Genomic DNA, 55809 nt, shown 5'->3' with positions numbered 1-55809 from the left:
ATTGACGTTTTTCGGTCATTGCATTTCTCTCCTTTTCTGAATTGGTTTTTCGTGACGGTAATTTTCAAGCACTTTTGAGGATCTTGATTCACTGCCGTTTGAGTTTTTAGGTTATCAGGAGAGGGTAAGTTCAGCGAAGTTATTGATAAATAAAGAAAACGACCACTTCAGAGAAGCGGTCGTTAAGTATTTAACACGCTGCTCTCATCTCTCAGAACCTAGGGTTCTGCTGGAATTAGCACCTTATAGCGTTTTGCTATCGGTTGCCGGGCATCATAGGGCCAGTCCCTCCGCCGCTCTTGATAAGAGATTCAATATTTACTTGGATTGAAGATAATACAGCTAATATATAATAAACTACTTTTTCTGTCAAGATTAAATTAGCTGACGCTGTTCAATTTAGAGGTTTTCCATGGCGACTGACAGCATTAATTTAATCCGATTAAGCTGATTGACTTCACTGGCTCCGGGATCGTAGTCAATGGGTGCAATGTTGGACGCGGGATAAGAGCGGCGGAGTTCACGAACCATACCTTTTCCCGTAATATGGTTTGGCAAGCAGGCAAAGGGCTGCAAACAAACGATATTATTGACTCCGCTGCGAATCAATTCAACCATTTCTCCGGTCAGAAACCAGCCTTCTCCTGATTGATTGGCAAGGGAAAGATGGTTTGAAGCATACTTGGCAATTTCTTCGATAGGTTTGGGAGCTGTAAATCGTTTGCTGGCATTAAGGGCTTTTTTCATCTCTCGTCGAAAGGCTTCTATCCGACCGATAGTGAAATTTCCGGATACCATTCTCCAAAAACTACCGGACAGTTGTTTATATTTGATACGATTATCAAAGGCTCCGTATAAAAGAAAGTCTGCGAGGTCAGGTACAACTGCCTCAGCGCCTTCAGACTCCAGCAGTTCTACAATGTTGTTATTGGCAGTGGGATGGAATTTGACAAGAATTTCACCTACGACGCCAACTTTAGGTTTAACCCAATCCTCATGAATGGGGAGAGTGTCAAAGTCCTGGACAATTTGCCGAATGTTCTTCTCATATTCCTTGGTATTACCTGTTTTTAAAGATTCTTGACAACGCTTCACCCATGATTCGTATAAGTGATTGGCAGAGCCTGGTTTTTGTTCGTAAGGGCGTACTCGATAAAGAACACGCATCAAGAGGTCCCCATAGATCAAGCCCTGCATTACTTTTTTAAAGATCGGGAGCGTTATTTTAAAGCCTGGATTTTGCTCTAAGCTTGATGAATTTCCTGTATTTAATGCCACAACTGGGACGTGTCCCAAATGGGCGTCTGCCAAGGCCTTACGGATAAAAGCAATATAGTTGGTTGCCCGGCATCCTCCGCCGGTTTGAGAAATAATTACCGAGGTGTTGTTTAAATCATACTTGCCGGAATTTAAAGCTTTCATGATTTGTCCAACGACAATAATAGCCGGATAGCAAGCATCATTATGCACGTATTTTAAGCCTTCATCAATGGCTGATTTATCGACGGAAGGTAAAATTTCGATAGTATAGCCTGCCATTTCAAAGCCGGTTTGAAAAAACTGAAAGTGAATGGGGGACATTTGGGGGACTAAGAGAGTATGATTTTTTTTCATTTCCATAGTAAAGATGACGCGAGGAGGTCTTGTGATTAACTTTTCTGGGGTTACCTGACGTTTGTCACGTTCATTGATGGCAGCAATTAAAGAACGTACACGAATTCGGGCAGCCCCTAAATTATTAATTTCGTCAATTTTGATGACGGTATAAATCTTGCCGTAAGCTTCGAGAATTTCTTTGACTTGGTCCGTAGTGACTGCGTCTAACCCGCATCCGAAGGAGTTTAACTGGATCAACTCCAGAGAACTCTGTTGGGCGACATAGCTTGCCGCGGCGTAAAGCCTTGTATGGTATACCCACTGGTCGACAATCCGCAAAGGCCGTTCAACCTGGTTAAGATGACTAATGGAGTCCTCAGATAAGACGGCAAACCCGTAAGATTGAATCATCTCCGGAATTCCATGATTAATTTCAGGATCAAGATGATAAGGCCTTCCCCCCAGAACGATACCCTTTATTTGATGGTCTTTAATATATTGAAGGGCTTCTTCTCCCTTTTGCCGGGAGTCCTGTTTATAATTGTCTAATTCCGCATAGGCTTTTTCCATCGCTTTAAGAATTTCACGGCTTGGAATTCCTTCCGGTGCTAACTCCTCAATTAAACGTTTACCCATTCTGTGTGGATTATCAAGAGGGAAAAACGGGTGATAAAACGTTATCTTCGGGCTTCTCAGGATGTCCATGTTGGCGTTAATGGTTTCCGGATAAGAGGTAACGATAGGACAATTGTAATGATTATTGGATGATGGGTCTTCTTGACGGTTGTAGGGTATGCAAGGATAAAAGATTTTAGTTATCCCTTTTTTCACTAAATCAGCAATATGACCATGGGCAAGTTTAGCCGGATAACATGCCGATTCGGAAGGTATTGTATCCATACCTTTTTCATAAAGCGGTTTTGAGGATCGCCCGGAAAGAATGACTCGATACTTTAATTCGGTAAAGAAAGTAAACCAGAAGGGGTAATCCTCATAAATATTTAAGACTCTGGGAATTCCGATGATACCTCGAACAGCTTTCTCGGGCACTAAGGGGATATAGTTAAATACTCGCTTGTATTTATAGGTGAAGAGGTTCGGGATTTCGGATTTGGTGATGGTTTTGCCTTCACCACGTTCACAGCGATTTCCAGAGAAAAATTCATTGCCGTTGGAAAAACGTCGAATTGTGACTAAGCAGTTATTTCCGCACAGGCCGCATCGCTTCATAGAGGTTTCCGAAGAAAGTTCTTGAAGTTCGTCAAGAGGCAGGAGAGTTGTCTGATAGCTGGTCTCGAAGCGATCTTTGGCAATCAGCGCAGCACCGAAAGCGCCCATAATTCCGGCAATATCAGGTCGTACGACCTCACGATTTACGAGTTGTTCGAGGGCTCTCAGGACCGTATCATTATAGAACGTTCCTCCCTGGACAACGATCTTTTGCCCCAGTTCATCAGCGTTTCGTAAGCGGATGACTTTGAAAAGGGCGTTTTTAATCACAGATATCGCGATACCGGCTGAAATATCGCTGACCTCAGCGCCTTCTTTCTGGACTTGTTTAACCTTGGAGTTCATGAAGACAGTACACCGTGTACCGAGGTCGACCGGATGTTTCGATTCTTGGCCGATCTTAGCAAATTCTTGGACACTCATATTCAGAGATTGGGCAAAAGTCTCCACAAACGAGCCGCATCCTGATGAACAAGCTTCATTTAAAGTGATGGATTCGATAACTCCATTACGGATGACCAAGCTCTTCATATCTTGTCCACCGATATCCAACACGAAATCAACGCCGGGAAGGAAAAAGTTCGCGGCTGTATAATGGGCTACGGTTTCAATTTCTCCAATGTCGACTTTGAGAGCTGCTTTAATGAGATGTTCTCCATAGCCGGTAACAGCTGAATTACGAATTTTAATATTTGGATTTAGTTTTTGATAAAGGGTTTTTAAAGCGTTAGCGGTTGATTCAAGGGGATTCCCTTGATTACTGTCATAGAAGGAATAAAGCAAGCCTCCCTGCTCATCAATCAGGGCTAGTTTCGTTGTTGTTGATCCGGCATCAATGCCCAAGTAAGCATTCCCTTGATAAGTCTCTAAATCTACACGTTTGACTCTATTCTCTGCGTGTCTTTTCTTGAAAGTTTCATACTCCTCAGCATCTTTGAAGAGAGGATTTAACTCCGCATTTTCGTCATTGCTTATTTTATAGATCATCGGTGCTCGTTCATATAAACACTCTTGAGTAAAAGGCTGTTGATTTCGTGAGGAAAGTGCAGCACCGATGGCCACGAAGTATTGAGAGTCATCGGGGAAAATAATACTTTGGTCATCTAAATGCAGGGTTTCAATAAAACGTTTCCTAAGTTCCGAAAGGAAAAACAAAGGACCGCCCAAAAAAGCCACGTTACCCGTAATCGGGCGCCCTTGAGCCAAACCACTAATAGTTTGATTAACAACAGCTTGGAAGACAGAAACGGCAATATCCTCTTTAGCAGCCCCCTCATTAAGCAAGGGTTGAATATCAGTTTTCGCAAATACGCCACAGCGTGAAGCAATGGGATAAATAGTTTTATGATTTTTAGCTAATTCATTTAATCCCAGAGCATCTGTTTGCAGTAATGAGGCCATCTGGTCGATAAAAGCTCCAGTTCCTCCGGCACAGGTTCCGTTCATTCGTTGTTCAAGAGAATCACCAAAATAAGTGACCTTAGCATCTTCACCGCCTAGTTCGATGGCAGCATCAGTCTTGGGAATAACCAGTTTTATGGCGTTAGAGCATGCCATGACTTCCTGAATAAAGGGAACATCTAATGTTTGAGAAATGTTATATCCTCCCGAACCGGTGACCATTAAGGTTAAAGCATGTCCTTGGAGAATCGCTTTGGCATCCTCAAGCATCATAACCACTGTATTGCGAATATTGGAAAAATGCCTTAAATAATTTTTGTAGACTATCGTTCGATTCTTATCGAGCACGACAAGTTTTACTGTCGTAGAACCAACATCTAATCCTATATTTAAAACTCTACTCATTTTCATCCTCCACTTGACGTATTATGCCAAATTATTTCCAAAGGTTGTTATCTTGGGAGGTGGTTACAATGGTTGAGTGCTTCTTCTAAGATGATTTTAACGTGCTCATCATGGATACAATAATGCACGTGTTTGCCCTCTTTATGAGATCGGGCAAGTCCCAAGTTTTTAAGCAAGCGTAAATGGTGAGAAGCCCCTGAGACCGTTAAATCTGTAATCTGGGCAAGATCGCAAACGCAAAGGTTTGGCTCTTGGAGTAAGGCATAAATAATTTTCACCCGCGTTTCATCAGCAAGTGCCTTAAATATAGGAGTTACGCCTTCCATTTGCGCAAGCGAGTGAGACAATTCCTTTGACCGGTGAGGGGGAATGTGACAATCCAGATTGCAGAAGTTTTGGTGGGTGATACGGTTCAAAAGGTATTCCCCCTTATTTAGTTTACTTCATAAACATTATAATGATTGCTTGAATGTTTGTAAATATTTTTTGTTGAACGATATTTTGAAACAAGCAATTATTAGTAGTTTATGGATATCTCCTTATTAGTTTTAATATGCGGATTCTAAGATTATAGGACTCCCTAGTACTACTTTTATGTAAGTTGCGGCAATTTTGATACAAGCTGCTGCCAAACCGCTCACACTTTTACAAGTGGGAGTGGTTCTCATCATCTTTAGTTGAACGAGTCCATTGTCGATATGAAAGAAAAATTGGCAGAGATCTTTGAAAAATTTAAACTATTAAAAGGTGTAGGTCAATTTATGTCGAATAATGTATATAATTTTAGCACGACTGTCGGATAAGATCGGAAACCATTACCCCAAAAAGGCCTTTCCGTTGTGGAGGTATCGAATGGAAACGTTTATGAAAAGTGAATTTCAATATCAGGTTATGACGTCTGCTTTAGCTGAAAAGGTGTCGCTGTTAGAGACTATTTTCGCCGCTGTTCGAGAGGGAGTTTTACTGCAGGACGAAAATGGGATTATTCTTAGTGCAAATCCGGCTGCCGAAGAATTATTGGCAGCAAGCTTAAGTGAATTAAAGTCTGAAGACTATATAAAAAATCCAACAAAATGGACTTGTGAGGATGGGCAGTTTCTAATATGGCGGGAACATGCGCTTAAGACTATCCATAAGTCTTCGGAGCAGACAGGTGAGATTAGAATTCTCCATCGGTTTACTCCATCCCCATGCTGGCTGAGTATTCGCAGTCTTGTGCTGCCCTCAGATTATAAGTCTTCGGTCCGGGTTTTAACGACTCTCAGCGACATTACCCAGATTCAATACACGGAATGCAGAGAAAGAATCCTTTATGGGATTACTAAGCGTGTGTTGGAAGAACAACCGTTAACAGATATTTTACAATACCCTTGCAATGAATTAGTGCATACTTTCGGGTACCCGTTAGCAATCATTGGACTCCAAGGAAAAAAAGGTTCTTTAACTTTAGTGGCACAAGCAGATCTTTCAGAGAGCCATTCTGCTAAAATACAAATGCTATGGAATAATAACCGTAAAGAATCTTGCGGATTTGAAAAAGCAATACGAACCGGTAAACCTCAGATCCATGATGTTTGGCAAAATGCACTGGATTATCCCTGGTGGCCAATCTACTCAGAACTTTCCATTCGGTCGGAAGGGGCCTTTCCTTTAACAACAAAAGGAAAAACCATAGGTGCTTTGGTTTTGTATGCCTCAAGCGAAGACTATTTTAACCCTTCCAGGGTTAATCTTGTTCAATCCCTTGCAGATCAGCTGGCATTAGTACTCTGGACGTCAGAAAACCAGGGTCAACTTCAACTACAAAATAAGGCTCTTGTTGCTGCTGCAAGTTCTATTATTATCACTAATCGAGCGGGAGAAATACTTTGGACCAATCCCGCTTTTGCCAGATTATCCGGGTACTCCCTGAAAGACATTCTAGGAAAGACTATGAGCTTTATTTCTTCCGGACATCAGGATAAGATTTTCTATCAAAATTTATGGCGAACCATTCTCGAGGGTAAAACTTGGCATGGAGAGTTAATTAATCGTCGAGCTGATGGATTTTGTTATAACGAAGAAATGACCATAACGCCTGTCATCGGTAACGCCAGAGAAATAACTCATTTTATCGTGGTAAAGCAAGACATCAGTGATCGTTTATCCATTCAAAATGCTCTGCTGCGTCAAGAAGAATTGTATCGTGATATGTTTGAAACGATGAGCAGTGCGGTACTAGTTTTTAAGCCTATTAACCAAGGTGAAGATTTTCTGTGCACAGCTCTTAACCAGGCGGCGGAAAAAATCGAAAATATAACCAGGCAGCAAGGGATTGGCGCACGCCTTGATGAAGTCCTTCCGATGGCCAAAGAATTAGGTGTCTGGGATCTCGTTCTTCAAGTATATCGGACCGGAGAGAAGAGGAATTTTCCTGCTGTTTATTACCAAAACCAACGATGCTCAGGGTGGAGCGAAGGGGTTATTTATAGACTAGCAACAGGTGACATTGTCTTTCTGTATGATGATGTGACCCAGCGTATTCTTAATGAAAAGGCACTTTGGCAGGAAAAGGAGCGTGCCCAAGTAACACTGGCTTCCATCGGAGATGGTGTGATTACCACAGATGTGGGAGGAAAAATCACCTATCTCAATCCCGTCGCAGAAAAGTTGACAGGCTGGGCTGATAAGGATGCTGTTGGTTTATACATCGAGCAGGTATTTGATGTTTATCATGGGAATACGGAACTGCCCTTGGTTCAGCCTCTATATCAATGTCTGCGGGAACGTAAAGCGGTCACGTTGTCAAATACCTCCATTTTGAAACATCGACTTGGTCGCCAGGCCTTTCATATTAAAATATCAGTGACGCCCATGCGTGATCGGGAGGAAACAATGATTGGAGCCGTCTTAGTCTTTCACGACGTCACTGAGAAAAGAGCCCTGCTTCATCGTATATCTCATCAGAAAAATCATGATGCCTTAACGGATTTGCCTAATCGTTTATTGTTAAAAGATCGCCTGTACTTGGCTATCTTACAGGCCCGCCGTCGCCAAGAACAAGTTGCTGTCTTCTTTCTGGATATGGATGACTTTAAACTTGTTAACGATACCTTTGGACACGCGCAAGGTGATGCCTTACTTTGTCAGGTCGCTGAGCGCTTTAAAAATGCCTTGCGGCCTGATGATACAGTTGCCAGACAAGGCGGAGACGAATTTATCATTTTATTACCCGAGCTCTCTTCAGAACAGCAAGCCGCCCAGATTGCTCGGAAATTGTTGAAGGTACTAAATGCTCCATTTCAGATTGGCGATCAAGAGACTTACATTACAGCGAGTTTAGGTATAGCTCTTTATCCTGTTGACGGAGAAGATCCGGAAGTACTGATCCAACACGCCGATATGGCGATGTATCATGTTAAAGCTGAAGGTCGCAATCACTATCATTTTTATACTGAAGCTCTTAACCAGCGTTTGTCGGAACGATTAAAACTGCAAAATGAAATACGTCGTGCTTTGCAAAAAGGGGAATTTATTCTGGAATATCAGCCTCAATTTAATCTGAAAGATGAGCAGATTTGTGGTTTTGAAGCGTTAGTGCGTTGGCAGCATCCTGAAAGAGGCCTTCTGCCTCCAAGCAAGTTTATTGCAATCGCCGAAGAAAGCGGCCTTATCTTGCCCTTAGGAGAATGGGTTTTACGGTCTGCCTGCGAACAAAATAAATATTGGCAGGATTTAGGTTATCCCCCTGTGAGCATGGCAGTGAATCTTTCTGCGCGTCAATTCCGTCAGAAGGACCTTGTTGAGAAGATCTCCCAGATCATTAAGGAAACCGGCTTGGAAGCCCAATGGTTAGAACTGGAGATTACTGAAACTTTGAGTATGGAAGACGTGGCCTTAAGTTCGGAGATCCTTTGGAAAATGAAAGCTATGGGTATACGACTTTCTATCGATGATTTTGGAACTGGATTTTCATCTTTAAGTTATTTAAGTCGTTTTTCTCTGGATGCTCTGAAAATTGACCGCTCCTTTATTTTTTCTCTAATGGAACATCCTGACAGGCAAGCCATCGTTCTGACAATAATACAATTAGCTAAGAATTTGGGACTCAAGGTCATCGCCGAAGGAGTAGAACGTACTGATCAGTTGGATTTTCTGCGTAGGAAAGACTGTGACGAGGTTCAGGGATATTTACTGGCTAAACCTGTTTCGGCGGAAGAGGCTGAACGCTTCTTTAATCTTGATTTAAAAGAATTAGTGAACTCGGAGGACTCTACCTCACCTGAAGTTAACGAAGGACCCACCCCCAATTAAGAAGCGGGGGTCTTAAAAACTGGACAAATCATAAGACTCTCTCTTCTCCAAGTGGGAGTGGTTCAGGATACCTTGTTATAGAAGTGTTATTCCAGGGATAACTGCAGGGGTATACACTCTTTGCGAAAGCTCGTTGTCAATCATAAAAAGCCCTGCCCCGTCTTCTTTGATAAGTTTCAATTTTTTTAAAACACGCCCCATGTTTTCCTCTTCTTCGGTTTGTTCTGTAATATACCATTGAAGAAAGATTTCGGTAGTATGATCTTTATTTTCTCGTGCAATGTCCATGAGGGAATAGATTGATTGGGTCACGAATTGTTCATGACTTAAAGCGACCTCAAATACTTCTTGGGAGCTGGAAAAATCGTTTTGGGGTTTTGCAATTTCAATTAGTGTGACCTTCCCGCCAATCTTATTGAGATAATTGAAGAAGCCTAAAGCATGATCGCGTTCTTCTTGAACTTGAACACGAAAGTAATTAGCAAAACCGTCAAGATTCTGGGATGAAAAATATGCTTGCATGGCAAGATATAAGTAACCGGAAAAAAGTTCTTTGTTCAGTTGGCCATTTATGGCATGAATCATGTTTTCCTTCTGCATGTGAGTAACCACCCTTTCTGTTATTAGATAACTTCTTCTTTTAGAATTTTTCTACATATAAGCAATAAATCCTGCATATAAATTATGTGCGTTATAATTCTCCTTACTATTTGTGGTCAACGACAGAGGTGGAATGGAGGTTATTATGTTTAATAAAATATTAGTGCCCACGGACGCTTCTGAGTATTCTCGCCGTGCCTTTAAAATGGCTTTGGACCTTGCTCGGACTTTCCACTCTGAGATTGAGCTGCTTTTTGTAACCTATGTTCCTGAAGCATATTGGGGATACAGTATCGCAGCCAATTTAATTATTCCGCCGGAACAACTAGAAGAGGGAGGAGAGTTAGTTTTAGATACTACCCTCGAAGGAATGGATGTTGATGGCGTAAAAATTACCAGGAAAAAAATTGAGGGGCATCCTGCTGCTCGGATATCTTCTGAAACAGAACGTGAAGAAATCGATTTGGTAGTTATGGGCAGTCATGGCTATGGTCCTCTAGCGGGTTCAATGCTGGGAAGTGTCAGTCAAGGTGTCTTGCAGCGAGTTAAGTGTCCGGTTCTTATTGTTAAATAGACGGACACCATAAAAAGGGTGGATTATCGTTATTCCACCCTTTTTAGATAGTTAAACACTAATTAAAAGGGAAATCCGAGGCGGCGAATGACTGCAAATCCAGCTTTTTTGGCGAGGGGTATAACTAGTCTGCGCACAAAGGGAGAACCTAGACGCTGAGCGAGTGGTATACCAACATTTTTGGCCAAAGGCGGACCGAAGTTTTGGAGAAGAGGTAATCCGATCTTGCGAGCCAGAGGCGGGCCATATTGTTTCATAAGAGAGGGACCATATTGTTTCAGGAGAATTCCTGCTTGTTGCTGCCAAAGGTCTGATGTTTTAGAGACAGAAGATGAAGGCTGTTCTTCGACTCGGTGAGAGTTTTGCTGTAACGATGGGAAAGGTTTGACATTCTCTTGTTTTGCGGATACTTCAGATTTAATGAGAGATGAGGCAGCGGGTTTGGGAGCAGTTCCCTGGAAGGGAATTTGTCCCGGCCGTTGTTGCTTGCTTGAAGTAAAGGTTTGTGTCTGAATAGGAGAGGGAAATGAAGCCATGGGCAAAACCCCCTTTAAAATCTGCGGATGTTTTTTTATAATACACTATATGAAATATATGGAAAAACGTTTAACATTTGGATGGCGGTTAACGATTTAATTTAATGAATGGCAAAGAGCAAGGAGTCAGGACGTTTTGTCCGGATTCCTTGCTCTTCTTAGGTATAATATGTTTGATATAGGATTTAACAGGTTATTCGGCCAGAGCAATTGCTTCAATCTCCAAGATTGCGTCCTTGGGCAAGCGGGCAACTTGCACAGCGGATCGTGCGGGAGGATTCTCTGGGAAATAGGCAGCATAGGCAGCGTTCATAGCGGCAAAGTCATTCATATCTCTGAGGAAAACAACAGTTTTTACAACCTTATTCAGTGAAGAACCTGAGGATTCTAAGATAGCCTTAACATTATCTAAAGATTGTTTGGTTGCTCCTTCAATATCCGCCACTAATTCTCCTGTTTGAGGATTGATAGGGAGCTGGCCGGAAGTAAAAATAAGGTTGCCGGCTTTGATTCCTTGGGAATAAGGGCCAATAGCCGCAGGTGCATTTGGTGTATTAAGAGTTTGTTTGCTCATAATATTACCTCCTTTTAAAATGAATATTTGGCAAAGGGAAAACACTAACATTAAGTATACTTGATTTATAAGGAATTAACCAACCAAGAAATTGGTACCGGCTGATAGCAGAGATATTAATAATAGCGGAGAATCAGGTATCCGGCCGAAATGAAGATGCTGATCAACATCATGGGGAAACCAACTTTTAAGAATTGGATATAACGAATTTTAAGGCCATTCTTTTCAGCAATTCCAGCCACGATTAGATTAGCGGAAGCTCCCACTAAGGTTCCGTTTCCTCCGAGACAAGCACCTAAAGCTAAAGCCCACCACAAGGGCTGGGTTTGAGCTGGTGTGAGATGACTAAGCAGGGCTAATTTTTGGATTAAAGGGATCATGGTCGCCACGTAGGGTATATTATCAAGAAATGAAGAGAGGATCGCTGATATAAATAGGATTAAAAGGACTGTTAAGAGAGGCTGCCCTCCTGTCAAACTGATACTCCACTGTGCCAGGCGATCAAGGACTCCGGTTTCGACAAGCCCTCCAACAAGTACAAATAATCCGGCAAAGAAAAAGAGCGTTGGCCATTCCACAGTTAAGAAGATATCTTCAGGTTCTTCACGGGTCCAGAGCATTAGGAGCATAGCTCCGCTTAAGGCAATGGTTGCGGTCTCTAAATGAAGAAGGGAATGAAAAGAAAAGGCTGAAATAACGAGAGCTAAAACGACTAAACATTTTTTGAGGAGGGCAAAGTCTTTAATCTCATTCCACTCGTTTTGCAGCATTAATTTGCTTTTTAAGGCTTCTTCGGTAATTAATTTTTGACGATAAATAAAGTAAAAAAGGAACAAAATTACAACAATAATAATGAGTATCACCGGTGCAAGATTAAGGATAAAATCCATAAAACTGAGGCCCGTTTGCCCGGCTATCATAATGTTTGGCGGATCTCCGATCAGAGTAGCGGTACCGCCGATATTACTCATAAGAATTTGACAAAAGAGAAAGGGAATTGGATCAACCTCCAACTCATCAGCAATTGATAAGGTTATGGGTACTATCAACAAGACTGTTGTGACGTTATCTAAAAAAGCTGATAAGATACCGGTAAGGAGTGACAGGGAAATCAGGAGCAGGGCCGGATTTCCTTTTACTTTTTTGCTGACCCAGATAGCTAAAAAGGAAAATACTCCTGACCTGCGGGTAAGATCTACGATGAGCATCATACCAATTAATAATCCCAGAGTATTCCAATCAACGTGTTCAACTGCTTTTTCTTGAGTGACAATCCCCAAGATAATCATTAGTGCAGCTCCGGAAACGGCGATAACTGATCGCGGAAATTTCTCCATAATAATAAATAAATAGCTGAGTAGAAAAATACCTGTAGCAATCCAAATAAGCATTAACACACCTCCGGTAACTAATTTAAATATTTGCTTAAGATAGCGATTGTACATAATTCGACTAAAGCTGAACGTCGATACTTCGATGACGAAAGTGTCTTGTGGACACTTTCGCCGAAAGAGCCTAGCCCATAACAAATGCGATCCCGCTGAAGGATGGAAAAAGGGGGAGTCTTTCGCTTAGATAACTATAAAAAGGGAGAGCAGTCCTAAGTACTGCTCTCCCCAGAGAAGTTTTATCTTGTAGTCTGGCCATCATAGCTTAATACTGACTAAACAGCAGCTTCAAGCCTTAGATCCATGACTTTAGCGTCCTTCACTTTCATGAAGTTTACCCCAACCGAAATAAAATTTATAAATATTAACGTAAAACTAGCTATTATTGAAATTATATCAAGAATTGGAAGTTGACGTCAAGATAAATAATTGCAAATTATTATTTGCGTTCGGCATAACTTTCAGGATAAAACAGCTGGGACAAACCAATACTAATTCGGATAACTTAGATAAGCCATATTGTGTTAACGTAAGGAGGTTACTTGGGTGTTTAAACATGTCAAAGATATGGAATATACTTGACATAAATTTTCAGACCTGCTTGTATCATGCCACGTAGGGATTACTAAGCCTGAAATTTTGGCAAAGGGTAACGAAAGGGTAACGCAATCACATAAAAGAAATCCACACCGTGTCAATGATGTGGCTAGTTAGAGGCTTTTCATTAGTTCACCGAACTTTCTTGAGGCTTCTTTTTTCATTGCTTGTGTAGTATGGGTGTATACCCAAATTGTAGTTTTTGCGTTTCTATGTCCCAGCCTCTCCATTACTTCCGGCAGACTAACTCCAGCTTCGGCCAAAAGTGATGTATGGGTATGGCGAAGGGAATGAGGGGTTAGCGACGTGCTTAAACCTGCCTTCTTCAAGAGACTACGCATATGCCTCCCGATGGTGTTGATGTGCTCTGGATATCCGTGGTCACTGTTTTCCTTAGCAAATATAAAATCCTTATCATGGTAGGTATCGCGGTTCTTCATTATGACTATGTTTTGTTTAGCTTTATGCTTTTTGAGTTCCTCCAAGACAATTTCTTCTATGGAAATCTTTCTTTTAGAAGCCTTAGTTTTTGGAGTAGTTAGTTTGTATTTCTTCGCGTTACAATCGGGGTTAAATAAGGTTTTTGTAACACTCACGCTGCCCTCATCAAAGTCTATATCTTTCCATTTGAGTGCACATAACTCCCCAACCCTCAGGCCAGTGTAAGCTAATAACAAAAATATAAGATAATCCTTACCTAAACCTTTCTCTTTTGCAGTCTGTAGAAATAAGGATAATTCACTTTTTTCAAGATATTTTACAGCCTCTTCTTCTAATTCTAAATCATCAATAGTCTTAACTGATTTGGGAATAGAAGCGTATATGGTTGGATCAGTTTTAATATATTCAAATTCTACTGCTTTTTTAAAAATCATTCGCCCAGTTGTGTAAGATCCAATTAAGGCGCTTTGCGAAAGTTTCTTTTCCTTCAAGCTATTTAGTGCGCCTTGAAAATGTTTTCGAGTGGTATCTTTCATTTTAAATTTGCCAATGTACGGCATGAGTCTAGCAATCTCGCGTTTTCTTACAAGGATTGTGCTTTCCTTTTTTGGTCTTCCGGTATTTTCGTAATCAGCTAACCATTCTTTTGAAAAATCCTCGAATGTAATCTCGGATTCCTTGATATGAATACCTTGCTCAACCTCTCGGATCACTATTCCACAAGCTGTCTGAGCTGCCGATTTTGTTTTGAATCCTCCTTTTTTCTCTTGTTTACGTTTTCCAGTGCTTGGATCAATTCCAACATCAACAATGTATGACCATGTTGCCCCACATGTACACTTTTTTGAATCTTTTGGGCATACGCATTTAGGCCGATAAAAATAGCCCTGCATTCTATATCACCTCCGACTTAAATTGAATAGCCTTACCTAAAATTCTGACCTCCTTCATGTCTTCTTTAGAATATATTTGATCGGAATAACTTGGATTCTCAGATCTTAAAACGATTGTCCCATTCAATTTATAAACTCGTTTTAAAGTAGCTGTTTCATTATTAATTAGAACTGCTGCTATTTCCCCTGTTTCCACATCTGACTGTTGACGTATGTATACTAGATCACCATCCAAAATTCTAGAATTAATCATGATGTCACCTTTAACCCTAAGACAAAAATCAATGCGTTGATTGCTAAGAACCTGTTCATATCCTTCTATATCTTCCTGGGCCAGAATCGGTATTCCAGCAGCAATATTCCTCAAAATTGGTATCCGCTTAAAAGTGGTTTTCTTTTCTTTTTCATTAGTTAATCCAATTAGCCAATCAGCAGTTACTCCAAATACTTCAGCAATCGTGGCGACATCCCTAAACCGTGAAGGTTCTTCTTTTTCGTTCTCCCATTTTGAAATCATACCTTTTGTGGTGGATATATTGGGATTTTTTAACTTCATCATCTCGATTAGCTCAGTTTGAGATATATTTGAATTAATCCTTAGTTGCTTCAATTTTTTACCGAAGGAATCCACTATTCGCACACCCTTTGTTTAAGATTATCTAAACTTATTATATATATTGTGTATCGAATAATCAACATTTATATGTAAAAATCTAAAAAAAGTTATTGACATCGAAACAGGTAATGTTATACTAAAATTAAGGTTTCGACAAAGGAACATTTGAAAGGAGTGATTATATGTCGAAGTATATCAAAGTTTGTGAAGGACGTAGACACAAACCGTATTTGAAATTTAAGGCTTTTCTTGTTGAGAAGGGTATTCCCCAGGTAGAAGTTGCTAAAATTGTTGGTAAATCCAAAACCGCCTTAAATCAAAACCTGAACGGAACTGGCGGAGACTTGTCGTTGCCTGATGTTCGTAAAATTTGTCATGCCCTAAAAATTAGCGCTGACGAATTTTTTATTGACCAAAATGTTTCGTAAAAGAAACATTATCAAAAGTGAGGTGATTTTGTGTGGATAAACTTCCGGACATCCTAACAGCCCAACTTATTGCAACTTACCTCGGGATATCACGCCGGAGAGTTTACGAATTATTCCAAACCACTCCTGGGGCAGGGGGCATACCAAACTTCGACATTGGTAATTCAAAACGTGTAGAAAAGAAAGATTTCATTTTATGGATCGAGGAGCGCAAACGTGAAAAGGCAAAGCTGGTGAGTTAAGATCCGTTTAGCTTGTGAAAAAGCGGGTTACTTAGAAAAAGGAGGTATTCATGAACTTAATTACTGTTTCTGGCGTTAAAGGTTACATTGATGAAAACGGAACGGCATGGCTCAGTTTAGAGGATGTCGCCCGTGGATTAGGATTCACAGAAAAGAAACTTGATGGAAAAGAATATGTTCGTTGGAATCGAGTTGGATCGTATCTATCTGATTACGGTTTCGCCACAAGTGGCGAAGATGGGTTTATACCTGAAAATTTGTTTTATCTTTTGGCTATGAAAGCCAATAACCAAATAGCCGTAGCTTTTCAAATGAAAGTTGCTGACGAAATACTCCCCTCCATCCGTAAAACCGGCTCCTACTCGGTCCAACTCTCTCCGGCCGAAGCACTCCTGAAAAGCGTCGAACTCCTGGCCAAACAAGAGCGCGAACTCAATACCGTCAAGGAAACCCAAGCCAAAAACCAGGAAGTCCTCGTACAACATGAATTCGCGCTTACAACTCTTGATCAAAAGGTTCGGGATGAGATCACGCTAACTACCAGGGAACAAGCACAGATCCAGGGAGCAGTTAAGGCTAGGATAAGAAAACTAGGGGATCGGTCCTTATTCGCAAAAATCTATTCAGCTCTCAAGCGTCAATTTGGCGTTCCGAGTTATCGGGATCTGAAAAGGTCCGATCTATCGAAGGCGTTTCGGTTTATTGAGAGTTGGAGGCCGGGGAATTTGTGAAAACGTTGGTATTCCTTTGAAGGGAGGTGTGAACTTGAGCGAAGCCAAGGCAATAAAAACGTTAATCAGGGCTACCGGAATGAATGCAAGGTCATTTAGCAAACAAGCTCAGATCCCATATACAACATTAATGTCCATATTGGAAAGAGGTATTTCAAATTCTTCAGTGGGTAATGTCGCAAAAATATGTAAAGCTTTGGGAATTACCTTTGAATATTTAGACGATCTCACGGGATTAAGCGACTCAGTCTTTAATTCAGAAATTAGTAATAGAAGGGATGTGAAAAAGATGACTTTAACCGAAGAAGCCTTAAAAACTGCGTTAGAAGTTCTCAATGATGAACTTAAAGAAAGACCTTTATCGCCAGAAAGAGTGGCAGCTCTTACTGAAACAATAAAGGTCCTTTCGGGAATTAACCCTCTTTCACGGCCTTAAGAATCTTTTGGTAAGCCTCACAAAGTACATCAAACACATCGAAATTAAATGCAGATGATCAGGCGCAGGGTGTCGGGATTTCGTGGGCAGGTTATCGGTATCGTCCTCACTACCTATGCGTTGCACCGTCTGGGTTACACAAGCGAATTCACCCAGTTTGGCTCATAGTTGTCCTGATGACGCAGGAGTTTCTATGAATTAACCCGATTTGCTACTATTGATTACTCAATAGGGGGGCAGTGCTACCCGATACAAGACTAAGCATTGAAGAAGCTTGAGCAGCACGAGATGCAACTCCAAGAAGAGGACTGATATTGCCAATCATACCCATAACAGGTTTCATTTGTTCAGCAATTTTTGCAGAGGTTTGGAAATTCTTCATCACAGACTCAGTTACATTCATTCTTTCCAACACCCCTTTTGGCTCTAAAACCGTCTCGCTTTCTTTACTAAGTAGACCAACAGACTTCAATGCTCCGCTCAAATTGTTATCGCACCGGCTTTTTATCCGGAACATCTATACGTTACCGTACAGTTCAGCATATTTCTTTACCCTGCGCCTGATCATCTGCATTTAGAAAAGTTTCGACGGAAATGAGGAAATTCCTGTAATAATTTGTGAAAACGTTGGTAATGAGAGGAGGTGAATAATTCGAAAGGTATGCTATTCGGCACTTAGACGGTGAAGAATCGTATGAGGAGGAGGCCTTATGGTAATCAAACAAATCGGTATTACATGTTATTGCGGCCTGCCTATGGAATTTCCTGAGGGTCAGGTCAAAACCGAGTGCCTATGTGGTGCAGTTTGGGAACTTGGATGTGAGGGTTATTGGTACACGCAAGGACCCATTGTTACCACAGAAACGGCCAAAACCAAGTCAAGCCGCTATGAACGATATATGTCCCGGCGAAACAAAAGAAAGAGAAAGGGAGGACGGAGATGATTAAAAAGATCACAAGGTTTATCCAATTAGTGAAAAAGTGTATCGCCGATTACCGTTACCACAAGCACTGGGCGCAACTCATGCACAGTGGCCTAACAGTGAGGGATCACAAAACGCTCGTTACTGTAACTGATGATGAAGTCGTCGTGGATTATGTAGATGGCCGGAAGATAGGACAAAAGTATGTAAACCCAGTCTATATCGATTCAACGAATTGGGGGCGATAGCTTTGGATTACAAAAGCATGATGACTGATCTGGCCAAAATTCAAGGCAGAGAAAACCTGTACCCATACGCGATCGGCATTATTGACGGAATCTTAGGGGACCTGAGTACAACGGCCGAGAACAAGGTCATTGAGATTGCCCTGGCCCTGAAGAGCATGGACATAGTGATGGATACTGAGTCGTTGCCCTGGGATCTGGCGGACACAAAAAAGGCCTCTGCGCCAACAGAAGCCACTGAACAATATTTACAACAAGATTGTAACATGGATACCACAAAAATTGAACCATTAATGAGCTTTCCCTTAATTGAACTTGGCCCTGATTGCAAAGACTGTCTTTGCTTCAAGTGTAAATTCCTTAGAGATTGCCATCTGGAATTACCCTCAACAGTTTATCACTGCCATAACGAATGCAAGGGATCTGCGGCCAAGCGTATTTGTAATTATCATGTTGAGAGGTGTTTGGTATGACAATTAAAAATTCCGTTATGCCAAACAGGAAGATCAGGAATTCTCGATCTAAGGCCAAGAGTGTGTGTAAATGCCTAAGTTGTGCTCAATCTTGGAAAGAAAGTTATGAAGAGCTGACAATGTTGATCTGTGGCGAAGAGGCGTGCTTCTTGAATTGCGATAGTTGTACGAATAGGCCAAATTGCGGTTCGTATGTACCGATGCCGGCAGCGATTTAATGAAAAGGAGAATTAGAGATGAATCAAATATTGCTCTCCAAAATGGAGATTCGAAATTTTAAAGGGATCAAGGATTTCAACTTGGATATTGGTGGCCTCAACGCTTCAATCTTCGGGGAAAACGGAAAAGGAAAAACAACCCTATATGATGCTTTCCTTTGGGCTTTGTTTAACAAAGATAGTGCCAATAGAGCAGACTTCTCGGTTAAACCTCAAGACAAGGAAGGAAACGACATTCATTTCCTTGAGACGGACGTTACTCTTCATCTTCTCATTAATGGTCAATCCAAAACTCTTCGAAAGATGCTTAAGGAAAAATGGACCAGAAAACGTGGTACTGCAACTGATGAATTCACTGGCCATGAAACAAGTTATTGGGTTGACGATGTCCCTGCGAAAGCTAAGGAATATCAATCAGAGATTAACGTGATCTTTAATGAAAATGGCTTTAAGATCCTGACAAATCCATTCTTCTTTTGTACCCAGATCAAATGGGAGGACCGCCGTAAAATCCTTATGGAGATTTGCGGTGACGTTTCGGATGCAGACGTTATTGCCTCGGACAAAAGCCTTGAAGCTTTAACCGAAATTCTTTCAGGCAAATCGATTAATGACCAACGAAAAATTATAGCCGAGAAAATCAAAATGCTCAATGAGCAAATCGAAGCTATTCCCATTAAAATCAACGAGCTTTCCAGGACGGTACTTGGTGAAGAAATTAATTATTCTGTGGTCGAAGCCGGACTTCTCGAACATAAAGCATCTCTTCGAAAGATCGAGAAAAGCATGTTAGATGCTGGGCAATTAGCCTCCGATTTTCGCCAGAAGCAGCAAGAAGCCTTTAAGTTTAGCGCTGCACTCGAGGACCGGAAGAAAGAGTTAGACACTTCGGCTAGAGCCGGTATTAAACAATTACTTGATGAAAAGACCTTGCTTGAAAACGAGAAATACCGGCTCGAGAATTCAAAACTATCTTTAGGCGAAAAAATTAAAAGTTGTTCCCTTGAAGTCACTAAATTATCTGATTTTATGACGGATTTAAGGACTAATTGGGGCGTAATAAACTCAACGACCTTTAATGCTCCTGATCCTGATAACTTCATTTGCCCGACTTGTAAAAGAACTCTTCCGGAACATGATATCGAGCATCAGATTAAGGAAATGAAAGAGTCCTTTGATCAAAACAAACAAAGCGAATTAGCTAAGATTAACGCTGATGGCAAGTCCTTAAAAGAGCGCAAAGAAAAACTCGAGACTGATGCAGTTAAATTTAACGAAGAACTCTTCAGATGTGAAGCAAAGATTCGGGAGATAGAAGAACGTTTAGCTGAACTCAGCAAGGAGATCGATGCAGAGCCGAAAAACATTGCCGTACCAAATTATAACTCCGATGAACAATACCGAAGCCTTCAATCCCAATATAACGTTCTTATGGAAGAACTCAATAAACCTGTCGAAGACACAACTTCCGAACTTCTTCAACAGAAAGCCAAAGTTACAGAGCAAATCGAAACCCTGAATAACCTGCTTCATACTCGAGACGTGGCCATTAAAACTAAGGCGCGGATCGAAGAATTAAAGGCCGAGGAACGTACACTTGCTCAACAACTTAGCGAATTCGAGAAGCAACGATATCTTATCGAGCAGTTCATTAAGGCTAAGGTTAATCTTCTCGAGGGTAACATTAACAGCCGGTTCAAGATTGTTAAGTGGAAGCTCTTTAAAACAAATATTAATGGCGGAATTGAAGAAATCTGCGAGCCTATGGTTAATGGCGTTGGGTTCAGCACGAATTTGAATCATGCAGCTAGGGTAAATGCTGGCTTAGATATCATAAACGTCCTGGCGGATCACTATGGTTGCACAGCCCCGATCTGGATTGACTTTAGAGAGTCGGTTTCAAAGATTATCGACACCAAAAGCCAGGTAATTAACTTGATTAAGAGTGAGCCGGATAAAGTTCTGAGAGTGGAGGTTGCTTAAATGAAAATAGATATTCAGGAAATAGTTAATGCAAAAATTAAGGACATGGAAGAGAATCGAGTCGTCGAGATAGCCATTGAGCAAACTCTGGAAAAATCAGTTATCAAGGCCGTAGTTGACGCATTGGAGAGCTGGGATGTAAAGGACATTATTAAGACCAAGGTTAAAAAGGAGGTTTCTGGGGTCATCAACGATATCGGTTTCACTGCCTACAATTCTTTTATTGCTGATAAGGTGAAGTCTATTGCCGAGGGAGTTTGCCAGAAAGACATAATTGAAAAAATCCAGAAGACTTTTGATGAATTATTAGTTATAAAACGTGATAGCATCAAACTTTCTGAGGTTTGCGACGAATACAGGAAATGGATATGCGAGGATGTTGAGGAAAGTGAAAAGTACAATCTTGAACATTATTGGGTTCGAGTTGAAGAAAGCAATTACGGATGGCTTACTTTTAAATTTGGTCGGGAAAAACCGGAGTATTCTTCTCGCAGAAGTTCCGAAAATTCAATAGAATTCACCGTTCATAAAAACCATGATAACAAAGAAATTGGATGGATTAGTTCAGTCTATATCGATGGCTATGGTATTGACGGAAAATTGAACTTTGGTCGTATGTCCAGTATTGAGTCGTTACTTGTTAACCTTGCCTATAATAAAACCCCTATCGTAATTGATGTCGAGAGCGAAGATGATTTGGATAGCAGCTTCGACGTGGATATTTAATAAATTGGAGGAATGAGAATTATGGCGAATGATCTTATGGCAGTAAAAGAAGAGACTCTGACCACTGTGGAAACAAAAATCAAGGAAATGCAGGAGAACGGAGGAATCAATCTCCCGGCAAATTACAGTGCTTCAAATGCCCTTCAAAGCGCATGGCTGATACTTCAAGAAACAAAAGATAAGGACGGTAAGGCAGCTCTTGAAGTATGTACAAGGTCGAGTATTGCCAATGCCATGTTAGACACAGTTATCCAAGGCCTTTCACCCGCTAAAAAGCAAGTCTATTATATCGTTCGTGGCTCAAAGCTTACGGCAATGCGCTCTTATTTTGGGACCATGGCGGTTACTAAAAGGCTGGAAAGCGTCGAGAGCATTTTTGCTCAGGTTGTATACGAAGGCGATGAATTTGAATTTGAGATCAACGGCGGGACCAAGCGAATAACGAAACATAAACAAACTCTTGCAAGCATGGATTCTTCTAAAATTGTCGCTGCATATTGCACTATTTTTCATGATGGTGGCCAGGAATTTACCGAGATTATTACCAAGAAGCAAATTGATATGGCATGGGCCAAGACCTCAATGAAGGTAAATAACGTTCAGAAAGAATTTCCGGAGGATATGGCTAAACGTACAGTCATTAATAAGACATGTAAGATGTATGCCAATACCTCAGATGATAGCAATCTTCTTGTTGGATCATTTAATAACACAGCTGAGGATTTTGACAAAGAGCAAGAGGCTGCAGAAGAAATTAAAGCAAATGCCAATGGTGATGTTATTGATATCCAAGCCGAAGAACCATCGAAGCCCAATGATAACCAGGTAATAGAGCAGAAAAATGATACAGTGCAGCAGCAAACTTTGGGACCGGACTTCTAAGCTATGAAATTAAAAGTAATCGGTTCATCGAGCAAAGGAAATTGTTACATCCTTGAAACTAAAACAGGGAGCCTCCTGCTAGATGCAGGGGTTCCCTATAAAGAAATACAAAAGGCATTAAACTTTGACCTGCGAAATGTCTGTGGTTGCTTAATTACTCATGAGCATATGGATCATGCAAAAGGTGTTAAAACTCTCTTAGAAAGGTCCGGTATAGACGTTTATATGAGTTTTGAAACTTTTAGGAGTTTATTGCTTAGGGAAAATCCTGGTGTACCTTCCTATGGTTACGCTCATAGACTTTGTAGGATAAAAGCTGGTCAGCAGTTTAGCATCGACGATTTTGACATATTGGCCTTTAAGGCCGAACACGATGCAGCTGGTCCACTCGGGTACCTAATTCAATATCGACCAACAGGTGAGAAATTGCTCTTTGCTACGGACACCTACTACATTCGATATCGGTTCAATGGCCTTAATTACATTATGGTTGAATGTAATTACTGTCGCGATATCCTTGAGGAAAATATCCAAGCCGGACGGATCCCGGAGTCATTAAAGAACCGGTTGCTCGAAAGTCATTTTAGTTTGGATAATGTTAAGAGCTTTCTTCAGGCTAATGATCTAACGCAAGTGAGAAAAATAGTTCTCATTCACCTTTCGGATGGAAATGCAGACGCAGCGAGAATGGTTCGAGAGATTCATGATCTGACGATGAAGGATGTTGAGGCCGCGGAGTCCGGTAAGGTCATTGATTTGGAAATGTGTCCGTTTTAGTGAACTGGTCGGGAACTTCCAGTAATCGTTTAAGCAACGACGAAAACTCAGAAGTATCGGTATTAACTTCAAGAATCGTATCATCCTTAGGATCGTTAGGATACATCACAAAGGTTAGTTTATCAAGTTCAGATTCAAAAATTTCGAGCACATTTTTTTCGTCGATGATTTCAAGCTTGAGTTTGCCGGACATATTTACAACCCCTTTGTGATGATGAACAAATAAGATGAGTTAATCTTTCCCCGAAAATTCCAAGGTGATTCTTAAAAATGATAGATAAGGAAATTCAAATGTCACTATTCTAAAGGAGATGGCAAAATGGCTTGGATCGAGAGTAATCAAGAGCTAGGTAGGCACCCAAAAACTAAAAAGCTTGCCAGACTGTTAGGGATTTCTACAGTCACTGCCGTTGGCCATCTTCATTTTCTTTGGTGGTGGGCTTTAGACTATGTTCAAGATGGCCTTCTTAGTAAATACGATGAATTTGATATAGCAGAAGCCTGTATGTGGGAAGGTGACGAAAAGCTTTTTGTTAATGCTCTCATTAAGGCCAGATTTATTGATGAAACAGAAAATGGATTGGTTATCCATGATTGGTTCGACTATGCTGGTCGGATAGTTACTCAGCGAGAAATAAACAAGGATAAGACCAGGGAACGAGTTCGGAAATATAGAGAAAGAGTAAATAAAACTGGTAACGCTCATGTAACGCGTTACGGTAACGATGGTAACGACACTGAAACGCCTTGTAACGCTACTACCGTACCCAACCCAACCGTACCCAACCCAACCGTACCCAACCCAACCGTACCCAACCCAACCGTACCCAACCCAACCGTACCCAACCAACCCAACACAACCAACAGTACAGTACCTAATAACAATAACAACGCGCGCGAGGAAATCGAACAAAGCGTTCCCGAAAACGGGGGAACTGCACCTGAAACAGCGGAATCCGCATCCAATTTGGGTGAAATCGTATCCAAGACTGAAGAAAGTACCTCCATGGATCTTGGAACTCGTTCAATTGCTTGGGCAGAGAAAAACTGGGGAAGGATGATTCCCAAAGGCGAGGCTGACAACATTCTTGCTTGGTGTGATGAATTTTCCGGGAGAGGAAGTCCGGATTCAGACGCTTTGGTCATTGAAGCTCTTAAGCGCTGCTTAGATGCTGATGCTCGAAATGCAAATTATCTTAATGCTGTGCTTAGGGATTGGATGGAACATGGAGTATTAACCTTAGCCGCTATAGAAGCACGAGAAGCTGAACGTAAAAGCCAAAAAGAGTACAAGCGAAATAAGGACCCTGGAGATAAACCGCCAAGGTCATCACCGGAAAAAGGAAAGTACGATAACTTTTATTTGTGAGGAAAGGGATCAATGAACCATTTAGAAAGCGACGAACAAATCTCTTTATTCCAATGGGCGAAATTAGCGCAAGGAAAATATCCCGAGTTAAAACTACTCCACTCAATCCCTAACGGAGGTAAGCGAAATGCTCGGGAGGCAGCCAGACTGAAACAGGAAGGGGAAAAGGCAGGAGTTAGCGACATCTTCCTGCCGGTTGCCAGAGGGAACCATCACGGGCTATATATCGAACTCAAGGTAAGAGGCGGAAAGCTTTCGGATAATCAAAAATGGTGGATAGCCGAAACGACCAAGCAAGGGTATTATTCGACGGTTTGTTTTGGTTGGGTTGAGGCCAAGGATGTCATTGAGGATTATTTGCGAACAGGCTGAAAGGGGACTTAATCCAATGGCTCACATTGAAGTTTGTTACCGATGCCCGTTATGTCGGAAAGCTTACGGCAAGCAATCTGATGCCATAACGTGCCGAAACTCTCATCCAATTGAAACGGAAACCTGGGCTGTAGGAAAAGGCGGCAAAGGAGTTAGGATTTTCGAGCACTGCGCACTGGATGGACTGGGAGGCCTTAGATGGGCCTTGCGAGAGGCAGACTTAAGTGATGACATTAAGATACGGGCAGAGCAACTTGAGGAGGGATAACAATGAAACATCTCCTAGTTCTTAACGGCGAATACTATGCCGTCGAAAACAAAGAGGAAAATAAGCTCGTTTTCCTTCAAGGCCGAAATAATGCCGTAGCCGTCGACGAAAGGCGGCTAAGATACCTTCTTCAAACCATCCAACGATGGTTTATGTCAGGGGAAATTGAGTTAAAGAGGATTGAGGTGTTGAAAGTTGTGTGATTGCCGAAAATGCAAAGGACAAGCCCAAACAAGAGCTTGCATGTGTGATAAATGTCAAGAAAAGAACAAATGCGGATATGCAAAGATCGATGATTGCCGGTGGCTTAGGATTGGGGGTAAGAAAACAAAATGTTAACACTCACCATTGAACTAAAAGGAGCGCAAACGGAAACACACTGTAGTATGACATCAGGTATTGCTGCCTGCGAAAAATTAGGTAGAGAGTCGGAAAGGTGTCTGATGTTCAAGGAAAAATTGAAGTATGACTGGAATGCTCATGCTTACAAAAGATGCGATCAATGCAAAAAATCGGAGGTTGAAGATGCTTAAGTGCGGCGATAAATTCTGTTGCAACCATATTATTAAATCAACAGAGGATGTTCTGAAATGCATTAAAATAATGCAAACTACTTGCCCTGAATGGAATCGAGAGTGTTTTTATCACAGAGATGGACAAGGTTGCGCGGAATGCGGTGGCAGAGTGATTAGGCAAAATGGTTGTTATGTTTGTATCGAATGTGGATATAGTCCCTGTGGATAAGGAAGTGAGCTAATTCGGAAGGGGTGGCAATTATGAAACAACTGATCAGAGAATATAAAATTACTCTTCGAAGAGTTAACAGAGCAAGAATACAGGCCACCAATAAAGAAGATAAATCACTACTCGCAAGTTGTGCAGATAGTTTGAGTTTTTCGATTAAATATATGGAATTAGGAAAACACCCTGATAATAGAAGGGCAATCACAAGGCGAAGCAGTTCACAAAGAGAAATTCCAATGGATCCTAAAAACCTAGATTTTGTTCGAGCCTTAGCACTTCAAAGTCAGCCATCAGAGATAAGCGATAAAATGAAGAGGGCGATTGATGATCTTGGAATTGTCCTTAAAGCTATGACAACAAAAGAACGAGAAGCATATTCGTTAGTACGTGTAAATTGTTATTCATTTAGTGATGCCGCGAGGATAATGAAGATTCAGAAGGCTACAGTTCAAACGCTAGTCAAAAGGGCAGAAGATAAAATTTATTTGTTAGCTGAGGACTTAACTGACCACGGAATAACCTTTAAACAGGATATTCAGCTTGAAATGTTCTGATTTTGTCATACGATTGCCACCTAATAGTATAGGGACGATTTTTATTTATGAGCCTTCGGGCTCTTTTTCTTTGGAGGGGACAAGAGTGAAATCTTCGGTTAAGAGAACGAGAATTGAACAAACTCTTCTTCAATGCCCGATTTGTAAAAAGAAATTCTTCTCTTTTCTTGAGAATACGTTGTGTCCGGAATGCTCCAGGGAGCAAGAAGGGAATGAGAAGCAAACCGAGACAAAAAGGGAATTAAAATGAAAAGCAGCCGGTTAAGGCTGCTTATTGTTGAATTCCTAGATAATTTTTAAGAGCATCTTGTAAAACGTGTGAAAAATTAACGCGTTTTTCTTCTGCAATGTCATTTAGCCATTTTGGTATTGTTAATGTCTTTTTGATAGCCTTATTTTCGATTTGGTCACGAAATGAGGGCATCCAAGCTTCGATAAGGACAATAGCTTGATTAGCTTCAGGACGTAAGGAAGTAACTGGTGTAGGATCTGGGATTTCATCGTCATCTTGTTCCATGCTGTATAAATGAAGTGCCATAGCTTCCCGAGCGTTTTTTAGAGCTTCTTCATCGGAGTGAGCGCAAGGCAGGCATCCTGGTAAATCGGGAAACTCAATAGAGATCCCATCTGTTGCATAGTCGAAAACTGCCGGGTAAATATATCGATCTTTTTTCATAATTATCAAATCCTCCTGTCTGTTTAGGTGGGGGAATGATAGCGAGGATCTATTGGAGCTTTATCCCCGCTATCTTGAATATGGATCTTATAGTTTTTATCGGTATGTCCTTCACTGGGTGGGTTACCGTCACCTTACCTTTTTTTGTTGGGTGTTTGAAGTGGTGATGGTCACCTTCTGTGCTTACTTTGTACCATCCATCTTCAATTAAGATTTGTATTATCTCTCGGGATGAGTAACTTTTCATCTTTTAAGTCCCCCTCACTAATAATAGTATAGCACGTATTACTATACGTGTAAATAAAATATTAGTAAGATTAATTCATTTTTGGAGATTATTACTATGCCTTTAAGATCTTTAAGACCGTGCAAATATGCAGGATGTGTCCATCTAACAAGGGATGCTAGTGGATATTGTGAAGAACACACCCACACGGTAAATGAGTACGAGAAGTATAGGGGCTCAGCAAGGCAAAGAGGCTATGACAGTACGTGGGAAAAACTTAGAAGGATGTATTTGCGAGAGCATCCCTTATGTGAGGATTGTTTGGAGCAGGATGCGCTAACACCATCTAGAGAGGTTCATCACAAGAAGAAGGTCAGAGACTTCCCAGAACTTCGTCTTGTAAAGAGCAACCTAAGAGCACTGTGCAAGTCGTGTCACAGTACAAGAACGGCGCGCGGAGAGTGATTACAACGCAAGGCCAAGGGTAGGGGGGCATTGAATCTCTACAGCTTTTCAAAGCTGGACCAAGCGGCCCTCAACTTCGTAAAAAAATCCGTTTTTGAAAGTTTTGGGAGGAATGAACAACATGGATATCTTAGAAATGTTTAAGAAGTTAAGGGATGTTTCCGGAGAAGTCGTTGAGGCCCTTGAAAATGGAGATGAAGAAAAAGCAAAAACTGCGATGGGTAAGTTTTTATTGCTAATGATTCAACTGGATGCTTTGAAATAATAATTAATCTTTTTTTATAAAGGGGTGGTGGCTATGGGCGGAAGAAATGGGCAACCGGTTGATTTGATTTTAGCAAAGGGACGTAGTCACCATCTCACGAAAGAGATAGTCGAACAAAGGAAAGCGGCAGAAATCAAAACAGGGACCCATATTCTCAGATGTCCAGATGAAGTCAGGAAAGACGATAAGGCCTTAAAAAAGTGGAAAGAAATAATGAAGGCGTATAAGTTAGCAGACTTCGTCTCAAGCGGTGATGTTGGATCGTTAGGTAGATACTGTTTAACCTATAGCGAATACCTCGGGTATATCGAAAAAAGAAGAATACTTGAAGATTTCCCAATCAACTGGGAAAAATATAGAGATATATTACCAGAAGATTTTAGATATCAAATTGAGACGATACTAAAATTAGAGCCGCTAGTGACCATAGACAATCAACTTAATAAAAAGAATGACCTACTCACCAAATCAGAAGACAGGTCCTTTCTTAACCCCTTAGCCAAAGTAAAGAATGTACCAAAGAAAGAACCTGAGCATATTGACCCCTTAGCAGCAAAAGGATTCGGGAACGTGTAAGGATGAAGGGAAGTTATTAAAGGCAGGGTAGCGGAATAGGTAGACGCAAAATACAAACTCACATGGTCGCGACAGACGATTTGCCGGATGCGCGGAGTTGAGACCACGCAGCGAAAAAGTAGCTCCAAGGGTGATGCCTATAAAAACATCTAGTGTGAGGAAAAACCGGTTTGTAAGGTGCAAATCCTTACCCCTATCTTAATAAGTTACCAACGAGCCGAAAGGCTCTTTTATTATGCCTAATCTAAGACACAGTATAAGTAGGTGAGGTGATGGGGGAACTACGTGATGATCTAATCCAATACTCACAAGATGTCACCTCCGGAAAGATAACTGCTTGCCAAAAACACAAATGGGCCTGTGAAAGATTCTTAAGAGATTTAGACAGAGAGGGAACTGACGAGTTCCCTTTTGTATTTTCCGAAGAAAAAGCAAATCGTTTCCTTGATTGGATGCGATTGTTCAAGCATCGTAAAGGAATCCTGAAGGGGGAGCACATTGAACCCCATATCATACAAAAGTTCGTATTTGGGAATATCTACGGCTGGATCCACAAGGACACCGGGTACCGACGATTTAACAAAGCATATTGGCAAGTAGGTCGTAAAAATGCTAAGTCTCAGAGTCTTTCATGTGTTGGAAGTTATGAAGAAATGGCGTTCGGCGAAGGAGCTTCAGAGGTTTATTGTACAGCTACCAAAAGAAAACAAGCCAGGATTGTCTATGATGAGACCGTGGCAATGCTTGATGGATGCCCTGAGCTTAAGGGAAAATACAAGATTGCTTATGGGCAAATAGTCCATAAAAAGACCGGATCTATCATGGAGGCGCTTAGCAAAGAGGACGGTAAAAAAGGTGACGGGTATAACCCTCAATGTGGCATTATCGACGAATACCACGCTCATGAAACATCCGAAATGTATGACATTATTGATAGCGGTATGGTTGCTAGGCCCCAGCCGTTACTAATGATCATAACCACAGCCGGCTTTGATCTTTCGAACCCTTGTTATTCTGTTGAGTATAAACTTGTTTCTCATATTTTAGACCCCTATAACCCTTATGAGAATGAAAACTACTTCGTAATGATCAATGAACTTGACAAAGAAGATCTTGAGAAGGACGACGGAATTAAGAATGAAGCCGTTTGGGAGAAAGCCAATCCAATTGTATGTTCTTATCCTGAGGGCATTGATTCAATTAGAAAAAGGCTCAATTTAGCTCTAGAGGCCCCTGAAAAAATGCGAGACTTTCTCACTAAAACACTCAATGTTTGGGTGCAGATGCGAGAATTTGGATATATGGATCTCTCAAAATGGGCCAAATGTGGGCAGAACTTTGACATAGAAATTCTAAGGGGAGAGGAATGTACGATTGGCGCAGACTTATCCGCAACTTTGGACTTAACGAGCGTGGCTCATGAGTTTGAAATCGAGGGTAAATATTACGTGCTCTGTCATTCGTTCATGCCAGAGGAAAGGCTTAATGAAAAAATGGCCACAGATAAAGTGCCTTACGATTTCTGGGTGAAAAAGGGATGGATCACACTAACACCTGGTGAAGTCGTGGACTATGACTTTGTAATTGAGTACATCAACACTACTAATGAGAAATATGGATTCATTCCGAAAGAGCTTTGTTACGACAAATGGAACGCTAATATGTTTGGGACTGAGATGACTACTCAAGGGTATACGTGCGTTGATATCAGGCAGGGGATGCAGAAGCTGGGAGAGCCAACTAAAAACTTTCGTGAAGAAGTGTACCAAGGGAATGTGATACACAACAATAATCCGGTGCTTACCTGGGCTATCGGCAATGCTATTACAAAAATGGCGCCTAATGAAACGTTTATGTTGGATAAATCTAAAAGCAAACAAAGAATAGATCCAATTGCAGCGGTTATCAATGCACATTGCAGGGCTATGGTAAACGAAGATTCAACATCTGTATATGAAACCCGAGGCGTACGATGAGGAGGTGAAGTTTTGTTTAACTTAAATTTTAAGATTGAATTATCGGATCTATTACTTATTCTCGGGATAGCGCTCTTAACAATCGGTTTATACCTCATCTATATTCCAGCCTCAATCATCTTCCTTGGTACAGCTTGTATTGTTCTTGCCTTTCTCATGAGCCCGAAGAAGGCCAGGGGAGGAGGTGATTAGTATTGGGACTCGTTACAAAAATCAAAGCTGATATTAGAGATAACTCAGGTACCGGCCTGGTTAATCCGGCCCAATGGCTTAGGGATTGGTTTTCAGGAGGTCCACCTGTAGCATCCGGTGTGCCGGTTAATGAAGAAAATGCCGTGAAGCTCATTGCCGTTTTCGCTTGTATTAGGCTTCTCTCTGAAAGCATAGCCATGCTCCCATTTCCATTATATAAGGCGCTTAAAGTCGGCAAAGAGAAGGCCACCTATCATCCTTTGTACTCTATCTTGCACGACATACCAAATCCGGAATGTACATCGTTCCAATTTAGGCAAATTATGATGGTTAACGCTCTTCTTTGCGAACGTGCCATTGCCGAAATTCAGAGAGATGCAAGCGGAAATGTTGTTGCTCTCTGGCCTATCCCCACTAAATATGTCAGGCCAGCACGCAACACACGGACTAAAGAACTTGTCTATTTAGTGAGTAATCCTGATGGGAGCCAGTCAGAGCTCTATCCTGAGCAAGTGTTTGAGTTACCGGGTATGGGCTTTGACTCAGTGAATACGTTTCAACCCATTCAGCTTGCTAAAGAGGCTATTGGTTTAGGCCTGGCGGCACAGGAATTCGGGGCTAGGTTTTTCGGGCAGGGAACGATAGGGAGCGGCATCGTTGAATATCCTGGTAAGATGAGCGACAAGGCGTATGACAGATATGTCGAAAGCATGACGGATAAATATCAGGGATTGAAAAATTCTAACCGGCTTATCTTCCTCGAAGAGGGATTAAAATTCACTCAACTTACTATTCCGCCGAATAATGCACAGTTTTTAGAGACGCGCAAGTTTCAAGTTGTTGAAATCGCGCGTTTTTTCAATGTCCCGCCGCACATGATTATGGACTTTGAGGGCGCAACATTCTCAAATATTGAGCAGAAGTCTCTCGAGTATGTGACTTATAGCCTAATGCCATGGCTGGTTAAGTGGGAGCAAGCCGTTTTTAAATGCTTACTGACACCATCGGAGCGCAAGAAATACTTTGCAAAGGCGACTGTAGACGCCCTGCTTCGCGGAGCATTCCAGGCAAGAATGAGCGGCTATCACATGATGATACAAGACGGAGTTTGGAATGCTGATGAAATACGCGAGCTGGAAGATATGAACCCACAACCTGACGGGCAGGGGCAAGAGTATTTCATAAACAGCACCATGCAGCCTAAAAAGTTAATACTTCAAGGAGGTGATACAAATGCCAACGCCGCAAGTGGAGCGCAGAACAATAATGGAGAAGGTGGAAGTCAGAGCAGCTGATGACGGCAATAAAACAATCGTTGGTTATGCCGCAAAGTTTGGAGTGAGGTCCCAAGATCTCGGTGGCTTCGTTGAACAGATTGATCCACGATTTTTTGATGGCGTTCTTAAGGACGACGTTCGGGGGCTTATTAACCACGATATGAATCTTATCCTTGGGCGAACAGCGTCCGGGACAGTAAAACTTTCCGTGGATGAATTTGGCCTGAGATATGACATTATTCCACCTAACACCTCATATGCGAACGATCTTATAGTTAGCATGGAGCGAGGGGATATCAATCAAAGTTCATTTGCCTTTTCAGTTGACTATGAGAACAATGGTGATTCCTGGGAATATGACGAGGCAAACGATATTTATGTCCGAACTTTACTCGCCTGCAAGCGCCTATATGACGTTTCTCCAGTCACATACCCGGCTTATGAGCAGACAGAGAGTATAGTCTCTCAGCGTTGCCTGGATATTCTCAAAGAAAAAAGGTCACTCGGAGCCCCTAATAAAAGGCTTAATATACTAAGAAAACGACTAAATTTAACCGAAAAATGCTTCTAAATCGGGGTATGCGCGCATGAAAATGCGCTTTTTTAATGCCAAAAACCAAAAAGAGAGGTGTATATAATGACCATCACGGAAAAGAAACAAAAACGCGCTACAATTGTTACTCAGGCCCGATCCATCCTCGATAAAGCCGAACAAGAGAGCCGCGATCTTACGACGGAAGAAGAAAACTCCTATAATGCAGCTATGACCGATGTCGAAAAGCTCTCGAAAGAAATTGAACGCGAGGAGCGTCAACAATCCCTTGAGCGCGGGCTCGGAAAGGTTGAGGATACCGATCCAAACAAAGTAACTGATCCTGAAGGACGCGCTGCAGAAGAAAAGAAAAAGGAAATTAGGGCATCTTTTGTTGGCGGGTTGAGAACAGGTAACTTCTCCGAATATCGTGATTTGCAAATGACGAATGCCACACAAGCCGGTTATTTAGTGGCTCCTGAACAATTGGTCGCTCAGCTTATTAAAGACTTGGATAATTACTTTTTCATTCGCCAATATGCACGTAAATTTACGATCAAAGGTACCCATTCTTTAGGATTCCCGAAACGGACTCAACGTGCGAGCAGGGCTGTAAGAGGATCGGAGCTTGCAGCTCCTATCCCGGATAAACAACTTGCCTTTGGAAAACGTGAGTTCCGTCCTAAGTGGCTTACAGCTGAAATTTTAGTATCTAAACCACTCCTGCAGAATTCTGTGATTGATCCTGAAGAGATTGTACGAGAGGAGCTTGCTTATGCCTTTGGGCAAACTCAAGAACAAGAGTTCATGACCGGTGATGGGGCAGAAGAAGCGCTTGGGCTGTTCACTCCATCAGATTTAGGTATTAGCACTGCAAGAGATGTAACTGGTCTTTTGAATTTTGACACTCTTATCGAAGCGAAGTTCTCGATCAAGCAGCAATACTGGAAGAATATGAAATGGATTTACCACCGAGACGCTATTAAACAGTTGGCCAAGATTAAAGACGGCGATGGGCAGTATATCTGGCGGCAATCAGTGATGAACAGCGAACCAGATCTCTTGCTTGGAGTGCCGTTCTTAATGTCTGAATATGCCCCTGACTCTTTCTCATCTGGTGATTATGCCGGAATAATTGGCGATCTTTCTCAGTATTGGATCGTGGATTCAATGGATATGGAAATTCAGGCACTCTTTGAGCTTTACGCTCGTACAAACCAAGTTGACTTTATCGCTCGATCGGCCAACGATGGAATGCCGGTACTTGAGGAATCTTTTGCTCGAATTAAATTGCAATAAGGTGAGCTTTAGCCCGCCAATCTATGAAAGTGAGGTAAGACTCAATGAATCTTAGCAAGGACGTTAAAATATCCCAGGTCTTAGGCCATGTCGCAGCCGGTATTGCTGCTCAAACTTCGGTCGTAGTAGATATGCAAGGATTCGCAGGGGTAGTATTTGTTGCAGCCCTTGGAACGGTCACAGCTGCCGCCGTAGTCACGCTAAAGGCCCAAGAAGATGTGGTTAATCCTATGACTGCAGCCAAAGACCTATCAGGAGCTTCAGCTTCCTTTACTGCAGGGGCTGCTGATTCTAATAAGTGCATTGTGCTTGACGTTTATCGTCCTAATAAACGGTATCTCCAGGCGGTGTTAACACCAACGATTCAAAACGCAGAAATCGGGGCCATTATTGCGATTCAATACCAATCCGGGGCCAAGCCAACGGAAATTGATCCATCGGTTATCGCATCGGCATTAGCTATTAGCCCAGACGAAGTATAATTTAGGGGCGTTTAGCCCCTTCTAAAATGAAAGGAGAAAGCCATGCCGGACCAAACTTACAACTGCAAGAACTATGAAACCGATGGCGGGGATACTCTTGTTATTGGTGGCAAATTAGATATTCAAGGCGGCGGAATTACCTCGAATGGGGCTCAGGCCGGGGCCATTACTAAGCCAACGGGCGGGACAACGATTGACGCTGAAGGCCGAGCGGCAATCGATTCCATCATCGATGCCTTAAAGGCCGTAGGGATCACGCTTTAAGGGCGGTGGCTAATCGTGGCATTAACTCTTAATTTAAAAACCCCTATAGCTGCTGAGCCTATGACTCTCGCTGAAGCAAAGAACTTCTTAAGAGTCGACCTTGATGATGACGATGCCTTCATAAGTTCTTTGGTCTCTTCGGCAAGAGATTATTGCGAATCGGCAACAATGCGCGCTCTTGGCACTGAATCCTTTGAGCTTGTGCTGGAGGACTTCCCATCGGACAGAGACTTTATTGAGATACCAAGGCCGCCTCTCCAAAATATTATCAGTGCGCAATACAAGGACTGCTACGGTGTGATGAGGGATATCGATCCAGAAACAATTATTTTAGATTATGACAGTGAGCCAGGAAGGATTGTCCTGGCCTATAACCGATTCTGGCCTATTTACATTCCATGGCCTGCCGGTGCAGTGATCATTAATTTTACTGCTGGTTACAACGCAGCCAATCCAATGCCGGAAGGGATTAAACAGGCTATGTATTTGCTCATTGGACAGTGGTACACAAATCGTGAACCGATGGTGGATAGAAGATTAACAGAGTTAAATTACTCGGTTGATGCACTTCTCCAGCCGCATCGTGTGATTACATTGGAGTGGTAAGCAATGGGTGTTAGAACTCCGGGCTTCAATTTAGGCAGCCTAAACAAGCGGATCACGCTACTCACCTGGGTTGAAAGCACTAATGAAGCCCAAGAAACGATTTTAGTCCCGAGTATATTCACGACCGTGTGGGCTAGTGTTTCACCGGTCAGAGGAAGAGATTACATGGAGGCGAAGAAATACCAGGCAGAGCTAACGTACAAAATCACCATTCGATATCTCGCGGGAGTGACGCCAGACATGCAGATCCAATTCAAAGACCGGACGTTTTTAATTCAAGACATTATCAACCCATTCGAGCACAATGAACTTTTAGAAATCATGGCTATCGAAAGGATTGCTAAAAATGGCTGATGATTTTGAAATTACATTTGTGGGGATTGAGGACCTGAAGACAAGACTTGATGCAGTAAGGTCCCAATATCCCTATAAAGAAGAAGAGGTCCTTAAGAAGTTAGGCCAGGCCCTTAAGACTAGTGCGAAGGACAAGACACCGGTCGGAAAAAGCATGAAGCATCTGAAAGATCAATATAAGCTATCGAAGGTAGAATACGAAAAGGAGGGTTCATTTATAACCATGACTAATAAAAGCCCTCTCTTTCACTTGGTCGAAAACGGGCACGAAATTAAGAACAAAAAGGGTGGCCCAGTGCTTGATCCTGGCTTTGTTGAGGGTAAGCATATGGTCGAAACAGCAATGATAGAGCTCGACCAAGAGATGCCGGCGATCGTCAATACTTGGCTTGATAATGTTTTGGGGGATCTCAAATGATTACACTTTTAGATATTAAAACGGCTGTTAACACAGCGATAAAACCGACTGGCTTAAAGACATACGGAAACGAGGTCAAGGAAGGCTTTTCCCGGCCTTGTTTTTTTGTGAACGTAACCCCGGTGAAAAGCGAAACATTCAAGAAGGACACAAGCGAGAATTCCGTAATGGTTGAGATTGTCTATTTTTCTCAGAACAGAACCGACTTAGAGAATCTGCAAATGTATGACACCCTTAAGGGACTTCTAACCCCAGTTTTGGCTATAGGTGCAAAAAAGAAAATGATAAGTAATTTCAGAGGCGAGGTCATTGATGAAATTGATCGAATTTACTCCGTCAAATTTGACCTTAACTACTACGACGGAATCACAGACGCCACGCCGGAAGCAGAATCCGCAACGACATTAAACCTAAACTTAGGAGGTCAGCAATATGGGATTACCTAATATTGAAGTCATCTTTAAAGCCCTGGCTGCAAGTGCGATTGCAAGAGGTTCAAGAGGCATTGTAGCACTTGTGCTTAAAGATGCTGTCCATAATGGCCCGAATGTTTATACTGATCCATCAGCAATACCACAGGACTATTCAACCTATAACCTTAATCAAATCAATCTGGCCTATGAGGGGGGCGTTCAGCCGCCCATCAGCCTGATTGTCTATGTCGAGCCAACTACGGCAACAGATTATTCAGCCGCCATGAGCTACCTAGAAACTGTTAAGTGGGACTATGGAGCCATCCCAGGAATTGATGCTGCAGATGCGTCTACAGTCGCGACTTGGATAAAAGACCTAAGAGACAACAAGGACATTAAGTCTAAAATGGTTCTCCCGAATACTGCTGCTGACCACGAAGGAGTTATTAATTTTTCTACAGACAACATTGTCCTTGCTTCTGGAACTGTTAATGCAACTGATTACTGCAGCAGAATAGCCGGGATTATGGCCGGAACACCACTGACTATGAGCGCAACCTATCAGGTTTTGCCGGAAGTCAAGGATGTTCCGCATAATACACAGGCACAATTTAACACGCTTATTAACGCAGGGAGTCTTGAGCTCATGAACGACGGGGAAAAGGTGAAAATTGCGCGGGCAATAAATAGCCTGGTTACTTTGACAGCCACGAAAACAGCAGACTGGCAAAAGTGCAAGATCGTGGACATTATGGACCTGCAGCACGATGACATTAAGAAAACTTTTGGCGACAACTATGTCGGTAAAGTCCCCAATGATTACGACCATAAGTGCCTACTCATAACTGCTATTAATGCTTATCTGGAAGGCTTGGAAAGCCAAATGCTCTTAGACAAAGGAAAAAACAGTGTCGGGATTGACCTCGACGCCCAGAAACTTTACCTCCAGGGCCAAGGTATTGATACAAGTACTATGAGTGATCAGGATCTCAAGAATGCTAACACAGGGTCCTTTGTTTTCCTAACCGGCACTGACCGTCCTCTAGATGCTATGGAAGATTTAACCCTTAATCTCAATCTTAACTAAGGAGGTAGACCATGGATAGCTATACTGCGGACCAGGTTATAAACGGGACTTGGGGAGAAATGTGGCTTGATGGAAATATGATGGCAGAGGTATCGGCACTTCAGGCAAAGGTAACGCTCAAAAAGACGGCGATAAACATGTGCGGAACCCTTGTCGACGGCCAGAAAGTAACTGGGATGGAGCTCAAAGGGACAGTGAAGCTCCATAAAGTAACTTCGGCGATGATCAAGGCCAACAGCGACGCGATTAAGTCCGGGAAGACACCGGAACATACGATTGTTTCTAACCTTGCGGACCCTCAATCCTTAGGAGCTGAAAGAATTGTCTTAAAAGGTGTTATGTTTGATGAGTTAACCTTAATTGACTGGGAAGCTAAGAAAAACGGCGAAGAAAGCGCCCCATTCACCTACCAGGATTGGGATCTGTTGGACTTGATTTAAGATGCCATCAAAATTTTATTTGGGGGGAATAGGTCATGAATATTGTTGAAAAGCTATTAAAAATGGATGCCGGTAAGCTTGAAATACCATCAAAGGTTATTACGATTCAGTCAAAGAAACTTAAACAGCCTTTAGATTTTCCTTGCCGAGCTGTGGATCCGGAAAGATACGCCGAGATCCAAGAAAGCGCGTTGGAGATCAGAAAGGGAGACGTTAAAAAGATTAATATGTATTCCATGAAAACTTCAATTATTATCGAAGGATGCCCCGATGTGTTCAAGAGTAAGGAACTCATGAGCCACTTTGGAGCGCCAACCCCAAAAGAATTAATCCGGAAGTTACTCTTATCCGGTGAGATTGACGACCTTTACAACGGGATTAATGAGCTCTCAGGCTATGAAAAAGACAAAGATGATGAGGAAGAAATAAAAAACTAATTAAGGAAGATAGGCATGTGCAGACAGCTTATCTTCTTTTTAGATTTCACGGCATGAGCCCAAAGGAGTATTATGATAAAAAGCCTGGGGAAAAAAAGATTCTCCGGGCTTTTATGCTCCATGAAATTGAAGAACGAGATCGCGAAAGCTCTCCAAATGGGAGTTGATTAGAAAATGGCGCGTGTGATTGATGCGGTAATCCGGTTGAGGGATCAATTTTCAGCGACCTTGAGAAATGTGAACGGGAATCTATCGCAGTTTCAAAGGCAAACAAGCTATGCGGGCCGGAGCATGGTATCAGTTGGCAAGGATATGGAAAGGGTCGGTAAAAACATATCCACGAAAGTTTCTCTGCCCATTATTGGATTAGGGGTCGCTGCATCAGAAGCGGCAACAAAATTTAAGCACGAAATGGCCGATATCCGTAAGGAAGTTGAGGCAAGAGGGCTGCCTGAATCCAAGGTTAACTCCGTCATGACCGAAATGTCTAATAAAGCCTTGAAGTGGTCAGAGGATTTTGGGCAATCCACGGAATCAATCAACGAAGGACTCCTTACGCTTGTCAAAGATGGGTACTCAGCGGATGAAGCTATGAGTGCCATGAATACATCGTTATTAACTGCGCGGGGGGCTAATGAACAGTTATCGACCGTCGTGGATCAGTTAGGATCATCACTAGAAGCCTATGGCATGAAAACAAATAATTCAGCCCAGACAACGAAAAACATGGCGCATATGGCCGACACATTCGCATATATAGCCAACCATACGAAGGCGAGCATAACCTCATTGGGTGAAGCCTTCAGTGTAGCAGGATCCACGGCAAATGCTATGCATCAACCAATGGCGCAAACAGCTGCAGCGATAGGTATTTTGGAGTCTAACGGGGTTGACGCGAATACTGCGGCAACCGCCTTAAAAGCCGGTCTCGTTAACTTGACAAAGCCAACTACTAAAATGCAGAAGGCATTAAATCAAATGGGCTTCAGCGCCTTTGATAGCAAAGGCCACATGAAAGACCTAGCTTCGATACTGAACGAGGTTGAAAAGAAAACTGAGGGATGGACCGACCAGCAAAAACAAGCTGCTATCGCCACGATTTTTGGCAAAGAGTCTTTATCATCATGGAATATCTTACTCCATAAAGGCGGAGGATATTTATCAGATCTTGCGAATAGCGCCAATGGTGCCACTGGAGAGGTTCAGCGATTATCCGATTCCATGAAAAATACTGAACAGAATAAGTTTAAAGAGCTGGCTCAATCTGTTCATGCTCTAGGCATCGCATTTGGCGAGGATATCCTTCCGTCGATAATACCAATTGTTGGTAAGTTAACGGATATGGCTAAAAGCTTTGCAAATCTGGATGAAGGAACGAAGCAAGCTATTATAAAGTTCGCCATGATCGCCGCCGCAATCGGGCCACCGATTTTAATACTTGGTAAATTAACTCATGGAATAGGAGAGACCATCTTATCTTTTACAAAGCTGTCTCGATCCATAGCATCTGCCGGTGGGATTTTGAAATATCTTGCCACACCCGGAGGGATGGTTATTGTAGTCATAACAGCGGTTGCTCTTGCAGCGTTCCTGCTTATTAAATACTGGGGGCCAATAAGCGGATTTTTCAAAAAGGTATGGGATGACATTAAAGGCCCCATAGATATCGTAAAACAAAAGTTCCAGGAATTCATTGGTAAAGTAAAAGATATTAAAGATAAACTACTCGATCTAAAAGATAAAGCGGTCAAGGAAGTTAAAAAGATTTTCGAGGACTTCACGCAAACCCTAAAGGACCATGAAGGACAAATTAAAACTACCACGACCGTATTAGGAGTTATTTTTGGCCCAGCACTGATAAAAACAGGTGCGCAAGCAGTTATTTCTGGTAGTCAAATTGTGGCACATTTTATAGCGAGTATTATAAAAACAGGAGCACAAGCAGTTATAAGCGCTGCAAAGACAACTGGGTCTTTTATTGCCTCAATTATAAAATCCGGGGCTGAAGCGGTAATAGCCGGGGCTAAAATTACGATTGGTTTCATAGCTAGCTTGATAAAAACAGCTGCACAAGCGGCTATTACAGGAGCAGCTATTACTGTTAGTCTGATTGGTTCATTAATTGCTTACGCAGCGCAGGGGTGGGAAACGGTCGCGTCAATATCGGCTCAAACCCTTGCATGGTTAGCCCAAAAGGGCGTAATGCTGGCTTCTGCCGGCGTAACCGGAATAATGACAGCCGCCCAATGGGCCTTAAATGCCGCTATGGCTGCCAACCCCATAACTTGGGTAGTATTAGGCATTGCAGCGTTAGTTTTAGCCGTTGTGGGTTTGTACGAAGCCTGGGTGCATAACTGGGGAGGTATCCAGGATAAGACGAAAGCTGTAATTGATGAAATAAAGAAGGTTTGGCAGGACTTAAAAGATTTTCTTTCCCATCCTATCCAAGGAATTATCAATGTTGCAAAACGTATAACTGGTGGAGAAAGTACGGGTCCTACAGGCCATAATGCCTTAGGAACGAGTTACTGGGGCGGTGGAGAAACCTGGGTAGGAGAAAACGGACCCGAGAAAATAATTCTGCCTAAGGGCGCACAAATCAAAGACCACCAATCTTCTATTTCATCCAATAATCGAAGTGTTAACTTAACGATAAATATGAATGGCCCAGTTATCAGAGAAGAATCTGATATCGATAAGATTGCCGATGCTCTTGTACTAAAGATTAATGCTGCAGCAATTAACATGGCTTAAAGGAGGAATGATTGTGGAATTCTGGCTCGTTCAAGGAAGTGAAAAACTACAGCTCCCCATTCCCCCAGCGAATTATTCAATCAAGAAAGCTCTAAACAACACCTCAGCTATCGTGGAGGGAGTAGGAGAAATAAGTTTCATTGGTAAACCCAAACTAGCGGAGATTCCATCAATTCAATCATTCTTCCCCGCACAAGTCTATAGCTTTTGCCAATATGACACGTTCCCTTCTCCAAAAGAATGCACTGACTTGGTTGAAAAATGGATGCTAAGCGGAAACCCGATAAGGATCATTATTACCGGCTCAAGCCCTATCAACACCCTGTGTTCTATCGAGGACTTTGAGTATGGTGAGCAGGACGGTACAGGGGACGTGTATTTTACTCTGAACTTAAAGGAATACAGGATTATATCCCTTACTTGACGGGGTGAATCTATGATAAGGCTATACAGTAATTACTTTGGCGGGGCCACGGAGATAACAAGGTTGTGTAAAACAGTGCAGTGGTCAGGGGATAAGTCACAGGTGGCGCGTAAACTCGATGTTACTATGGCTTATTCCATTTTTGACCGAAACCAGCCTAACACTCAGATATCCCCAGGCACAATGGTTTGGGTGGTTGATGATGTTGAAGGCGAGATATTCCGTGGAATTGTTTTTAATCGCTCTCTTAATTCCAACCAGGAATTAACCTTCTACGCCTATGATTTTCTAATCTATTTCCTTAAATCCAAGGCTACTTATAACTTCACGAATGTTACTCCTGAAGCCATAACTGCGAGGGTGTGCCAAGAGGCAGACGTAAGCGTGGGTCAATTAGAACCAACCGGCGTGCACATCAGTCTTTTAGCGTCTAACAAAACGCTTTATGACATCATCATGCAGGCTTATTCTTATGCATCTTTTAGTACCGGCAAGCAATATTTCTTGCTTATGACTCAGGACAAGCTCAACATGATCGAAAAAGGTAAGAACCTAATTGATTTTACCCTGAACCCGGATGTTAACCTTATCAATTCGGTGTACGTTGATAACATCGAAAACATGATTAATAAGGTCAAGATCTATGACTCTAAAAAGAACTTCACCGGGCAGGTCATAGAGAATACCGAATGGGAGAAATTTTATGGCGCAATTCAGGACACATACACCATCAATAAGGAAAAAAATACTCAGGTGGAAGCGTCTATGCTCCTTAAGGGTATGGAGCAAGAGGTCACAGCAACCGCACTCGGAAACATCAACGTTATTACCGGCACAGCCGTTAGGACTAAGATCTTCTATGTCAGCGTTCTCGTTGATGCTACCTGGTATGTTGACACCGACGTTCATACCTGGGAAATAGGCACCAATAAATACACGATGCAGCTTACATTGAAGATGCAAAATCTAATGGACCTGAAAGAGGGAAAGGTCGACCAGGAATAAGGTGATAAAATGAGGCCTAAAAATCCCTATAGCCAATTAGTAAAGATAATGCAGGATCACGGGGCTAAGTACAATCCTCCCTCGGTTGAATTAGCGACGGTTATCTCACGATCGCCCCTAACTGTATTAGCGGGGGAGCTGCAATTGGGAAAGGATAACTTGCTTGTCGCCGATTACCTTATTTCCGGCTATTCTAGGGAAGCAACTTTCTCAAATACAAGTGGAGCCCTTAGTTTTACGGATAGTCTAAATGTCGGCGACACCCTGGCTGTCGTACAGGTCAATGATTCAACGTATATAATTCTCGCAAGGGTTGTGAGCGCATGAGCATATTCCCGGACAATATCGGACAGGCAGTTTTATCCTCCAGTTCAACTACAACTACCCTTCCTCTAGCCAAAGAATATGCCTGGGATTACATCAATAATGATTTTCTTCTTGTCGATGGAAAGAACGTCGTTGTAACGGGTCAGGATGCCGTAAAAGTGTGGATTTGGAAGGCTCTGCAGACTCCTAAAAATCGGTATAAGGCTTATTCCGGAAGCTTCGGAAACGACCTTGAATCCTTAATCGCCACCGGATTTTCGCCCGCAGCCTTAAGTTCTGAGGTTGAACGATATCTCAAAGAATCTTTGCTCATTAACCCCTATATAACAGGGATTGCTGACATTAGTCTAAGCACAGACGGAAGCAAGGCGAACGTTAGCTTCACAGCCACAACAATCTATGGGGAGGTGAGCCTAAGTGTATAGCGAGCCAAGCTCAACAATACTCACTCGAATGCAGGGAAATGTATCCTCTGACGTGGATAAGTCGGAGGGCTCTTTAGTTTATGATGCGCTTTCTCCTGTAAGCGTTGAGATCGCTAATCAGGAATCAAACCTGGATGCTGTAGCAGCGAAGTTTGACATGTCAAACTTAAGCGGGGATGAACTGGCCACAAGGATTTATCAGAGGACCGGACAGCCAAGGAACCCAGCGACCTATGCCACGTCAACAGTAACCATTACAGGTAATGGGACGGTTAATGTTGGCGACCTTGTTCAAACCCCAGGGGGAATTCAGTTTAAATCCTTAGTGCAACAGACCATTAGCGGATCGGCGAGCATCAATGTACAGGCTGTTATTGCTGGATCCAGTGGGATGGTGCCAGCTAACCAAATCACGCAGTTCCCGGTTGCCATTCCAGGGCTTGTTAGTGTAACCAATCCTAATCCAACCGTTGATGGTTTTGACGCCGAGACCGACGCCTCGCTCCTGCAGAGGTATTACGATTATATCCAGAACCCTTCAACCGGGGCCAATACCGCATACTTCTCTAACACAATGAAAGGCTATGCCGGTGTTGGAGACGTGAAGGTTTACCCAACGTGGAACGGAAACAACACGATTAAACTTGTAATTATTGATGCTAATAAGCTGCCGCCGAGCGCTGATTTAGTCACCGGAGCTCAAAGCTTCATGGATCCGGGCGTTCAAGGATTAGGTGAAGGGGCAGCGCCTTTCGGAGCCTTTACGACCGTGGAAGGCGCTGCGGCGAATACCATAACAGTTAGTTTTACTGCAGTAAAAGACACTGACTACACGGATGTTCAAAGACTTGCAAATGTGCAGGAGAGTATTACAGCATATCTAAAATCCATCGCCTTTGTTGCGAGCGCAGTAAGCTATGCAAAAATTGGCGGGGCTATACTGGATAGCGCCGGAATACTAGACTACTCAAACTTAACCGTAAATGGCGGAACCGCTAATATCTCTCTTAGCTACACAGCAAGCCTGACCGAAACGCCGGTATTGGGGGCGGTGACTATTGCGTAGTGATAACTTAAAGAGCTATCTACCACCGTTTTTAAGTGCTACTAAGCTTTTAAATGAGTCCTTTAACGCCGATGGGCAGGAGCTCGATGCTATCGATACTCATATAGCGGATATTAATGCCCAGTTTGACGTAGATACGGCGACCTGGGCATTAGACATCTACGAGAAGGAACTCAAGATTGCAACAGATAATACGAAGGTCATTGATTACCGGCGAAGTGTCATTGAGTCAAAATGGCGGGGGAATGGAAAGGTAAATGCCGCACTTATAAAAACCGTTTGTGATTCGTTCTCTAATGGGAATGTACAAGTTTCCTTTGATGGGACTATCTATGTAAAATTCACAAGCGTTCTTGGCACCCCGCCCAACATGGATGATTTAAAATCCGCTGTGGAGCAAATCAAGCCGGCATATTTATTGCTGGATTACTTATATTCGTACCTTTTAATTAAGGACGTCGACCAAGTCATGACAATAGGCCAATTGCAAGCGACCACGCTCGATAAATTTGCGGGAGGTTCTTAAATGTCGAAGACAACGACAAATTTAAATCTCTATGAGGTGGACCCAACTACAGATGGGGCTCTGACGTTTAATGTCCAAACGATGCTTAATGATAACTGGGATAAAATTGATACGGCTGTTGCCGGAAAAGAGACCCCAACTGGAGCGCAGGCCAAAGCTGATTCAGCTCAAACGGCTTCGGAGGCTTATACGGATTCGAAATTTCCTGTTCCATCTTCTGGACTGGCTGCAGGAGCAGTAACAACGCAGGCTATGGCCAATCCCCCAATGTTCAGCCTTCCTAACTTGCTGCACCCGTCAGCTCAACAATTTACTCGAGGATCAAATGCAGCAAGGAAAAACTTAGCCCCAGTACCATATAACGTCCTCCGCTATGAGCAAGGGAAATTTGGATTAGGTGCTTACATTGAGGAGGTTACAACGAATTTAGTTTATAACTCAGATTTTGAAACAATAACTGGAACAGCACAATTATTTGCCGATGCTTTGACAAGCTATACTGGTTCAAGTGCAGCTCCTTGGACTCAACAGGTTGGTGGTTTTACTTTTGGAGAAAGTGGGGCGACAAGCGGAGCAAGTAGTTCGCAAATGACAGCAGGGAATAACAATTGGAAGCCGTTAACAGGAAGTGGCGGGCAAAATTTATATCTGGCCTCACAGGCTACTGTTACCGCTCCAGCTACACTGTCGGCCAACAATAATGGAGCTTTGTATTTCAGAATAGATGGTAATAACTACTATATGGCATATATAAATAATACAAATTTCTGGCTAGCGAAAGTAGTAAATGGAACAGCTACGACTTTGCAAACTGTAACTCAAGCTATTTCAAATTCTCATACTTACACTATAACCTTGTCAATAGATCCAAGCGGGCATTTGACTGCAAAATTATACGATGGTGCGGGTACTAGTGGAACTCTTCTTCAAACACTAACTGCAGCAGACACAAGTTTAGCAGGAGGCTTCCTTGTTGGTGTTGGCGGAGACACAGGAGTAGTAATTTCAAACGCCAGTGTAACAGGACCATTCGCAGATGGATGGACAATAGGTGGAGACTCAAGGGTTGCTTGGGCATTAACTGCAACAAATCCTATTAGTGGAAATTATAGTGTAAGTGCTGTAGGTGCGCAGGAAGCTGTACAAAGCAGTGTTAATAGAATCATAACGGGTATTTCAGCAGGGGTTCCTTATTCCCTATCAGGCTCAATTCAAACTTCTGGAGTAGGTGCATCTGGGGCTTACCTTGAGGGAGATTTTCAGCAGAGCAGTGGAGCATTTATAAGCTCCCTGTTGACATCAGACGTACAAGGGACTTCATTAGTCACAAGATACAGCCAGTCTGAAACAAGTCCTGCGCTTACTGCTCAAATTGAACTTTATCTTGTTATGAAAAGCGTAGGAGCAGTGCTATTCGATGCTATTCAATTAGAGCAAAAAGCCTACCCAACAACTAATGTAAGGAATGATAGTACAACAGCAACAGCAAGTAGGAACGCAGACCAATTAAGCTATAATTTAAGTCAGCCATTACCGAGTAGGTGGTTCGGAGCACTAGTTTGGACACCAGAACAAGCAAGTTCCATTGCAAATACTTCAGGATATAAAAGACTATTTAATGTGAAGGATAAAATCGCGGGTAATAACAGGTATATTGTTTCTTTCCTTACTATCGCAGATTCCGATGGCAGCGCAGGGTCTTTCAGATTTTCTAAGGTTACGTCAGCAGGAGTTACGTCCAGGCTTAATTCGTCTGCAATATCATTCAATGCAGGAGATTTAATATTTATTGCAATGCTGGATGATCCAACAAATACGGGCATGACGATATGGGTAGGAGTAAACGGAGGAGCATTACAGAAGTTTAACTTAGCAAACCGGGATATAATAACGGATGCTCAAGCTACTTATATTGGATGTGATGCAGCAACAGGGTTTGAATGTAATGGCACAATAGACTTCCCGATCATCACAAGTCAAATCCCCACAGACGAGCAAGTTAATGCTTTGTACTACTCAGCTGAATGGGGAGGAATAAGGGATTATCCAGGGGCATTGCCGGATAAGATTGTTATTGGTCAAAATGAAGTATCACTAGAGAATGTTTTAAGCGGAAAAGGAAGTCAAATTAGGTCTGATAAAGGATTCTCGATTATTTCTTCTCTGTCCGGGACTTGTATATGCACTAATTGCTTTTGGGATGGATCTGCTTGGTATGCCATAAATCCTAATGCGCGGGCAACTATGATATCACCCATTTCAAGTACCGGTGAAGTTAGAGTTTATACTAAAGCGGTCCCTGGAACCTCACCAATAACTTGGGATTCTAATTATGACTTAATTCAAGCCTTAAGTGGGGGATATAAGGTACAGAGTGGTTATGTTGGAACGAGTTCCGGTTCAGGAATTGTAAACACTAGCGTTACTTTTCCTGTGGCGTTTTCAACAGCACCAATAGTTTTACTTACTCCAACTACGGGATCAACATCGGCGCTCCCTGCCGTTAGCACTAATGCAGATCAACCCTATGGGGTCTACAATCCAACAACAGCAGGGTTCAATATAGTAAGTAATCAAACTGCCTCAATTGGTTTTGAATGGCTTGCAATAGGAAGCTAATAAGGAGGAATAGAAGATGAATTATTGGCTTTTATATACCCTAGCAGATGGGAAAATTTATAATCAACCTTATCTAGGCTCTGCCGAGGAATGGACTAATATTCCTGAAGGGTGTGGAGTACTAGGGCCATTTCCACAAGATACGGCGTCGCCTGAAGTATTGGACGCATATGCAAACCCATACAAATACATCGTAAAAGACGGAGTATTAGTTCTTCAGCCATATTTCACTCTAACATTCACAGGCGGGACAATCACAGCAACGCTTAACAGCCCTCCGACTACACCGCCAACATCTTGTGACTTTACAATTCTAGGGAAAACATTCACGGAAGTATTAACTAATAACCAGGCGACTCTCAGTGTACAAATCCATCCCAGTATTGCAAGCCAGCAAATTCAAATCACCGCAAGCTCCGATGGGTGCGTTAACGAATCCCTAAACATAGGTGGCCAAGGAACGACTTCACTTCAGATTTATACTGATTCTCAGAGAGTAAATCATATTGCACCAGTTTCGAAATCTGTACTTCAATCCTTCTATACATCCGTGATCTCACCGGCGTATGCCCTGGCCGATCTTACAACCGGAGCAGGACTAATGTTCCATGTTCTGTTCAGTAAGGTTCTTCCAGCATTAACTGGAGGTACTAACCCCCTGATTACACTATCTGACAATGAGAAAAACACTCTTAGCGATATTTCATCGGCCATCTTAGGGAAGATCCCGGTAACCATGGAGATCTCCGCGCCATTGCCCGCAAGCGGGCAGACCCAAACATATGACCGTCATTATGAAAGCTTTAGGGACCATTGGGCAGAAGTTGAAAGCGCCTTTCAGAATTATGCTACAGACTTAGAGAACATACCAAATTTAGTGTGATATTAAACTGAGCAGTAACGCCTAAAAGGGCGTTATTTTTATGCTGTGAAGGAGGGATACCATGAAACCCGGAAATTTTATTCTCGTGCAAAACTTCGACCCTATTGGCCAGGGGATAGCTTTCTTTGAGCATAATGGGTTCACCCATGCCGCACTTGTCTCTGGCGAAGGCAAAGTAATCGAGGCCACAGCTCAAGGCATTCAGGAAAACGCTCTAAACTATGAGCGCTACGCTGTTTTTGAGTTTGTCGATGCAACCGATGAGCAACTAAAAGGGATGGTTGAGTTTGGCCGGAGTCGCTTAGGAGAAGGCTATAGCTTCCGGCAGGACGCAGGCTTTGCGGTCAATGCTATCCTTGAGGAAATGGGCTTCGAACGAATATCAGGCCTACTCGCGGAAAAGAACAAAATTGTTTGCTCTGCATTTATCGATCTTTGCGCTAGGAGCCAAGGAATCGTTGTTCGGCCGGATCGGAAGCCCGGGGACGTTACACCTCCTGGATTGAGTTATTCAACTAAGGTAAGGTTAGTCGAGAATCACAACCTTTGGGAGTTGTGATATTTTTATGCCCTGGAATCTAAGCCTAAAAAGCTGCAGGAGGTGACAGCGAAGTAGGGTACCCAGGGTTATCTTAAATACTTGGAGGCAGAAATGAACGAAATTAAATTTAGGAGGAATAAATCATGGAAGAAAAAAGCAAAACGAATATAATTGAAACGGGAATTATTGAAGTTAATGTTACAGCGAACTGGGGAACCGGGGAAGCAATGCAAATGAATAATGATGCTGAACCAATTAAGAACAGATAAAATATAGGAAAAACCACACAAAAAAGACTACCCTAAGAATAGAGTAGTCTTTTGGATTAGAAGAAACGGTAACTATATTGTTCACCGTTATTATTGACGATTAGATACCATCTGCCAGATCCTTGTACTGAAATGGTTACTGGTGTTTTGGTATAATGCCCTCCAAAATAATCGAACCTTTGACCTGATTCGTATCTGCGGAAGTTGGTACTATCCACCAGAAAAACATCTGCAGCATGTTTTAGATCAACTTTAACAGTCAAATGACCATTACTATCAGCATATGGAATTTGAGCCATAAGTTATCACCTCCTTTTGGCGATAATATTCAACAAAGATATGTAATAACCTTCAAAAATATCCATAATTCTAGATTTAGATACTTAATGTAAAGCACCATAGGAGGCAGTAATGAACGAAAAGGAATTCATTTTCAAATCAACGTTTGCCGCGATAGGGACGGCCATTACGGCTTGGTGTGGCGGGTGGGATATCGCGTTAAAGGTTCTTGTTTACCTTATGGTCTTAGACTATATTACCGGATTCTTGGGGGCAGTCAGGCAGAAGAAAGTAAATTCCGAAGTCATGTTTTGGGGCGGCATTAGAAAGATTGTTATTCTTTCTCTTGTCGCCTTAGCAGTTCTTCTAGATAAGCTTTTTGGTAACTCTGGCCCGGTCTTAAGAACGATGGCGATGTACTACTATGCCGGGCGTGAAGGGATTTCAATGATTGAGAACGTTGGAAAAATTGGTCTAAAAATGCCGCCAAAATTTAAAAGTATTTTTCAGCAACTTCAAGAGAAAGGAGATTAATATGTTAGGTATTGATTGCGGAACAAGATTAAATGCAGCGACAGTACAGGCTCTCAAGGCCAATGGTGTAAAAGCCGTTGGGCGTTATCTAGGTCATACGCTTTGGAATGGGTTAACCGTCGCAGAAGTTAAAGCGATCCATGACGGAGGACTGCTCTTGTGGTTAATCCTGGAGCTATCGCCGACACAAGTAAGTTACTTCACTTATGATAAAGGTGTTTCTGACGCTCAGTTTGCCTTAGCCGAGGCGCAGGCTTTGGGCGCTCCTAAGGGTGCTTGCATTTACTTTACAGTGGATTATGAGGCCCAGGCTGGAGATATGGCAGCGATTAAAGATTATCTTCATGGTGTTCATACTGTGCTCACGGGGAAATTTCTTGTTGGTGTTTACGGCTCGTATTATGTTATCGAGGCGGCAAAAGGAGCCAGTTACCCGCCGGATAGGTTTTACCAAACGATAGCTTGGAGCTATAAAAATGTAGCCCCGAATGATGTTTATCAATACACCAATACCTCAAAGCTGGCAGGAATCACGGTGGACATGGATTATGTTAATGATAATGCCGGGCTTTGGGGGCCTGACGGGTTATATCAAGTTGTAAAGGAGAGCGAAGAGGAAATGGGATTAGATGTAGCGGTTTTACTAAACACAAAGGACGATGAATGGGCTGGGACTGACGTTGCCGTGAAGAATGGCAATTGTGCCATGTTTGTACGGCCATATAGTAATGGACCAGCTCCTGCTAATGCCATGAAAGCAGAGCATCTGATTGTTGTAGGTGGAGCAACGACAGGGCATCCGAACGAAACGCTGCTAAGCGGTGATGACAAGTTTGGCACGGCGGCTGCTGTGAAAAAATATCTAGGCTAAATTCGCAAGCGCTTGCCAATTTGTCATAGGAATATTTTTGATTCAAAAACGGGAATATTTTCAGGAATAATTTCAAAGTAAAATGTAAATTTTCCTGTCCCGGCAGACAGGATTTAATACGAGCAGGTCAGAGATGACCTGCTCTGTTATTGCCAAAAATTAAATTTTAGGAGGTTTTATCATGGATACAAATGTAATTATGTTATTAATTTCTTTAGGTTCTTTAATCGTTGGTTCTGTTGCTGGATTAGGGATAAATTTCTTAGTACAAAAGGGCAAAGACCCGAAAGTAATCCTTAGTACGGCTGACACTGTTTTAGGCGAGGCCAAGGCTCTTAACGATGATATCGGTAAAGTAGTTCTTCCCGCGCCGCTAGAAACGATCATTGATAAAGTGATTCAGGTATCACAGGCTGGGGTTCATTCTGCTGAACAGCGTTGCAATAGTGATCAGATTACCAAAGATCAAAAGAACCAAAACGCCTATGATGCCGCTATGAATATGCTTAAAATTGCCGGGTATGAACCTACGCCAGAAATTCAGAAAGCAGTTAAGGATATGATTGAAACAGGCGTCTTTGATATGAATTCGAGTTCACCTTCTGTAGAAACAGTTCCCGCTGTCCCGGATCAGGCCGTTAGCCAGGCCATTGCTAGTAAGGTCCAGCAGGTTGTTACTCCGATTGCTACACAGGCCGCAAATGATGCGGTTCAACAAGCGATTAGCCAAACGGTTCAGGCTTTCCCTGGTGCTGTGTCTTCGCAGGCTGCTCAATCAACTTCTGATACTCAACTAGCTCAGACAGATTCGCAAGCCCAGACTCAACAGCCTGCATAATGAAAGCGTCGGTGCCGGCCGATGCGAGATGACGAAAGCCCACCTCCAATTAAGGAAGTGGGCTTTTTGTTCTTAATGAAAGGTGTAAACATTATAGTCTTTGAAGAAGTTAATTGCTTGGTACAAATTGAACGTCATTCAAGCTTGAAATTTGAATGGTATCTGAATTACTCAAATCTACGGTAACGTTTTTAACTCCCATGTCGCCGCCTAATATTTCGTTTGTTTTAGGCATTCCACTTTGATCTTCAATCACAAAATTACCAGATCCGCTTCCAATAACAGATGCTACATAACGACCTTGAGGAATGTCGGTACCGACAATAAACGAACCGGCGCATAAATCAGTTTTTGTTGGGGAGTTTCCAATTGAAGGCGGCTGATAAGGATTAAAGTCAACTTTATTTAAACTAGAAATCTCTATTTTTCCTCCATCAGGAAGAGCGGCTACGACCTTACTTACACCCGAATCTCCTAAAACTTCATTAACTACCGGCATACCGCTTTGATCGGAAACAACAAAATTACCTGATCCCGATGGCGTGGTTACGGTATACCTTCCTGGAGTGATTTGCTGTCCTATTGTAAATGTTCCTGCTCCTAGACTCTTTGCGGTTAAAGCAGGTGTGGCGGGAGCAGTGGGAGCTTGGGATTTAGTAGGAGATTGTTTAGTCGGCGAAGTAGTTGGAGTTGAAGTCGAGGCTCCTTGTTTAGGTGGCGCCGTGGTTGAAGAAGAATTCGTGTTACCTGTTATTGCGCTATATATTATCGCGATAATAACCAAATAGCCAATAATAGCGACGATTTTCTTCCATCTTGTGTTTGATCTGAAGCCAGGGATCTTACTCATTAGAATCTCTCCTTTTGTTAAATTCAGAAATCCTATAGGCTCTTCAACGTTTTGTGAATATTTCCTGCTTTCCGACATTCTTAATGGTTATGCGACAAATATGTAAAAAATAGTAATCCCCCCGGTATTTCTGCTGGGGGGATTTTAATAATCTGGAAAAACATATTCTACTGGCTTACGAAGTCCGCGTGCGATTTTGATTCCAGTTTCAAGTTCTATTTTGATTTTTTTATTATTAGCTATTCGGCTTATTTCTGGCTGAGGAACACCACAAATTAAGGAAAGTTCCTCTTGTGTCATATCGAGTTCCTTTAAAATCTGCTTAATCCTATTCACATCATACCACCTGTAACATTACTGAAATATTTCTTTCTAAAGAGTCAGAAATATTTTCCATTATTAATAATGTCACAAATAGTACTATAATCAATGTACGTGCATACATAAATTATAATTTAGGTTATTATGTCAATTTCTGTCGCGAAATGAATAGTTCGTGTCTTCTTGATTTCGACTTGTAGGCAAGAGTAACCTAAAGGTAGGATATTTACAGCGTTGGAACTGGGCAAAAGAATCGCGAAAATTCGCCGATCCGAAAATATGACTCAAAAAGAATTAGCAGAGAGGGCGGGGATTAGTATAAATTATCTTAGTAGGATTGAAATAGGGAGCTGCCCGAGGCCTCACGTTAAAACGATCGCTCGAATCGCAAAATGTCTAGGCGTAGAGTTAGAATTATTATTAAAGGAAATGTGAAATATCGAGCATTCGACAATTTACCCCTTGAAGAAATTTGGAACAAGTGATCTAATAATTAAAGAACGCACGTTCTAGGGGGGTAGATTTATAATGATGGCGAAGGCGAAGCTGAAGGCAAAAGAAAATGAAGATCAATTTGCAAATGAATTTATTGATGAATCCAAGATCCTAGTGGAAGTTAAGGTAAGTGATGATGAGGGGGTGACGTGGCAAAGACGCAAGATCAGTATGGTTTCCGGCCTAGACGAATCGGGACTTAATTCGGGGGAAATATTTCAGTTTAACGGTGAGAAATATAAGGTTTTATCAGGAGATGATGGGCTGATGGTTGAGCCTTTAAAAAAGCCGGTAGAGAAGAAGTCATCAAAACGAAAGTAAAAGACAAGGAAGCCCGTACACCCCAGCAAGAGTTGCGGACTTCCTTCCACAAAAACACTTCCAGAGAAGGGTTCTTGATATTTTGATTATATCCAAAATTACCTTCTTTTGGCAAGTGGCAAATGAAGGAGAATGATAAAATGATTAAAATTACTTTAAGGACTGCTAGAGAATTGAGCGGGTATACAATAAAGGAGGTTGCCGATTATTGTGGTATAGTGGTTGGTGTTTTGGATGAATACGAAGTTGATTCTGAATATACGCCAATTAGTTTGATACGCAAAATACTTTCATTATATAAGATATCATCCGATCTAATCTTTTTCGGGACCCTGGAAGATTGCATTAAACATAATCGAAGTGAAACTACCGGGGTAACGAAAGGGTAACGCAATATTATTTTATTACGTGAGTTAGTTTCATAATTCATACCCCTTGATATAAGCGGGTTTTTTACACGTAAAAAAGGAGTACCTCCCCAAAATCTCGAAAGTGTAAGTGACCAAACAAACACCGAGAGGTTGAAGGAGAACTCCCAATGTTTAGTATTCGCCAAGAACGTCTATTTTCCTTGGAAGAAATCTTAGAAATGTCACCGAGAGAATCGTATCCGCTTCTATTAGATCCGCTGGATATCACTCCTTTATTGAGAGTGGTTTCCAAGAAGGCATTTTTGGGAGCTCCAACCACGCTTAACTATTCAGCCATGATCTATTCTTTATTCATTCGAGTGATCGAACGAATTCCTACAATTAAAGATTTACGAAAGCGATTAAAAAATAGCTTGGAATTCCGTTTCGACTGCGGCTTTACGATGGCTGATGCAGTTCCTAGCGAGTCCTCTTATTCAAAAAATCAATGGTTCTTCTGCTTTGGAAAAAATTCAAAATGAACTAGTCTCTCAGGCGTTTCAAGAAGGTTTCATCGATGGGGATGTTATAGCCATCGATGCTACTCATATTGAAGCGAGAGACCGTAAACCTGAGAGAAAGAAAGAAGAAGAGGTCCCAGTCAAGCAATCCTCTAAAAAACGCGGACGAAAACCCAAAGCAGAACGGGAGAAATGGCTCAAAGAACAACAGGAATTGGAAGAGAATCGCCCCCTTTTTGAGAAGAAAATTGAAGCTCAACTTCCTCTTGATTTCAAGACGATCGAACAGCAAATCCCGCAAGACCCTCACTGGGGAATTAAGAAAAACTCCGAGGGCAAAAACGTCTTTTGGTTCGGGTTCAAAGGTCATCTTCTCGTGGACTGTAAAAGCCAATACATTTTAAAGTCCTTACTTTCCTCGGGAAATGTCAATGATGGCAAAATGGCGATTCCTCTACTCAAGGCTCTTCATGAACTTCACCCCCAGCTGAAGCCTTCCTATTCACTTTTGGATGCTGGTTATGATTACAGCCCAATTTACCAACAAGCAAAATCCATAGGGTCAAGGGCCCTGATTGATTACAATCCACGCAACGAACAGCTACCCGAAGACAAGGACAAATACTTTTGCCCCAAGTGTCAAGAAGGTCATTCCTACCAATATGATAGCTATGATTCCCAATATGACACGTTGAAATATACTCAACCCAAGGAGTGCAAAGAGTGCCCTCTGAAAGAAAACAACCAGTGTCAAAAGGTATTCAAGGTTAAGGTTTCATCAGACCCCAGAAAATACACCGTTCCAGCCAAAGGAAGTGGGCGTTACTTTGAACTCTATAAACAGAGAACAGCCGTAGAACGTGTTAATGCTTATCTCAAAGAGTACTTTCAGTTAAACAACATTCGACATCGAGGAAACGTAGCCAAAGTAGACTTCGAGTTTTCTATCCTGACCTATACCCTCTGCAAATTAGCCGTAGACCGATTGAACAAGTTCAAACGTATAGCTGCAGCATAAATTTTCAAAAAATGTTACTAACGAAATTCTGAAGGTCTGAGCTTTAACAATTAAACATTATGAAATTGACTC

Annotated in this window: 70 protein-coding genes, 1 pseudogene and 2 riboswitches (1 of these 73 only partly in view); of the genes and pseudogenes, 55 read left to right on the top strand and 16 right to left on the bottom strand. The window is 42.2% G+C overall.

Annotated elements, in window-relative coordinates; translation table 11 throughout:
• The 3 genes from DEAC_RS19850 to DEAC_RS19840 all read right to left on the bottom strand — a co-directional run.
• Window positions 1-19, bottom strand: partial view of a homocysteine synthase gene (locus tag DEAC_RS19850; protein ID WP_047811824.1) — the start only. The gene continues 1271 nt to the left of window position 1, outside the view; the window shows 19 of its 1290 coding nt (coding positions 1-19); its start codon is at window positions 17-19; its stop codon lies off the left edge, out of view.
• Window positions 20-201: 182 nt separating this feature from the next.
• Window positions 202-309, bottom strand: a riboswitch (SAM riboswitch).
• Window positions 310-399: 90 nt separating this feature from the next.
• Window positions 400-4632 (bottom strand): 2-hydroxyacyl-CoA dehydratase, encoded by a 4233-nt coding sequence (locus DEAC_RS19845; RefSeq protein WP_047811823.1) that lies wholly within the window; start codon window positions 4630-4632, stop codon window positions 400-402.
• A gap of 47 nt (window positions 4633-4679) precedes the next feature.
• On the bottom strand, window positions 4680-5048 hold the full coding sequence (locus DEAC_RS19840) for an ArsR/SmtB family transcription factor (RefSeq protein WP_053006536.1): 369 nt from the start codon (window positions 5046-5048) through the stop codon (window positions 4680-4682).
• A gap of 436 nt (window positions 5049-5484) precedes the next feature.
• Between DEAC_RS19840 and DEAC_RS19835 the strand changes: the two genes are divergently transcribed.
• Window positions 5485-8925, top strand: a complete 3441-nt coding sequence (locus DEAC_RS19835; RefSeq protein WP_161796484.1) for a bifunctional diguanylate cyclase/phosphodiesterase — start codon at window positions 5485-5487, stop codon at window positions 8923-8925.
• Between the two features lie 75 nt (window positions 8926-9000).
• Here the strand turns inward: DEAC_RS19835 and DEAC_RS19830 are convergent, their stop codons facing one another.
• Window positions 9001-9525: a ferritin gene (locus DEAC_RS19830; protein WP_047811822.1), complete on the bottom strand. Its 525-nt coding sequence runs from the start codon at window positions 9523-9525 to the stop codon at window positions 9001-9003.
• Window positions 9526-9670: 145 nt separating this feature from the next.
• Between DEAC_RS19830 and DEAC_RS19825 the strand changes: the two genes are divergently transcribed.
• Window positions 9671-10099 carry a universal stress protein gene (locus DEAC_RS19825; RefSeq protein WP_047811821.1) on the top strand — a complete coding sequence of 143 codons (429 nt, stop codon included), beginning with the start codon at window positions 9671-9673 and terminating at the stop codon, window positions 10097-10099.
• A 62-nt stretch (window positions 10100-10161) separates the two neighbouring features.
• Here DEAC_RS19825 and DEAC_RS19820 read toward each other — a convergent pair whose 3' ends face one another.
• From DEAC_RS19820 to DEAC_RS19800, 5 genes are all read right to left on the bottom strand, one after another.
• A complete protein-coding gene (locus DEAC_RS19820) occupies window positions 10162-10635 on the bottom strand; it encodes a hypothetical protein (protein WP_047811820.1) in 474 nt (157 codons plus the stop codon).
• Between the two features lie 193 nt (window positions 10636-10828).
• On the bottom strand, window positions 10829-11209 hold the full coding sequence (locus DEAC_RS19815; RefSeq protein WP_047811819.1) for a Rid family detoxifying hydrolase: 381 nt from the start codon (window positions 11207-11209) through the stop codon (window positions 10829-10831).
• Window positions 11210-11325: 116 nt separating this feature from the next.
• A complete protein-coding gene (locus tag DEAC_RS19810) occupies window positions 11326-12600 on the bottom strand; it encodes an ArsB/NhaD family transporter (RefSeq protein WP_047811818.1) in 1275 nt (424 codons plus the stop codon).
• A gap of 239 nt (window positions 12601-12839) precedes the next feature.
• A riboswitch (cyclic di-GMP riboswitch) is annotated at window positions 12840-12946 on the bottom strand.
• Window positions 12947-13307: 361 nt separating this feature from the next.
• Window positions 13308-14528 carry a site-specific integrase gene (locus DEAC_RS19805; RefSeq protein ID WP_047811817.1) on the bottom strand — a complete coding sequence of 407 codons (1221 nt, stop codon included), beginning with the start codon at window positions 14526-14528 and terminating at the stop codon, window positions 13308-13310.
• Window position 14529: 1 nt separating this feature from the next.
• Window positions 14530-15159 (bottom strand): helix-turn-helix domain-containing protein, encoded by a 630-nt coding sequence (locus DEAC_RS19800; protein ID WP_047811816.1) that lies wholly within the window; start codon window positions 15157-15159, stop codon window positions 14530-14532.
• A 167-nt stretch (window positions 15160-15326) separates the two neighbouring features.
• On the opposite strand from DEAC_RS19800, the gene DEAC_RS19795 reads away from it, so the two are divergent.
• Genes DEAC_RS19795 through DEAC_RS22430 form a run of 4 tightly spaced genes read left to right on the top strand, consistent with a single transcriptional unit; the run spans window position 15327 to window position 16981 of the window.
• Window positions 15327-15572 (top strand): helix-turn-helix domain-containing protein, encoded by a 246-nt coding sequence (locus tag DEAC_RS19795; RefSeq protein WP_047811815.1) that lies wholly within the window; start codon window positions 15327-15329, stop codon window positions 15570-15572.
• A 32-nt stretch (window positions 15573-15604) separates the two neighbouring features.
• Entirely contained in the window at window positions 15605-15814 is a 210-nt protein-coding gene (locus DEAC_RS19790; protein ID WP_047811814.1) for a helix-turn-helix domain-containing protein, read from the top strand.
• A 50-nt stretch (window positions 15815-15864) separates the two neighbouring features.
• Window positions 15865-16545 (top strand): ORF6C domain-containing protein, encoded by a 681-nt coding sequence (locus tag DEAC_RS19785; RefSeq protein ID WP_053006535.1) that lies wholly within the window; start codon window positions 15865-15867, stop codon window positions 16543-16545.
• 34 nt (window positions 16546-16579) lie between these two features.
• Window positions 16580-16981, top strand: a complete 402-nt coding sequence (locus tag DEAC_RS22430; RefSeq protein ID WP_053006534.1) for a helix-turn-helix domain-containing protein — start codon at window positions 16580-16582, stop codon at window positions 16979-16981.
• 214 nt (window positions 16982-17195) lie between these two features.
• Here the strand turns inward: DEAC_RS22430 and DEAC_RS23385 are convergent, their stop codons facing one another.
• A complete protein-coding gene (locus DEAC_RS23385; RefSeq protein WP_152671453.1) occupies window positions 17196-17498 on the bottom strand; it encodes a hypothetical protein in 303 nt (100 codons plus the stop codon).
• Window positions 17499-17691: 193 nt separating this feature from the next.
• Here DEAC_RS23385 and DEAC_RS19770 point away from each other — a divergent pair, with 193 nt between their 5' ends.
• From DEAC_RS19770 to DEAC_RS19740, 7 genes are all read left to right on the top strand, one after another.
• Window positions 17692-17925, top strand: a complete 234-nt coding sequence (locus DEAC_RS19770) for a hypothetical protein (RefSeq protein WP_047811812.1) — start codon at window positions 17692-17694, stop codon at window positions 17923-17925.
• A gap of 29 nt (window positions 17926-17954) precedes the next feature.
• Window positions 17955-18152 (top strand): hypothetical protein, encoded by a 198-nt coding sequence (locus DEAC_RS23690; RefSeq protein ID WP_161796483.1) that lies wholly within the window; start codon window positions 17955-17957, stop codon window positions 18150-18152.
• 2 nt (window positions 18153-18154) lie between these two features.
• Window positions 18155-18622 (top strand): hypothetical protein, encoded by a 468-nt coding sequence (locus DEAC_RS19760; RefSeq protein WP_047811810.1) that lies wholly within the window; start codon window positions 18155-18157, stop codon window positions 18620-18622.
• 236 nt (window positions 18623-18858) lie between these two features.
• Window positions 18859-20823 (top strand): coiled-coil domain-containing protein, encoded by a 1965-nt coding sequence (locus DEAC_RS19755; protein ID WP_047811809.1) that lies wholly within the window; start codon window positions 18859-18861, stop codon window positions 20821-20823.
• Entirely contained in the window at window positions 20824-21549 is a 726-nt protein-coding gene (locus DEAC_RS19750; RefSeq protein WP_047811808.1) for a hypothetical protein, read from the top strand.
• A 21-nt stretch (window positions 21550-21570) separates the two neighbouring features.
• The gene (locus DEAC_RS19745) at window positions 21571-22431 is read left to right on the top strand and encodes a RecT family recombinase (RefSeq protein WP_047811807.1); all 861 of its coding nucleotides are present in this window, start codon (window positions 21571-21573) and stop codon (window positions 22429-22431) included.
• A gap of 3 nt (window positions 22432-22434) precedes the next feature.
• A complete protein-coding gene (locus tag DEAC_RS19740) occupies window positions 22435-23208 on the top strand; it encodes an MBL fold metallo-hydrolase (protein ID WP_047811806.1) in 774 nt (257 codons plus the stop codon).
• Here DEAC_RS19740 and DEAC_RS19735 read toward each other — a convergent pair.
• On the bottom strand, window positions 23180-23401 hold the full coding sequence (locus DEAC_RS19735) for a hypothetical protein (RefSeq protein WP_047811805.1): 222 nt from the start codon (window positions 23399-23401) through the stop codon (window positions 23180-23182). The two genes, DEAC_RS19740 and DEAC_RS19735, sit on opposite strands and share 29 nt — an antisense overlap.
• A gap of 126 nt (window positions 23402-23527) precedes the next feature.
• Here DEAC_RS19735 and DEAC_RS23685 point away from each other — a divergent pair, with 126 nt between their 5' ends.
• From DEAC_RS23685 to DEAC_RS19700, 6 genes are all read left to right on the top strand, one after another.
• The gene (locus DEAC_RS23685; protein WP_053006533.1) at window positions 23528-24577 is read left to right on the top strand and encodes a DnaD domain-containing protein; all 1050 of its coding nucleotides are present in this window, start codon (window positions 23528-23530) and stop codon (window positions 24575-24577) included.
• Window positions 24578-24589: 12 nt separating this feature from the next.
• Window positions 24590-24949, top strand: a complete 360-nt coding sequence (locus DEAC_RS19720) for a VRR-NUC domain-containing protein (RefSeq protein WP_047811804.1) — start codon at window positions 24590-24592, stop codon at window positions 24947-24949.
• Window positions 24950-24965: 16 nt separating this feature from the next.
• On the top strand, window positions 24966-25217 hold the full coding sequence (locus DEAC_RS19715; protein WP_047811803.1) for a hypothetical protein: 252 nt from the start codon (window positions 24966-24968) through the stop codon (window positions 25215-25217).
• A gap of 2 nt (window positions 25218-25219) precedes the next feature.
• Window positions 25220-25420: a hypothetical protein gene (locus DEAC_RS19710; protein ID WP_047811802.1), complete on the top strand. Its 201-nt coding sequence runs from the start codon at window positions 25220-25222 to the stop codon at window positions 25418-25420.
• Window positions 25417-25569, top strand: coding sequence for a hypothetical protein (locus tag DEAC_RS23680; protein ID WP_161796482.1), 153 nt, complete (start codon window positions 25417-25419; stop codon window positions 25567-25569). The genes DEAC_RS19710 and DEAC_RS23680 overlap by 4 nt, the downstream gene beginning before the upstream one ends.
• A 424-nt stretch (window positions 25570-25993) precedes the next feature.
• The gene (locus DEAC_RS19700) at window positions 25994-26515 is read left to right on the top strand and encodes a sigma factor-like helix-turn-helix DNA-binding protein (protein WP_047811800.1); all 522 of its coding nucleotides are present in this window, start codon (window positions 25994-25996) and stop codon (window positions 26513-26515) included.
• A 271-nt stretch (window positions 26516-26786) separates the two neighbouring features.
• Here the strand turns inward: DEAC_RS19700 and DEAC_RS19695 are convergent, their stop codons facing one another.
• Together DEAC_RS19695 and DEAC_RS19690 are read right to left on the bottom strand one after the other, a co-directional pair.
• Window positions 26787-27191 carry a type II toxin-antitoxin system HicB family antitoxin gene (locus DEAC_RS19695; RefSeq protein ID WP_047811799.1) on the bottom strand — a complete coding sequence of 135 codons (405 nt, stop codon included), beginning with the start codon at window positions 27189-27191 and terminating at the stop codon, window positions 26787-26789.
• 49 nt (window positions 27192-27240) lie between these two features.
• Window positions 27241-27438, bottom strand: coding sequence for a type II toxin-antitoxin system HicA family toxin (locus DEAC_RS19690; RefSeq protein ID WP_047811798.1), 198 nt, complete (start codon window positions 27436-27438; stop codon window positions 27241-27243).
• Window positions 27439-27631: 193 nt separating this feature from the next.
• Between DEAC_RS19690 and DEAC_RS24635 the strand changes: the two genes are divergently transcribed.
• The 29 genes from DEAC_RS24635 to DEAC_RS24630 all read left to right on the top strand — a co-directional run bounded on the left by DEAC_RS24635 (window position 27632) and on the right by DEAC_RS24630 (window position 49339).
• Window positions 27632-27757 carry a hypothetical protein gene (locus tag DEAC_RS24635; protein ID WP_282434468.1) on the top strand — a complete coding sequence of 42 codons (126 nt, stop codon included), beginning with the start codon at window positions 27632-27634 and terminating at the stop codon, window positions 27755-27757.
• Window positions 27703-27882: an HNH endonuclease gene (locus DEAC_RS24335; RefSeq protein ID WP_242847225.1), complete on the top strand. Its 180-nt coding sequence runs from the start codon at window positions 27703-27705 to the stop codon at window positions 27880-27882. The genes DEAC_RS24635 and DEAC_RS24335 overlap by 55 nt, the downstream gene beginning before the upstream one ends.
• Before the next feature lie 121 nt (window positions 27883-28003).
• A complete protein-coding gene (locus DEAC_RS23675; RefSeq protein WP_161796481.1) occupies window positions 28004-28147 on the top strand; it encodes a hypothetical protein in 144 nt (47 codons plus the stop codon).
• 33 nt (window positions 28148-28180) lie between these two features.
• Window positions 28181-28723: a hypothetical protein gene (locus tag DEAC_RS19680; protein WP_047811796.1), complete on the top strand. Its 543-nt coding sequence runs from the start codon at window positions 28181-28183 to the stop codon at window positions 28721-28723.
• Between the two features lie 272 nt (window positions 28724-28995).
• Window positions 28996-30699: a terminase large subunit gene (locus tag DEAC_RS19675; RefSeq protein WP_047811795.1), complete on the top strand. Its 1704-nt coding sequence runs from the start codon at window positions 28996-28998 to the stop codon at window positions 30697-30699.
• Window positions 30700-30711: 12 nt separating this feature from the next.
• Window positions 30712-30891, top strand: coding sequence for a hypothetical protein (locus tag DEAC_RS19670; RefSeq protein ID WP_047811794.1), 180 nt, complete (start codon window positions 30712-30714; stop codon window positions 30889-30891).
• Window positions 30892-30893: 2 nt separating this feature from the next.
• Window positions 30894-32186, top strand: a complete 1293-nt coding sequence (locus tag DEAC_RS19665) for a phage portal protein (protein ID WP_053006532.1) — start codon at window positions 30894-30896, stop codon at window positions 32184-32186.
• On the top strand, window positions 32125-32739 hold the full coding sequence (locus DEAC_RS19660; RefSeq protein ID WP_152671452.1) for an HK97 family phage prohead protease: 615 nt from the start codon (window positions 32125-32127) through the stop codon (window positions 32737-32739). Before DEAC_RS19665 ends, DEAC_RS19660 begins: the two co-directional genes overlap by 62 nt.
• A 66-nt stretch (window positions 32740-32805) precedes the next feature.
• Window positions 32806-33999 carry a phage major capsid protein gene (locus DEAC_RS19655; protein ID WP_047811792.1) on the top strand — a complete coding sequence of 398 codons (1194 nt, stop codon included), beginning with the start codon at window positions 32806-32808 and terminating at the stop codon, window positions 33997-33999.
• Between the two features lie 44 nt (window positions 34000-34043).
• Complete coding sequence (locus tag DEAC_RS19650) at window positions 34044-34481, top strand: hypothetical protein (RefSeq protein WP_047811791.1); 438 nt, start codon at window positions 34044-34046, stop codon at window positions 34479-34481.
• Between the two features lie 42 nt (window positions 34482-34523).
• Complete coding sequence (locus tag DEAC_RS19645) at window positions 34524-34745, top strand: hypothetical protein (RefSeq protein ID WP_047811790.1); 222 nt, start codon at window positions 34524-34526, stop codon at window positions 34743-34745.
• Between the two features lie 15 nt (window positions 34746-34760).
• The gene (locus DEAC_RS19640) at window positions 34761-35351 is read left to right on the top strand and encodes a head-tail connector protein (protein ID WP_047811789.1); all 591 of its coding nucleotides are present in this window, start codon (window positions 34761-34763) and stop codon (window positions 35349-35351) included.
• Between the two features lie 3 nt (window positions 35352-35354).
• A complete protein-coding gene (locus DEAC_RS19635) occupies window positions 35355-35705 on the top strand; it encodes a phage head closure protein (protein WP_053006531.1) in 351 nt (116 codons plus the stop codon).
• Window positions 35698-36123 (top strand): HK97 gp10 family phage protein, encoded by a 426-nt coding sequence (locus DEAC_RS19630; RefSeq protein ID WP_047811788.1) that lies wholly within the window; start codon window positions 35698-35700, stop codon window positions 36121-36123. Before DEAC_RS19635 ends, DEAC_RS19630 begins: the two co-directional genes overlap by 8 nt.
• Window positions 36120-36569, top strand: a complete 450-nt coding sequence (locus tag DEAC_RS19625; protein WP_047811787.1) for a phage tail terminator family protein — start codon at window positions 36120-36122, stop codon at window positions 36567-36569. Before DEAC_RS19630 ends, DEAC_RS19625 begins: the two co-directional genes overlap by 4 nt.
• Window positions 36556-37623, top strand: a complete 1068-nt coding sequence (locus tag DEAC_RS19620; RefSeq protein WP_047811786.1) for a phage tail sheath subtilisin-like domain-containing protein — start codon at window positions 36556-36558, stop codon at window positions 37621-37623. Before DEAC_RS19625 ends, DEAC_RS19620 begins: the two co-directional genes overlap by 14 nt.
• Window positions 37624-37634: 11 nt before the next feature.
• Window positions 37635-38063, top strand: a complete 429-nt coding sequence (locus DEAC_RS19615) for a phage tail tube protein (RefSeq protein ID WP_047811785.1) — start codon at window positions 37635-37637, stop codon at window positions 38061-38063.
• Between the two features lie 35 nt (window positions 38064-38098).
• Window positions 38099-38500, top strand: coding sequence for a phage tail assembly chaperone (locus tag DEAC_RS19610; protein WP_047811784.1), 402 nt, complete (start codon window positions 38099-38101; stop codon window positions 38498-38500).
• Window positions 38501-38674: 174 nt separating this feature from the next.
• On the top strand, window positions 38675-41254 hold the full coding sequence (locus DEAC_RS22420; RefSeq protein WP_053006530.1) for a phage tail tape measure protein: 2580 nt from the start codon (window positions 38675-38677) through the stop codon (window positions 41252-41254).
• A gap of 13 nt (window positions 41255-41267) precedes the next feature.
• Window positions 41268-41678 (top strand): hypothetical protein, encoded by a 411-nt coding sequence (locus tag DEAC_RS19600; protein ID WP_053006529.1) that lies wholly within the window; start codon window positions 41268-41270, stop codon window positions 41676-41678.
• 63 nt (window positions 41679-41741) lie between these two features.
• On the top strand, window positions 41742-42683 hold the full coding sequence (locus tag DEAC_RS19595; protein ID WP_161796480.1) for an XkdQ/YqbQ family protein: 942 nt from the start codon (window positions 41742-41744) through the stop codon (window positions 42681-42683).
• Window positions 42684-42692: 9 nt separating this feature from the next.
• Window positions 42693-43010 (top strand): DUF2577 domain-containing protein, encoded by a 318-nt coding sequence (locus tag DEAC_RS19590; RefSeq protein ID WP_047811782.1) that lies wholly within the window; start codon window positions 42693-42695, stop codon window positions 43008-43010.
• The gene (locus DEAC_RS19585) at window positions 43007-43435 is read left to right on the top strand and encodes a DUF2634 domain-containing protein (protein WP_047811781.1); all 429 of its coding nucleotides are present in this window, start codon (window positions 43007-43009) and stop codon (window positions 43433-43435) included. Before DEAC_RS19590 ends, DEAC_RS19585 begins: the two co-directional genes overlap by 4 nt.
• The gene (locus DEAC_RS19580) at window positions 43428-44501 is read left to right on the top strand and encodes a baseplate J/gp47 family protein (protein ID WP_053006528.1); all 1074 of its coding nucleotides are present in this window, start codon (window positions 43428-43430) and stop codon (window positions 44499-44501) included. The genes DEAC_RS19585 and DEAC_RS19580 overlap by 8 nt, the downstream gene beginning before the upstream one ends.
• Window positions 44494-45027 (top strand): putative phage tail protein, encoded by a 534-nt coding sequence (locus DEAC_RS19575; RefSeq protein WP_047811780.1) that lies wholly within the window; start codon window positions 44494-44496, stop codon window positions 45025-45027. Before DEAC_RS19580 ends, DEAC_RS19575 begins: the two co-directional genes overlap by 8 nt.
• On the top strand, window positions 45028-47646 hold the full coding sequence (locus tag DEAC_RS19570; RefSeq protein WP_047811779.1) for a hypothetical protein: 2619 nt from the start codon (window positions 45028-45030) through the stop codon (window positions 47644-47646).
• A 16-nt stretch (window positions 47647-47662) separates the two neighbouring features.
• The gene (locus DEAC_RS19565) at window positions 47663-48529 is read left to right on the top strand and encodes a hypothetical protein (RefSeq protein WP_047811778.1); all 867 of its coding nucleotides are present in this window, start codon (window positions 47663-47665) and stop codon (window positions 48527-48529) included.
• 61 nt (window positions 48530-48590) lie between these two features.
• On the top strand, window positions 48591-49088 hold the full coding sequence (locus DEAC_RS19560; protein ID WP_047811777.1) for a C40 family peptidase: 498 nt from the start codon (window positions 48591-48593) through the stop codon (window positions 49086-49088).
• A 125-nt stretch (window positions 49089-49213) separates the two neighbouring features.
• Complete coding sequence (locus tag DEAC_RS24630) at window positions 49214-49339, top strand: hypothetical protein (protein WP_282434467.1); 126 nt, start codon at window positions 49214-49216, stop codon at window positions 49337-49339.
• A 56-nt stretch (window positions 49340-49395) separates the two neighbouring features.
• On the opposite strand, the gene DEAC_RS19555 is transcribed toward DEAC_RS24630, so the two are convergent.
• Entirely contained in the window at window positions 49396-49638 is a 243-nt protein-coding gene (locus tag DEAC_RS19555) for a DUF1883 domain-containing protein (RefSeq protein ID WP_047811776.1), read from the bottom strand.
• A 112-nt stretch (window positions 49639-49750) separates the two neighbouring features.
• Between DEAC_RS19555 and DEAC_RS19550 the strand changes: the two genes are divergently transcribed.
• The 3 genes from DEAC_RS19550 to DEAC_RS19540 all read left to right on the top strand — a co-directional run bounded on the left by DEAC_RS19550 (window position 49751) and on the right by DEAC_RS19540 (window position 51861).
• The gene (locus tag DEAC_RS19550; RefSeq protein WP_047811775.1) at window positions 49751-50152 is read left to right on the top strand and encodes a phage holin family protein; all 402 of its coding nucleotides are present in this window, start codon (window positions 49751-49753) and stop codon (window positions 50150-50152) included.
• Between the two features lies 1 nt (window position 50153).
• The gene (locus DEAC_RS22415; protein WP_053006527.1) at window positions 50154-51023 is read left to right on the top strand and encodes a glycoside hydrolase domain-containing protein; all 870 of its coding nucleotides are present in this window, start codon (window positions 50154-50156) and stop codon (window positions 51021-51023) included.
• A 181-nt stretch (window positions 51024-51204) separates the two neighbouring features.
• Window positions 51205-51861 (top strand): hypothetical protein, encoded by a 657-nt coding sequence (locus DEAC_RS19540; protein WP_047811774.1) that lies wholly within the window; start codon window positions 51205-51207, stop codon window positions 51859-51861.
• A 109-nt stretch (window positions 51862-51970) separates the two neighbouring features.
• On the opposite strand, the gene DEAC_RS19535 is transcribed toward DEAC_RS19540, so the two are convergent.
• On the bottom strand, window positions 51971-52711 hold the full coding sequence (locus DEAC_RS19535; RefSeq protein ID WP_053006526.1) for a hypothetical protein: 741 nt from the start codon (window positions 52709-52711) through the stop codon (window positions 51971-51973).
• Between the two features lie 144 nt (window positions 52712-52855).
• Entirely contained in the window at window positions 52856-53047 is a 192-nt protein-coding gene (locus tag DEAC_RS19530; protein WP_083996346.1) for a helix-turn-helix transcriptional regulator, read from the bottom strand.
• Between the two features lie 219 nt (window positions 53048-53266).
• Between DEAC_RS19530 and DEAC_RS19525 the strand changes: the two genes are divergently transcribed.
• The 4 genes and pseudogenes from DEAC_RS19525 to DEAC_RS19510 all read left to right on the top strand — a co-directional run bounded on the left by DEAC_RS19525 (window position 53267) and on the right by DEAC_RS19510 (window position 55737).
• Complete coding sequence (locus DEAC_RS19525) at window positions 53267-53467, top strand: helix-turn-helix domain-containing protein (RefSeq protein WP_047811773.1); 201 nt, start codon at window positions 53267-53269, stop codon at window positions 53465-53467.
• Window positions 53468-53563: 96 nt separating this feature from the next.
• Entirely contained in the window at window positions 53564-53848 is a 285-nt protein-coding gene (locus DEAC_RS19520) for a hypothetical protein (RefSeq protein WP_242847223.1), read from the top strand.
• A 140-nt stretch (window positions 53849-53988) separates the two neighbouring features.
• Window positions 53989-54237 (top strand): helix-turn-helix domain-containing protein, encoded by a 249-nt coding sequence (locus tag DEAC_RS19515; RefSeq protein ID WP_047811771.1) that lies wholly within the window; start codon window positions 53989-53991, stop codon window positions 54235-54237.
• A 149-nt stretch (window positions 54238-54386) separates the two neighbouring features.
• Window positions 54387-55737, top strand: a pseudogene (locus DEAC_RS19510) (transposase).
• Window positions 55738-55809: the final 72 nt, after the last annotated feature.

Origin of the sequence: Desulfosporosinus acididurans, from assembly GCF_001029285.1 — a bacterium.
Taxonomy (GTDB): domain Bacteria; phylum Bacillota; class Desulfitobacteriia; order Desulfitobacteriales; family Desulfitobacteriaceae; genus Desulfosporosinus; species Desulfosporosinus acididurans.
Note: the sequence above shows the minus strand (reverse complement) of the source record. Positions and strands in the feature narration are given on the sequence as shown.

What these genes read in the sequence shown, in the direction of transcription:
- DEAC_RS19520 (WP_242847223.1), top strand. Translation starts at nt 53,564, where the DNA reads ATGGCGAAGGCGAAGCTGAAGGCAAAAGAAAATGAAGATCAATTTGCA.
- DEAC_RS19540 (WP_047811774.1), top strand. Translation starts at nt 51,205, where the DNA reads ATGGATACAAATGTAATTATGTTATTAATTTCTTTAGGTTCTTTAATC.
- DEAC_RS19750 (WP_047811808.1), top strand. Translation starts at nt 20,824, where the DNA reads ATGAAAATAGATATTCAGGAAATAGTTAATGCAAAAATTAAGGACATG.
- DEAC_RS23675 (WP_161796481.1), top strand. Translation starts at nt 28,004, where the DNA reads ATGGATATCTTAGAAATGTTTAAGAAGTTAAGGGATGTTTCCGGAGAA.
- DEAC_RS19835 (WP_161796484.1), top strand. Translation starts at nt 5,485, where the DNA reads ATGGAAACGTTTATGAAAAGTGAATTTCAATATCAGGTTATGACGTCT.
- DEAC_RS19590 (WP_047811782.1), top strand. Translation starts at nt 42,693, where the DNA reads ATGAGGCCTAAAAATCCCTATAGCCAATTAGTAAAGATAATGCAGGAT.
- DEAC_RS19695 (WP_047811799.1), bottom strand. Translation starts at nt 27,191, where the DNA reads ATGAAAAAAGATCGATATATTTACCCGGCAGTTTTCGACTATGCAACA.
- DEAC_RS19830 (WP_047811822.1), bottom strand. Translation starts at nt 9,525, where the DNA reads ATGCAGAAGGAAAACATGATTCATGCCATAAATGGCCAACTGAACAAA.
- DEAC_RS22420 (WP_053006530.1), top strand. Translation starts at nt 38,675, where the DNA reads ATGGCGCGTGTGATTGATGCGGTAATCCGGTTGAGGGATCAATTTTCA.
- DEAC_RS19615 (WP_047811785.1), top strand. Translation starts at nt 37,635, where the DNA reads ATGGATAGCTATACTGCGGACCAGGTTATAAACGGGACTTGGGGAGAA.
- DEAC_RS19515 (WP_047811771.1), top strand. Translation starts at nt 53,989, where the DNA reads ATGATTAAAATTACTTTAAGGACTGCTAGAGAATTGAGCGGGTATACA.
- DEAC_RS19675 (WP_047811795.1), top strand. Translation starts at nt 28,996, where the DNA reads ATGGGGGAACTACGTGATGATCTAATCCAATACTCACAAGATGTCACC.
- DEAC_RS19650 (WP_047811791.1), top strand. Translation starts at nt 34,044, where the DNA reads ATGAATCTTAGCAAGGACGTTAAAATATCCCAGGTCTTAGGCCATGTC.
- DEAC_RS19555 (WP_047811776.1), bottom strand. Translation starts at nt 49,638, where the DNA reads ATGGCTCAAATTCCATATGCTGATAGTAATGGTCATTTGACTGTTAAA.
- DEAC_RS19810 (WP_047811818.1), bottom strand. Translation starts at nt 12,600, where the DNA reads ATGCTTATTTGGATTGCTACAGGTATTTTTCTACTCAGCTATTTATTT.
- DEAC_RS19550 (WP_047811775.1), top strand. Translation starts at nt 49,751, where the DNA reads ATGAACGAAAAGGAATTCATTTTCAAATCAACGTTTGCCGCGATAGGG.
- DEAC_RS19815 (WP_047811819.1), bottom strand. Translation starts at nt 11,209, where the DNA reads ATGAGCAAACAAACTCTTAATACACCAAATGCACCTGCGGCTATTGGC.
- DEAC_RS19700 (WP_047811800.1), top strand. Translation starts at nt 25,994, where the DNA reads ATGAAACAACTGATCAGAGAATATAAAATTACTCTTCGAAGAGTTAAC.
- DEAC_RS19660 (WP_152671452.1), top strand. Translation starts at nt 32,125, where the DNA reads ATGCCAACGCCGCAAGTGGAGCGCAGAACAATAATGGAGAAGGTGGAA.
- DEAC_RS19715 (WP_047811803.1), top strand. Translation starts at nt 24,966, where the DNA reads ATGGCTCACATTGAAGTTTGTTACCGATGCCCGTTATGTCGGAAAGCT.
- DEAC_RS24630 (WP_282434467.1), top strand. Translation starts at nt 49,214, where the DNA reads ATGGAAGAAAAAAGCAAAACGAATATAATTGAAACGGGAATTATTGAA.
- DEAC_RS19740 (WP_047811806.1), top strand. Translation starts at nt 22,435, where the DNA reads ATGAAATTAAAAGTAATCGGTTCATCGAGCAAAGGAAATTGTTACATC.
- DEAC_RS19630 (WP_047811788.1), top strand. Translation starts at nt 35,698, where the DNA reads ATGGCTGATGATTTTGAAATTACATTTGTGGGGATTGAGGACCTGAAG.
- DEAC_RS19560 (WP_047811777.1), top strand. Translation starts at nt 48,591, where the DNA reads ATGAAACCCGGAAATTTTATTCTCGTGCAAAACTTCGACCCTATTGGC.
- DEAC_RS19620 (WP_047811786.1), top strand. Translation starts at nt 36,556, where the DNA reads ATGGGATTACCTAATATTGAAGTCATCTTTAAAGCCCTGGCTGCAAGT.
- DEAC_RS19805 (WP_047811817.1), bottom strand. Translation starts at nt 14,528, where the DNA reads ATGCAGGGCTATTTTTATCGGCCTAAATGCGTATGCCCAAAAGATTCA.
- DEAC_RS19570 (WP_047811779.1), top strand. Translation starts at nt 45,028, where the DNA reads ATGTCGAAGACAACGACAAATTTAAATCTCTATGAGGTGGACCCAACT.
- DEAC_RS22415 (WP_053006527.1), top strand. Translation starts at nt 50,154, where the DNA reads ATGTTAGGTATTGATTGCGGAACAAGATTAAATGCAGCGACAGTACAG.
- DEAC_RS19710 (WP_047811802.1), top strand. Translation starts at nt 25,220, where the DNA reads ATGAAACATCTCCTAGTTCTTAACGGCGAATACTATGCCGTCGAAAAC.
- DEAC_RS19720 (WP_047811804.1), top strand. Translation starts at nt 24,590, where the DNA reads ATGAACCATTTAGAAAGCGACGAACAAATCTCTTTATTCCAATGGGCG.
- DEAC_RS19535 (WP_053006526.1), bottom strand. Translation starts at nt 52,711, where the DNA reads ATGAGTAAGATCCCTGGCTTCAGATCAAACACAAGATGGAAGAAAATC.
- DEAC_RS23385 (WP_152671453.1), bottom strand. Translation starts at nt 17,498, where the DNA reads ATGTTCCGGATAAAAAGCCGGTGCGATAACAATTTGAGCGGAGCATTG.
- DEAC_RS19825 (WP_047811821.1), top strand. Translation starts at nt 9,671, where the DNA reads ATGTTTAATAAAATATTAGTGCCCACGGACGCTTCTGAGTATTCTCGC.
- DEAC_RS19645 (WP_047811790.1), top strand. Translation starts at nt 34,524, where the DNA reads ATGCCGGACCAAACTTACAACTGCAAGAACTATGAAACCGATGGCGGG.
- DEAC_RS19820 (WP_047811820.1), bottom strand. Translation starts at nt 10,635, where the DNA reads ATGGCTTCATTTCCCTCTCCTATTCAGACACAAACCTTTACTTCAAGC.
- DEAC_RS19745 (WP_047811807.1), top strand. Translation starts at nt 21,571, where the DNA reads ATGGCGAATGATCTTATGGCAGTAAAAGAAGAGACTCTGACCACTGTG.
- DEAC_RS19690 (WP_047811798.1), bottom strand. Translation starts at nt 27,438, where the DNA reads ATGAAAAGTTACTCATCCCGAGAGATAATACAAATCTTAATTGAAGAT.
- DEAC_RS24635 (WP_282434468.1), top strand. Translation starts at nt 27,632, where the DNA reads ATGAGTACGAGAAGTATAGGGGCTCAGCAAGGCAAAGAGGCTATGACA.
- DEAC_RS19735 (WP_047811805.1), bottom strand. Translation starts at nt 23,401, where the DNA reads ATGTCCGGCAAACTCAAGCTTGAAATCATCGACGAAAAAAATGTGCTC.
- DEAC_RS19755 (WP_047811809.1), top strand. Translation starts at nt 18,859, where the DNA reads ATGAATCAAATATTGCTCTCCAAAATGGAGATTCGAAATTTTAAAGGG.
- DEAC_RS19680 (WP_047811796.1), top strand. Translation starts at nt 28,181, where the DNA reads ATGGGCGGAAGAAATGGGCAACCGGTTGATTTGATTTTAGCAAAGGGA.
- DEAC_RS19565 (WP_047811778.1), top strand. Translation starts at nt 47,663, where the DNA reads ATGAATTATTGGCTTTTATATACCCTAGCAGATGGGAAAATTTATAAT.
- DEAC_RS19785 (WP_053006535.1), top strand. Translation starts at nt 15,865, where the DNA reads ATGAACTTAATTACTGTTTCTGGCGTTAAAGGTTACATTGATGAAAAC.
- DEAC_RS19635 (WP_053006531.1), top strand. Translation starts at nt 35,355, where the DNA reads ATGGGTGTTAGAACTCCGGGCTTCAATTTAGGCAGCCTAAACAAGCGG.
- DEAC_RS19845 (WP_047811823.1), bottom strand. Translation starts at nt 4,632, where the DNA reads ATGAGTAGAGTTTTAAATATAGGATTAGATGTTGGTTCTACGACAGTA.
- DEAC_RS19610 (WP_047811784.1), top strand. Translation starts at nt 38,099, where the DNA reads ATGAATATTGTTGAAAAGCTATTAAAAATGGATGCCGGTAAGCTTGAA.
- DEAC_RS19625 (WP_047811787.1), top strand. Translation starts at nt 36,120, where the DNA reads ATGATTACACTTTTAGATATTAAAACGGCTGTTAACACAGCGATAAAA.
- DEAC_RS23685 (WP_053006533.1), top strand. Translation starts at nt 23,528, where the DNA reads ATGGCTTGGATCGAGAGTAATCAAGAGCTAGGTAGGCACCCAAAAACT.
- DEAC_RS19585 (WP_047811781.1), top strand. Translation starts at nt 43,007, where the DNA reads ATGAGCATATTCCCGGACAATATCGGACAGGCAGTTTTATCCTCCAGT.
- DEAC_RS19770 (WP_047811812.1), top strand. Translation starts at nt 17,692, where the DNA reads ATGGTAATCAAACAAATCGGTATTACATGTTATTGCGGCCTGCCTATG.
- DEAC_RS19795 (WP_047811815.1), top strand. Translation starts at nt 15,327, where the DNA reads ATGTCGAAGTATATCAAAGTTTGTGAAGGACGTAGACACAAACCGTAT.
- DEAC_RS19655 (WP_047811792.1), top strand. Translation starts at nt 32,806, where the DNA reads ATGACCATCACGGAAAAGAAACAAAAACGCGCTACAATTGTTACTCAG.
- DEAC_RS24335 (WP_242847225.1), top strand. Translation starts at nt 27,703, where the DNA reads ATGTATTTGCGAGAGCATCCCTTATGTGAGGATTGTTTGGAGCAGGAT.